Origin of the sequence: Neisseria montereyensis (assembly GCF_024834045.1) — a bacterium.
GTDB classification, from domain to species: Bacteria; Pseudomonadota; Gammaproteobacteria; order Burkholderiales; family Neisseriaceae; genus Neisseria; species Neisseria montereyensis.
Window position 1 is genome coordinate 287,901 of the sequence record NZ_JANUXW010000002.1, and the last position, 57,671, is coordinate 345,571.

The following is a 57,671-nucleotide window of genomic DNA, read 5'->3' on the forward strand; positions in this document are numbered from 1 at the left end:
GTGACGGCGGCATTGTCTTTTTTATTTTGGCTGCCGCTTACCAAATTGGTAACGTGGCTGGCATCGGTAACCGGTATGGGCAGTTTGTTGCAGTTGGCGCTGTTTCATACGTTATTCAACGGTTTGGGCTTGTTGGTGTTCTGGCGGCTGCAAGAGCGCCTTGCGGCTTCGTTGTTGAAATGGTTGCCGGAAAAAGCCGAAGCCGGGCAGTTGCTGCCTGAAGGTCATCAGCCGGTAAAATCGCTTTATTTGAGCAATAATATGTTGCGTGCCGGTGATACGGCGTTAAGAGCGGTGTTTAAAGAAGTCGGCCATTTGAATGCAGTGAGTTTGGAAGTGATTTGCCATACGCTGTTTATTCCCGTTGAGGCGTTATACCAAACTCAGGAAGACGATAAAGAGCTACCGCCGCCGGCGCTGCCTTTGCAATTGGATGCGCAAGCTTATTATGAAAGCCAGTTAAAGCCGTTGTATAGCGATATTTTAGATTTCACCAGTAAAATCGATATTGACGGCGAAGTGCAGCAGCAAAAATTGGCTACCGCTCATATGGCGGCCTTTCAAATGATTGAAATTGTGAAAGAAAGCAAGCACCTGCAAAAAAATATGCAGCTTTATTTGGGGCAGCCGGATTCCCCCGTGTTTCAAGACTATATGCGGTTGCGCCGCCATCTTTTTAAAACCTTACTGCTGTTCCGTAAAATGACCGTATCGGGTTTGACGGATGAGGAAAAGTACCAACAAAGCGAAGCGTTTGCCAAGCATGTTGATTCATTAGAAACTTTTCGCGGGCGTGCTTTGGTGAAGCTGCGTAGTAAACAAATCAGCGGCTGGGAAGCTTCTTCGCTAATGAACGATATTAATTACGCCCGCCGGATTGGTTGGGGCTTACAGGAAATTGTTCATACGGAAGGTTTGGAATTTTCAGCAGAACAACAGCCGGAAGCTGCTTAAACAGATAGGTCGGATAAAGAGGCCGTCTGAAAAGTATTTCAGACGGCCTTTCTCATGAGTATGTTTTAACGATATGAAAAATAAAATGAATAAAGGCACGTCATCGGAATACCTGCCGGACGATATCCGTCGGAATTGGCCGGATTGGGTTGCGGGTGCTCGGATTGAAGTAGGGTTGAGCGGCGGCTTGGATTCGGTGGTTTTGCTGCATCTGCTGGCTGCATTGCGAGGGCAGTTTGATTTTACTTTGCAAGCGGTGCATGTACATCACGGGTTAAATGAAAAAGCAGATGAATGGGTGGCTTTTTGTGAGGAATTATGCAGCCGATTGTCGGTACCGTTGCGGGTGGAATATGCGCATATCAACCGGCAGAGCAAGTTGGGTATTGAAGCGGCTGCCCGCAAAGAACGCTATCGGGTCTTTTCAGACGGCCGTTGTGATATTGTGGCTTTGGCACATCATCAGGATGATCAGGTGGAAACATTTATGTTGGCCGCGTTGCGTGGTGGCGGTTTGAGGGCATTGGCAGCTATGCCCGAAACACGGCCGTTAACACCTAAAATTACCATTTGGCGGCCTTTGCTGCATTATTCGCGTGAACAGTTAGAGCATTATGCCGATAAGCACGGGTTGGATTATGTGGAAGATTCAAGCAATCAAGATTCCATGTTTCTACGCAATTGGGTGCGCCATAAAGGATTACCGATATGGCGGGAGCGTTTGCCATATCTGGATAAACATATTGCCGGTAGTGTGCGTGCGTTGCAGGATGAGTTGGCTTTATTAGACGAAGTTGTGCAGCAAGATTTTGATATGATTTGCGAAGATGGTTTTTTCGACCTGACACGCTGGAAACGTTTGAGCGTATCGCGGCGGCGGCAGCAACTTTTACATTATAGTAAACTAAACGATTTGGGCGTGCCGACGCCGGCAGGATTGGCCGATTTTGCCAGAGTGTTGGAAACCAAGCGGTCGGTATCGGCGGAATGGCCGTTGCCGAAGGGTAAAATTTATGCATATCGAGACCGCTTGTTTGCATTGGAAAACGGTTGGGATGGGGCTTGTTTATGGTCGGATAAAAGCCGAAATCACAGCGGCCGTCTGAAAAATCTTTTAGAAAAAAACAATTTTACCCTTGAGCGGAATTCGTTAGGTCTGGGTGAAGAAGTGTTAAATAACGAATGCATTATTCGGGCTGCAAATGCCGAAGATGTTATTAGAACGGCCGTTGGTCATAAAAGTGTTTGGAAAGTTTTACAAGAATATAAGGTTCCGCCCTTTATGAGAAAACATTGGCCGGTGGTTGTCGACACCCAAAATCGGTGTATGGCTATTGCCAATATTGTGGTAAGCGTTCATTATGCCAGTTTAAATGGATTTATTCCGTATTTTGATAAATTTAATCGGTTTATTTTGGAACCAAAGAAAAGGTAAAGTGTCACATTACTACCATGCACGCTTTGCCTTTTCTGTGTTTGTAATCTGGTTATGAGAAATAAAGGTTGATTATGAATGATCGTAAGATCGATCAGGCACTGGTAGAGCGGGCGCAAAAAGGTGAACATAGAGCATTCGAACTCTTGGTATCCAAATATCAGCGCCGTCTGACTAGGTTGCTGGCCCGGTTTATTAAAGATGAGCATGAAGTGAACGATGTCGCACAAGAAGCTTTGATAAAAGCCTATCGCGCATTGCCGAACTTTCGAGGAGAAAGTGCGTTTTATACTTGGCTTTATCGAATCGGTATTAATACCGCTAAGAATTTTTTAGCAACATCCGGCAAACGGCCTTTTGTGAGTGCGGATGTTGCCAATGATGAAGGGGATATTCTCGATTTGGCAGATCAGCTTGCGGATGATCACACGCCGGAAGCGGAACTGATGAATCGGGAAATACTAGAAACGGTGGAGGCTGCTATAGCCAAACTGCCGGAAGACTTACGGAAAGCCATCTCTCTTAGGGAAATGGAAGGCTTGTCTTACGAGGAAATTGCTCAGATTATGGACTGTCCTATCGGTACCGTACGCTCGCGAATTTTTAGAGCACGCGAGGTAATCGCTAAAGATTTACGGCCGTTGTTGGATACGTCTGAAAACCAAAGGTGGTAATAAAAAATGAACCAAAACAAAGACTTTGAATTTGTCTCTGCCGCCATGGACGATGATGATTTATCAGATGAAATGCTTGATAAATTATTGTCCGACAGTGAAGCACAGCAAAAATGGCATGAATATCATGTTATTGGCGATTATATGCGATATGCCAAATCAGTTTCCGGTGCCGGTGCAAACACAAACGACATGGCAACTGAAAAACATATAGCCGCTAATCATATGAATAACGGCAAATCACAACACATACACAAACCTGAAATGATTGAAAATAAAGCTGCTGCGAATCAGGCGTTTTACGGATTCGCGGTTGTCGCCAGTGTCTTGGCGGTGGCTGTCGGCGTATGGCAGTTCTGGCCGAGTAGCCGTATAGACAGCGGCGCGGCGGTCGTGCAAAAAAACGCACCTGCAGATAATCTCGGAGAGGGGATTGTGCCGGTGGGTAGCCAAAGTGACTCGGCTAAAACCGATCCGGTTGCCAATGCAGAAGCACAGGGCGCGGTTGTTCCGAATGCGGCACGCGAAAATCAAACCAATACGGTAGAGAAGCAGTCTGCCGTTAGGGTGGAAAAAATACCCGGACAGAGTGCTTCTGATAGTATGAATTAGTTATATGTCGTTCTAAATAGTTGATATAACCTGATAATCAAATGATAGGCCGTCTGAAAATTTTCAGACGGCCTATTGTTTTTATCGTATCAGACCCGGCCTGATGCGTGTAATTGTTTGGCGGCTTCAATGGCATAATAAGTCAGAATACCATCGGCACCGGCGCGTTTGAATGCGAGCAGGCTTTCTAAAATCACTTTATTGCCGTCTAACCAGCCGTTTTGAATGGCTGCTTGGAGCATGGCATATTCACCCGATACCTGATAAGCATAAGTCGGTACGCCGAATTCATCTTTTACACGTCGGATAACATCCAGATAGGGCAGGCCCGGTTTTACCATCACCATATCCGCACCTTCCTGAATATCCATCGCCACTTCTTGAAGTGCTTCGTTGGTATTGGCCGGATCCATTTGATAGTTATATTTGTCGGCTTTGCCCAAGTTGGCGGCACTGCCGACGGCATCGCGAAACGGGCCGTAAAACGCGGAAGCGTATTTGGCGGAATAGGCCATAATTCTGGTGTGGATAAGGCCGTTATGCTCTAAGGCTTGGCGGATGGCGCCGATACGGCCGTCCATCATATCGGAAGGGGCGACTACTTGCGCCCCTGCTTCGGCATGGCATAGCGCCTGTTTGACTAGTACTTCTACGGTTTCATCATTTAATACATAGCCGCCGGCATCGGTTAGCCCGTCTTGGCCGTGAATGGTGTAAGGGTCGAGTGCCACATCGGTCATAATACCTAATTCGGGAAAAGTTTCCCGCAGTTTTCTAACCACATTCGGTATCAGCCCATCCGGGTTATAGGCTTCTTCTGCTTTTTCCGTTTTGTTTTGTGTGATAACGGGGAAAAGTGCCAACATGGGAATGCCGAGTTTTAAGGCTTCTTCGGCTGTGTTTAAAAGTTTGTCTAGGCTTTGCCGTTTTACGCCGGGCATAGAGGGTACGGCTTCTTCGGCATTGCTGCCTTCCAAAACAAAAACCGGATAAATCAGATCGTTGGTGGTGAGGGTGTGTTCACGCATCAGCCGGCGTGAAAAATCGTCTTTACGCATACGGCGCATACGGGAAAGGGGGAGGGAACGATGGGGGAAATTCATGATAAACACCTGTTTGGTTTTAAACTTTTATCATTATACGTTTTTTATCTTCAGGATATAAGGGGCAGGAAATGTTGCAGGTAAGGTGGCATGATATGGGGGCCGTCTGAATGGTGGAATAGTAGCTGTTGGGTTTTCAGACGGCCTAAAAGAGTATCTTCAAATTATTTTATTCGTAAAGACAGCTTATTGTGATGTCGTAATCAGAATCGGTTCGACTTGGTAGCCACGTAGGCGCAATTGTTGAATCAGGCCTTGTTCGCCGAATAAATGGCCGGAACCGACGGCAACCAAAGAGGGAGCGGCGGGTAATAAATCATCCAGTTTTTTCAACCATTTCTGATTCCGTTCGTTTAATAATTGTTCATGGAAAAAGTATTTCCAAATAACATAATCCTGATGAGGAAGAAATTTTAACAGTTCTTGGTCGTCATTGATTTTTGTCCATATTTTTGTGGCCTGTTGTTGCTCATAGAGGCGAACCAGCATTTCTTGCTCTTTATTGGCATGGTTTTGATGGGTAATCATCATATCCAAACTGCGGATGAGAACATCATCGGGGATGTTGCTCAAATAATAAATGGGTTCCATACGTTCGAGTGAAAGAATGGTTTTGTTGCGCTCTTTCGCTTGCTGAATCAGTAGGTTGTCTATGCCGTAATAAAAAGAATAGCCTTTGGGGGAATAGAGGGTTTGCAGGGTAATCCAAAGCATCCAAGGGCGGATGCGGCTGTCGCCGTTGATGTGAAACGGCGGCTCGTTTTGCCGTGTCATCTCGGCGATGGCGTCCATTCGTTTTTTGCCTAATGTTTCATTGAGGGTTTGTTGGCTGTATGCCAATAATCGAAGTTGTTCGGCTTCATTGCTATGCTGGGGTTGTAATAAATCGTCGGGGTTGGATTCGATAATGAGCTGTCGGCTTTTTTTCAAGGCTTCGAGATAGGGTGGCGGCAGTGTGCTGTTGATTTTGCCGATATGTAGTGTGCCGAGCAGATAGGTATCCGGCTGTCCTTTTTTGGTGGCTTTCCAAAGAAAGGTTTCGGCATCTGGTTTGTTTTGTGCCCATCCGACAGCACTGAAAACAATGAAAAGAATAAAGGTAAAGAGTGTTCTAAGTATCATTATGTATCCGTATTGGATTTAAAAAGCCCTGAGTGTATCAGGGCTGTTTGATTGAGGCCGTCTGAAAGTTATCTGCGTGCCAAGACGGCATTGTTGAGATAGCTTTTCACGCCGTTGGCAATGGCTTGCGCACTTTTTCGACGGAAAGACGAACTGGCCAATAAGCGTGCTTCGGTCGGATTGGAAAGGAAAGCGGTTTCAACCAAAATCGAGGGGATATCGGGTGCACGCAATACGGCAAAGTTGGCTTGGTCGACATGGCCTTTGTGGAGTTTGTTTAATTTGCCTAATTCCGACAATACGTTTTTACCCAATGTCATGCTGTCTTTAATGGTAACGGTTTGAGTCATGTCTAAAATCGCATTGTCAATGCTGCGGTTACCTACTTTTTTCACACCGCCGACTAAGTCGGCATTGTTTTGCGTTTGTGCCAGAAATTTTGCTGCAGAACTGGTGGCGCCGCGGGTGCTGAGGGCATAAACACCGGTTCCGCGTGCGCTCGGATTGGTAAAGGAGTCGGCATGAATGGAAACGAATACGTCTGCTTTCAACTGACGTGCTTTGGCAACGCGTACACCCAACGGGATAAACACATCTTCGTTACGGGTCATATAGGTTTTATAACCGAGCGCTTCCAAGCGTTTTTTGGCTTCGCGGGCAATGGAAAGCACCACGTCTTTTTCACGAAGGCCGCCTTTGCTGATGGCACCGGGGTCTTCGCCGCCATGACCGGGATCCAATACGATAATCGGGCGGCGGTTACGGCGGTTGGGTGTACTGGGCGGTGGTGTATTGACAATGGCAGGGCTGCGGGTTGACGGAGTAGAACTTTTCCCTTGTGAATAATCATTCAGTAATGCCATGAGCGGATCATTGGCTTCAGCCGCTAATGCTGTGGCGGCCGAGGGATATAAATCAATCACCAAACGGTTGCGGAAATTGGCAACGGGGTTAAGGGTGAATACCTGCGGATTGGTGGCCTGTTTTAGGTCGATGACGACACGCACGGTGGTGGCGGTATTCTGTCCGACGCGGATATTTCGGATATAAGGATCATTGCTGCGCACCTTGGAAGACATACTTTGAAGAACATTATTAAGTGATGCGCCTTCGATATCAATCACCAAGCGTGAAGGGTTGTCTAAGGTGAAATGATTGTATTTCAGTGCCTTGGAAGATTCCAAAGTGATGCGCGTATAGGCGTTGGCGGGCCAAATGCGTACGGCAACAAACTGCGGCGGTGCCGCTTTGGCGAATGCCGCTATCGGGGTTAAAGTAAACAATAAGCCTGCGGTGGCTTGGCGGACAATTTGGCGACGTGTTAATTTAACCATATCTCTAAACTTTTCTGGCCTTGTTCGGTATGAGCAAAGATTGTGCATTGGCGGCCTGTGCCGGTATGGGATAATGTAATGGTAAGGTCGGCATGCGGAACAAAAGTTCCGCCTTGTTGCGGCCATTCAATCAACGAAATACTGCTAGCGGTAAACATATCGTCCAAGCCGGCGTCTTCCCATTCTTCAGGCGAAGTAAAACGATAAAGGTCGAAATGATTAAGGGAAACGGCGTTGGGCAAAGGATAGGTTTCTACTATGTTATAAGTAGGACTTTTCACCGCACCGTTATAACCCATACCGCGCAATAGGCCGCGGGCAAATGTGGTTTTGCCGGCACCCAAATCGCCTTGCAAATAAACCACCAACGGCGGTTTGATGCTTGAGCCCCAGCCTGCGCCTAATTCTAACGTAGCATCTTCATCGGGCAGAAAGCGGGTAATCTGTTCGGGTTGCATGGTTTGTTCGTGCGTGGTGTCAATATGTTAAGTCTGTATTATGCTGGAATTTAAGAGGCTTGGAAACCTTATTGCTTGAGAAATCAGGTTAAAATAATCGGATTTCGGCTTTTACGCTATATAGTGATACATTTATTTGTGTTGAAACAGTGTACAATTATCAATTGTATTGAAAATAATATTAGGCCGTCTGAAAGGTTTTCAGACGGCCTGAACGGTTAAAAAGTAAATGATGAAAGACAATAAACAACGCCCTATCGGGGTTTTCGATTCGGGTATCGGCGGCCTGACTAATGTACGCGCATTGATGGAACGTCTGCCGATGGAGAATATCGTCTATTTTGGTGATACGGCCCGGGTGCCTTATGGGGTGAAATCCCGTGCCACCATTGAAACGTTTACAGCACAAATTGTTGAGTTTCTGCTTCAACATGAAGTGAAAGCCTTGGTGGTGGCGTGTAATACGATTGCGGCCGTGGCCGTGAATAAGGTTCGGGCGATGGCGGGTAATATGCCGGTATTGGATGTGATTACCGCCGGTGCCGAAGCGGCTTGGCAAACTACCCGTAACGGCCGTATCGGTATTATGGCCACCAGCACGACGGTAAACAGTAATGCTTATGCGCGTGCGATACACAGCCGCAATCCCGCAGCAAGGGTGCAGTCTCAGGCTTGTCCGTTGTTGGTGCCTTTGGTTGAAGAGGGTTGGCTGGATCACGAGGTAACCCGCTTAACGGCACGCGAGTATTTGCGCCCGTTGTTGGCTGAGGATATTGATACGCTGGTATTGGGGTGTACCCATTATCCGTTGCTAAAGCCTTTGCTTAAGGAGGAAGCTCCGGGTGTTTCGTTGGTGGATTCTGCTATTACCACTGCGGAAGCAACCGCCCAATCCCTTATGGCGGCCGGTTTGCTGAATACCGATAATCCGTCGGCGGATTACCGCTTTTATGTGAGCGATATTCCTTTGCGTTTCCGAACCATTGGCGAGCGGTTTTTAGGACGCAGTATGGATCAGATTGAGATGGTTTCATTGGGCTGAATAAGGTAGATAATTATTGTTATATTGAATAGGCCGTCTGAAGGGTTTTCAGACGGCCTTTATTCGTTGGATTGTCCATACTTTTTATAGGGGTATTAATGTTGTTGTTTCGATGTGAACGGAATCGGTTTTTTTAATGTTTTTTATGCTTTCAAAGGGGTATTTGATTTTTCTCAATGCTATTTGAATTTAAGTCGGTTTGCCGATACTCTCAAAGGCGTAACTGTGCTAATCTTTCACATGATTGCTCATGTTACGTCATAATCATTTATATAGGTATTTTCGGTATGGTTTCAGTGTGTAAAGCGCATGTACTTGTCGATTTTTTAATATCTGATTCTCTTTATTCCGAAAAGCCAACCGTCTCTCACTCGCTTATTCTTAACGGAGTAACTTGATCAATCTTTTTCTCTATTTTTTTCAATAATCTTTCGAGGTCTCTATGAAACAGTTAAAAACGTTTCTGATATGGGGCATTGTGGTATTGGTCGGATTAGCATCATTTACCACGCTTGCCATGAGCCGCGGTGAACAAATCAGTGCAGTATGGATGGTGGTGGCCGCCGTTGCTGTTTACTGTATCGCTTACCGCTTTTATAGTCTGTATATTGCCAAGCAGGTTATGGAGTTGGATCCCAACCGTCTGACACCGGCCGAGCGCCATAATGATGGTCTGGACTATGTGCCGACCAGTAAAGGTGTCTTGTTCGGCCACCATTTTGCTGCGATTGCCGGTGCGGGCCCTTTGGTCGGCCCGGTATTGGCCGCACAAATGGGTTATTTGCCCGGCACATTATGGATTATTTTCGGTGTGGTATTTGCCGGTGCCGTTCAAGATATGATGGTCTTGTTTGTTTCCATGCGCCGTGACGGTAAATCACTCGGCGATATTGTGAAGCAAGAGCTTGGTACAACCGCCGGTTTGATTGCCTCTATCGGTATTTTGATGATTATGGTCATCATTATGGCTGTGTTGGCATTAATCGTGGTGAAAGCTTTGGTACATAGCCCGTGGGGTACGTTCACCATTGCGGCGACAATGCCAATTGCCTTGTTTATGGGTATCTATACGCGTTATATCCGTCCGGGGAAAATCGGTGAAATTTCTATTGTCGGCTTTATCTTGTTGATGCTGGCGGTTGTCTATGGTGAAGATGTTGCCCATAGCTCTTTCGGTCATTTCTTTGATTTAGACGGTGTTCAATTAACTTGGGCCATTATGATCTACGGCTTTGTGGCATCTGTTTTGCCGGTATGGTTATTGCTCACTCCGCGTGATTATCTGTCTACTTTCTTAAAAATCGGTACTATTATGGCGTTGGCAATCGGTATTTTGATTGTGAGCCCGTCTTTGCAAATGCCTGCCGTAACCAAATTTATTGATGGTACCGGCCCGGTATTCTCTGGCGCACTGTTCCCGTTCTTATTTATTACCATTGCCTGTGGTGCGGTTTCAGGCTTCCATGCGCTGATTTCTTCCGGTACGACACCGAAAATGTTGGAAAACGAAACCCATGTTCGTGTGATCGGTTATGGCGGTATGTTGATGGAAAGCTTTGTGGCAATTATGGCTTTGGCAGCCGCTACTTCGCTCGAGCCGGGTGTTTATTTCGCTATGAACAGCCCCGCTGCATTAATCGGTACCGATGCGGCACAAGCTGCTCAGGTAATTACCAACCAACTCGGTTTCCCGGTAACCGCCGATACCTTATTGCATACGGCTAGAGAAGTGGGTGAAAATACCATTCTTTCCCGTGCCGGCGGTGCACCGACTTTGGCCGTAGGTATGGCCCATATTATGAGCCGGTTGATTCCGGGTGAAGCCATGATGGCATTCTGGTATCACTTTGCGCTTTTATTCGAAGCATTGTTTATTCTGACTGCGGTAGATGCAGGTACCCGTGTTTCCCGTTTTATGATTCAAGACTTGGGTAGTATTTTCTATAAACCTTTCGGCAATACGGACTCTATTCCTGCCAACTTAATCGCTACTTTCTTGGCAGTTGCATTATGGGGTTATTTCCTTTATACCGGTGTGACAGACCCTCTGGGTGGTATTAACTCGCTATGGCCGTTATTCGGTATTGCCAACCAAATGTTGGCAGGGGTTGCATTGGTTATGTGTTCGGTTGTTTTGGTAAAAATGAAACGCGAACGTTATATATGGGTTCCCCTGATTCCTTCTGTCTTAGTGCTGTTTGTTACCTGTTATGCAGGGTTGCAAAAACTCTTCCACGGCGATCCGAGAATCAGCTTTTTAGCACATGCGGCCAGATTTAATGATGCTGCCGGTCGAGGCGAAATTTTGTCACCGGCTAAAGACTTGGAAGAGATGGGGCGGATTGCATTTAATGATTATGTAAACTCCGGTTTAACTGTACTGTTCCTCTTGGTGGTTGTTATTGTGGCCGTATACGGCTTGAAAATGGCTTTAAGTGCGCGTAAAGTAGGTTGGCCTACAGCCAAAGAAGTACCGCCTGTTTACCGCAACGAGGTTCAACAAAATGAGTCGTAATAGATTAAGCCGTATGAAGGATATTTGGAAAACCGTACGATTGACGACGGGTTTGATGGTTGGTGTGCCCGACTATGAAAACTATGTGGCACGTCAACGTAAAAATAATCCTAATGCGCCTGTAATGACTAAATTACAGTTTCAGGATTATTGTAGCAAACGACGTTGCGGTTCTTCCGGCGGACGGTGTTGTTAATACTCTGATCAAAAGCTGCCTGTTTCAAATAGGCAGCTTTTTTATAAGTTTGAAAGCTTATTAAATAAAGAACAAAATAAATATAATTTAAATTCAGCCTTCTATAAATTATCTAAAAAATCTTGCTATAAAACCGTTGACACAAATTATTCTGCGGCTATAATAGCGACTTCTTCCCCGATAGCTCAGTCGGTAGAGCGACGGACTGTTAATCCGCAGGTCCCTGGTTCGAGCCCAGGTCGGGGAGCCAAATTCCAAAGCCTAAACAAATGTTTAGGCTTTTTTCTTTATCGAAAATAATTCAATAATATATCCGATTGTACGGGTTTAAATGATGGAGGTATTGGTTAGATAGTTCTCTGTGTTTATATATAAGTTATATAATATTTTTTGCTTGAGAATTAAGATAATCAACATCTCTTGATTTGCACAAAATTTTACCGATACGCATAAATAAATCCCCTGAATATTTAGTGTTCGGGGGATTTATTTATCAGACATTGCTTCGGGTGCATACATAAATAGAAATATTTAAACTGGTTGGTTTGTCATTACATATCGGCCCATTGTCTGAGGAGGTTATGATACACGCCGGTCAGCAATATAGATTCGTCTGTTTCACCGTATTGGGCGCGTATGGAGGTAATGGCGCGATCCATATCGAATAACATGGTGCGTTTTTCATCGCTGGGAATCATAGATTGCGTCCAAAAGAAGCTGGCAACGCGTTGCCCTTGTGTAACCGGAGTAACATGGTGCAGGCTGGTGGCGGGGTAAACAATCATATCACCGGCAGCGAGTTTGACACTGTGGCTGCCGTAATTGTCTTCAATAACCAATTCGCCGCCTTCGTATTCGTCGGGCTCGTTAAGAAACAGGGTGCTGGAAACATCGGTACGAACCCACTGTTGGGTATAAGGGTCTTGGCGGATGGCGTTATCGATATGGTTGCCGAAGTTTTGACCGGCCCGGTAACAGTTCACCAACGGGGGAAACACCGTATGGGGAAGGGTGGCGGAAAAGAATTCGGCATTACGCAATACGGCACTTTTGACCAGTTCGGCCATAGCCATTCCGGTTTCACTGGTTTGGGGCAGTTGCAGGTTGTTTTTAACCTGTCCGGATTGTTTGCCTGCGGTGATTTTGCCATCGCTCCACGGAGCATCTGCCAACAGGTTTTGTGCATACGCCAATTCTTCGGCGGTCAATACGTTTTCAATATGCAGTAGCATGATGATGTTCCTTACTGGTTTGAACTTCTTCCGATTGTTTAATCAGATTCCGGTTAAAACATTAGATTAGATAGGCCGTCTGAAAAGGTTGCCGCTATCCGGTTATTTTCAGACGGCCTATTGCTATGAAGTAAACCGGTTCGACAGTTTGGTTAGGGATAAATTGGTATGGATTTTATCACTGTCCAACGTATGCCGAACCGGTTTTTCATAAGGTTACATCTGATTTAGAATTTATAACCGAATGTAGCCAATATGGTGCGGCGGTCACCTGTGAATACATGAGGACGCAAACCGGACGAGAAGTATTTTTTGTCAAACAGGTTGTTGACATTCAACTGGGCACGGTAGTTGCGGTTTTCATAGCTGGCCATTGCATCAACCACGGTATAAGACGGCAGTTTTTGCAATAAGTCCGGCCCATAGGTGTGGCGTTTGCCCACATAGCGTACACCCAAACCGGTATTGATTTCGTCGGTGACGCGGTAGTTTGCCCATGCATTGGCGGTAACCTTGGCGGCCGCTTCCGGGAAATGACCATTCAGTTGGAAGGTTGTCGGGTCGTCGGCCTTCATTTTACCGTTGCTGAGCACCACATTACCGATTAAGTTGAGGCGGTCGGTAATACGGCCGGCCACTTCTGCATCCAAACCATAGACTTTCACTTCGTCAATAAAGCCGTCGTTGCGGACATATTGTTGGGTTTTACGGGTATGGAACAGGGCGGCATTCACTGTTAATGTGTCGTCAAAGAAAGAATTTTTGGTACCGACTTCAAACGTACGGGTTCTTTCCGGAGCGGCAACCAATTGAGTTGCGTCCAAAGTCGCTGCCGCACCTGTTACACGGAAGGTAACCGGAGTAGCGGATGTCGCATAAGTGGCATAAACATTATGACCGGGTTGGTAATCCCAAATCAGGCTGCCGGTGTAAGTCCATAGGCCGTCTGAACGGGAAACTTCTGCAGCATTCGGGGCTTGACTCTTCGTTTTGATATGGTTGTAGCGTACACCGGCAATGGCTTTAACGGTTGGTGTCAGCTCGATAATGTCGTTTACGCCAACGCCAACGGTATTGGTTTTAACGGTAGTCGCAGATAAGGGATCACGCACATAAGTCACATTGCCGGGAACAAAGGTGCCGGTAGCAATATTGTAGGGCAGACCGTCATTGCGTGATGCAGGGGTGCCATTAATAGAGAATGTAGTGCTGGGTCTGTAGCTATCACGTTTCTCTTGGATCAATTCCAAGCTGGTTAACAGGTCATGCTTAATACCGCCCGTATCGAATTTATAGTTGAAATTCGTCAGGTTGCTCCATGTATCTGCATCATATCTAACATTTTTGTAGTCACCGAAATTACGGCGCACTTCGGTTCCGTCGGCATTCAGGCGAGGAGCCAATGCTAAATAATCATATTTTGTTTTGTTGTAGCGTAACGTATTGTCAATGGTGGCATTTTCATTGAATTTATGCGTCAGTTTGGCTGTTGCCACATGGTTACGGCTTTTCTCGAAATCAATGCCGGCATAACCGATATTTTTATCGAAATAACGATCGTCGGCTACGGCGGTTGTCGGGCCGGTGCTGCGATAGGTTACACCTAAATCGGGGAAGTTATCGTCTTTGGTATATTTATAGCTTAAGTCAAGTCGGGTATCTCCGCTTAAACCGATAGAGACGGTAGGCGCGATACCGAATTTTTTCGCATCGGCGGGTTTACGGAAGGAATCTTTGTCTTCACCCATAATATTCAAACGAACGGCTACATTGTCGTTGAATGCATGGTTGAAGTCGCCGGTAATGCGTTTATAGCTGCGGTTACCGAATCCGATGGCAACATCACCGCCCGTGCCGAGATAAGGCATTTTACTGGCTTGGTTGATAACACCGCCTGCGGCACCGCGGCCGAATAAGATACCGGCACTGCCTTTGAGCACTTCGATATGGTCGGTGTTGAAGGTATCGCTATTGAATTCGGTAGAAGAACCACGGATACCGTCTTCGTACACATCACCGCCGGCATGGAAACCACGGATAATCGGTACTTCTTTTTGACCGCCTTCACCGGCTTGGAAGGTAATACCGGCATTTTTCAATGCATCTTTCAGATCGGAAGTGGCTTGGTCTTTCATCACCTGACGGTTAATAACCGTTGCACTTTGCGGGATTTCCTGTATGTCCTGCAAGCGTTTGCCGATAGTGGTATCCGGTGCTTTATAACCGCTGCGGATAGGTCTGTTATCGCGGACATCAACGGTTCCAAGTTCTGCTGTGGAATCTGCCGCTAAGGCCGGGTTCATAGCGGCTGCCAGCAGGCCGACACCTAAAGCCATAGAGCTCTTTCGAGTACTGGTTAAGATTACATTGGTTTTTTTCTTCATAGAAATAAACTCCTGATGCGTTTAATGGAATAAACATACGGACGACAACATCATATAAAACAAAATAAAAAATCAATATAAAGTAGATTTTTTACATTATTCCCATTGTTATTGTTTGGCTTATTATTTTCATAATAAACTTTTAAATACAAATGAAAATCCTTATCATTTTATTTACAGTCAAAAAAACAGTCAATGGTGTTATTAAAGATATTTTTTAACTAAATGATTAATTTGATTATTTATTGTCTGAGCGATAGATTGTGTATTTTTCGGTATGATTATAGTGGTTTGAATTGGTATTGATGTGTAAACCAATACTTGCATATGTTTAACTTAATATTAATTTTTTAACAAAAAATAAAATTTAAAAATTATTTTTAGCAGTGTTAATTAATTTAGTAGTAAATTATTTATATAGTTTTTTTTTAAATTGATATGTTAATGTTAAGTTGTATTTGATGGCGTCTAAAAAAATCACCTGTCCGTTAATGGTCAGGGATTCTTTCAAATGGTTTGTTTAAATAAGCGTTGCTTTGAGTGATATCTAATAGATATGGGGTAGTTGGTTGTTTGCCTACATATCGGTCTGCTGTTGGATAAGGAAGGGCGGTATTATCGATATGGTTGCCGAAGTTTTGACCGGCCCGATAATAGTTCGTCAACGGGGGAACACCGTATGGGGCAGGGTGGCGGAAAAATTCGGCATTATGCAATAAGGCATTTTGACCAGTTTGGCCATAGCTATTCCGGTTTCGCTGGTTTGGGGCAGTTGCAGGTTGTTTTTTTACTACCTGCCCGGAGCATCTGCCAACAGGTTTTGTGTATATGCCAATTCTTGTTTAATCTGATTCCGGTTAAAACATCAGATTAGATAGGCCGTCTGAAAAGGTTGCCGCTATCCAGTTGTTTTCAGACGGCCTATTGCTATGAAGTAAACCGGTTCGGCATACGTTGGATAGGGATAAATCGGTATGGATTTTATCACTATCCAACGTATGCCGAACCGGTTTTTCATAAGGCTACATCTGATGTTTAGAATTTATAACCGAATGTAGCCAATATGGTGCGGCGCTCACCCGGGAAAGCATGCGGGCGGATACCGGATTCGAAATATTTTTTATCAAACAAGTTGTTCACGTTCAGCTGTGCACGATAGTTACGGTTTTCATAGCTGACCATGGCGTCTACTAAGGTATACGACGGCAGTTTTTGTAATATGTTAGGATCATAGGTATAACGTTTACCAACGTAACGTATGCCCAAACCGGTATTGATGTCGTTGGTTACCCGATAGTTGGCCCACATATTAGCCGTAACTTTGGCGGCTGCTTCGGGGAATTTGTCGTTCAGTTGGAATGTTGCCGGATCATCTGCTCTCACTTTACCGTTGCTGATTACAACATTACTGATTAAGTTGAGGCGGTCGGTAATGCGTCCGGTCACACCGGCATCCAGACCGTAAACTTTTACTTCGTCAGCAAAGCCGGCGTTGCGGACATATTGGTTGGTTTTACGCGTATGGAACAGGGCGGCGTTGACGGTCAGCGCATCGTCAAAGAAAGAATTCTTGGTACCGATTTCAAATGTACGGGTTCTTTCCGGAGCGGAAACCAGTTGGGAGGGGTCCAAGCTGGCCCAGGCACCTATGACGCGGAAAGTGACCGGCATGGCAGATGTTGAATAGGTGGCATAAACATTACGACCGGGTAGGTAGTCCCAAATCAGGCTGCCGGTATAAGTCCATAAATTGTCCGAACGGGAAACCTCTTGGCCGTCGGTTGCCGCTCTATTTTTTGTTTTAATATGGTTATAACGCACGCCGGCAACGGCTTTGACAGTCGGCGTCAGCTCGATAATATCGCTTACGCCGAGCCCGACGGTATTGGTTTTGGTTACGGTAGGTTCTACCGGAAGGCGCATGTGGGTAACATTGCCGGGCGCAAAAGTACCAGTGGCAATATTATAAGGCAGACCGTCACTCAGTGCGGCCGGATTGCCGTCGATAGTGAAAACATGGGCAGGTCTGTAGGTATCACGTTTTTCACGTATCAATTCCAATGTGGTTAACAGATCATGTTTGATGCCGCCCGTATCGAATTTATAGTTGAAATTCGTTAGGTTGCTCCATGTGTCGGCATTATAAATAATGGTTTTGTAATCACTGAAAATACGGCGTACTTGGGTTCCGTCGGGATTCAGGCGCGGAGCCATGGTAAAAGAGTCGAATTTTGTTTTGCTGTAGCGCAACGTATTGTCAATACTGGCATTGTCATTAAATTTATGTGTCAGTTTGGCTGTTGCTACCTGATTGTAGCTCTTCTCAGACTCAAGACCGGGATAACCTATATTGGTATTGAAATAACGATCATCGGCTACGGCCGTTGCCGGTCCGGTTCTTCGATAAGTCACACCTAAATCTGGCGTGTTGTCTTCTTTTATATATTTGTAACCTAAATCGAGTCGGGTATCTCCGCTTAAACCGAAGGAGACAGTAGGTGCGATACCGAATTTTTTAGTATCGACAGGTTTACGGAAAGAGTCTCTGCCTTCGCCCATAATATTCAAACGAACGGCTACGTTGTCGTTGAATGCATGATTGTAGTCGCCGGTAAAACGTTTATAACTGCGGCTACCGAAACCGACGGCAACATCACCGCCGGTTCCTAAATAAGGCATTTTGCTGACTTGGTTGATGACACCGCCTCCTACCCCGCGGCCGAATAAGATACCGGCACTGCCTTTGAGTACTTCGACATGATCGGTATTGAAGGTATCAGTGTTAAACTGAGCAGAAGAGCCGCGCATACCGTCTTCAAACACGTCGCCCCCGGCATGGAAGCCACGGATAATCGGAACCTCTGCCTGACCGCCTTCACCTGCTTGGAAAGTAATACCGGCATTTTTTAATGCACTTTTAAGATCGGAGGTTGCTTGGTCTTTCATTAATTGTTGGTTGATGACGGTTGCACTTTGTGGAATTTCCTGTACATCCTGTAAGCGTTTGCCGATGGTGGTATCCGGCGCTTCATAACCACTGCGGATAGGTCTGTTATCGCGGACATTAATAGTTCCAAGTTCTGTTGTGGAATCTGCCGCCAAGGCCGGGTTCATAGTGGCTGCCAGTAAGCCGACACCTAAAGCCATGGAGTTTTTACGGGTGCTGGTTATTATTACATGTGTTTTTTTCTTCATGGGGCTAGTCTCCTGGTGTGTAATGAAATAAACATATTGATAACAACACACAAAATCGAATTAAAATTTAATTGATTCACTTTCTATTTCCATCTTTATTTTTACGATTTATTATCATCATAATAAACTTCATGTGAAAATAAAAATCTTTATCATATTAATCTGAGTAAAAATGTTAGTCAATTATTTTAGAATTAATTTTTCTTTAATAGTATGATTTAATTATATATTTATTTTTATTTATATAATAATTATATTTATTATCAATAACAGTATTAAATATATGTTAATTTTTTATAAGTTTTTTAAGTTAATTTATTTCATTTTCTTTTTAATTATATTAATAAGTTAATGATATGTTATATACTCCAATATGATTTTTCATAAAAATAAAAAATGAACGGTACATTTTTTAAGACTTACAGTGGATTTCATAGTATTTCCACAAAGTACAATTCGGCTAATACCAAAAATATTTTTGCGTATAGCCTTGTGCTATGTTGTTTTTGAAGTATCGGATACGATTTCGGGGCACATTTTGTTTTTAAATTTTTTAAATGCTGAAAACGATAATTTATCGCATATATTAGATTTTCCAGAGTTTTAACTCGAAAATTTTTCTAGATCTTGATGTTAATTTTATATATTTAAATCATTGACTTATCGTTAATTTTAATGATTTCGGCGGATAAACCACTTGTTTAATAAGATTCCGGATATATGTTAGACGCAATACTAGAGAGCCGTTTAATAGGCTGATAATTAATCAGTAACGAATACATACCATTTTAGGAGATAATTATGACAAATATTGTGAAAAATGATGTGGTTGTGAAACAATCCCGTCAAATTGAATTCTTATATGCAGGTGTGGAAACGCAAGATGGTGCAGGTGTAAAACTTACCCGTGTATTAACCCATCAATTACAAAAACGTTTAGACCCGTATTTGATGTTGGACAACTTCAAAAGTGATAACCCTGACGATTATATTGCCGGTTTCCCCAGCCACCCGCACCGTGGATTTGAAACCATCACTTATATGATAACCGGACGTATGCGTCATAAAGACAGTGCCGGTCATGAAGGTTTATTGGAAAATGGCGGTGTTCAATGGATGACGGCGGCAAGAGGTGTTATCCATTCAGAACTGCCGGAACAAGAAGATGGTGAAATGGACGGCTTCCAACTTTGGTTGAACCTGCCTGCTAAAGATAAAATGAAAGATCCTTGGTACAGAGATTTCCAAAGTGCAGACCTGCCTAAATTTGAAACTGAAAATGGTACTAAAGTAACCGTGATTGCCGGTGAATCAAATGGTGTTCAAGGCGCGGTAACGCGTGAAGTAACGGAACCTAACTATTTGGATATCCATTTGCCGGCAGGTGCAACGTTCAAACATAACATTCCGGCAGACCACAATGGCTTCCTCTTTATATATGAAGGCAGTGCGACTGTTGCAGGTCAAAAATTACCGATTAAACATATGGCCGTCTTAAAAAATGATGACAATGCCGACGGTATTGTTATTGAAGCTGATAAAGATCAGGCAACTAAACTGATTCTTGTTACCGGCCGCCCATTAAACGAACCTATTGTTCAATACGGCCCGTTTGTGATGAACAAAGAACAAGAAATCGTTCAAGCAATGAGAGACTATCAAAGTGGTCAGTTTGGTGAAACTGCCGCTTAATCGGATAACACGCTAATATAAATTTATCCCTTTGAATTCGATTGGATTCAAGGGGATAAATTTAAAAAAAGAGAGTAAAACGCATCGGTGTGTTTTACTCTCTTTTATTGTTGAATACACGATGAATTCTTATCAATAAAACTTTACGCAAGCAGTCAGCCTGCTTTGAAAACAGATAGGTTAGGAACGTTATGCTTCCGCTTCATCCGCCGCATCGTAAGCTTCGACAATTTTTTGTACCAACGGATGTCGCACAACGTCTTCACTGGTGAAAGTGTGGAAATATAAGCCTTCGATTCCGGCCAGTTTTTCTTTGGCATCTTTTAAACCGGATTTGATATTGCGCGGTAAGTCGATTTGACTGATATCGCCGGTAATTACGGCTTTGGCACCGAATCCGATACGGGTTAGGAACATTTTCATTTGTTCGGGCGTGGTGTTTTGTGCTTCATCAAGAATCACATAGGCGCCGTTGAGTGTACGGCCGCGCATATAGGCAAGCGGGGCGATTTCGATTAGGCCTTTTTCGAGCAGTTTACCGACGCGGTCGAACCCCATTAAATCATAAAGTGCATCGTAAAGCGGGCGCAGGTAGGGATCGACTTTTTGTGCTAAATCTCCCGGCAGAAAGCCGAGTTTTTCACCGGCTTCAACGGCGGGGCGGACGAGGATAATACGTTCGATTTGGTGTTTTTCCATCGCATCGACGGCGGCGGCAACAGCTAGATAGGTTTTGCCCGTACCGGCAGGCCCTAAACCGAACACAATATCATGGTTGAGTAGGGCGCGGATATAGCCGTTTTGACGGGGTGTCCGCCCGCCGATACTGCCGCGTTTGGTACGCAGATAATATTGTTGATCGTGGTGCTTTTCTTGGTGCTGTTCATCGGCGGTTTTGGCTTCGACGGCGGCAAGCCGGATATCGTTGTCTTCCAAGTCGCGTTTTTCGGCAAGTCCGGCCAGTGCAATGAGGGCGCGGCGGCCGGCATGTGCCAATTCGCCTAAAAAAGTAAAGTTGGAAAAACGTCGGCTGATTTCAATATCCAGCGCTTGGGCGAGGGTGTTGAGGTTGTGGTCGAGTGCGCCGCATAAGCGTTGCAATACGGTATTGTCGATATCATCGAATTGAAGGTGAACGGTGTGGGTCATGCGGTTTTTATATTTCTCATAAAATTAAAAATAGATATATGCGTTATAAGGTTTAAGTGTGGAAAAATCAAGGCCGTCTGAAAAATTTCCTGTCGATTGAATAGATTATTAATCTTTGATGGGTAATGCATTCGTGCCTATGACGAATAATTTAGGAAAATTTTGTTTAATCATGCCATGCCGAGTTGGATTTTGTGCTATAAATACCCTGTTATTAAATACAAATCATTATCAAGAGCTATTGTTCTATTTTTAGGGTTTTGCAATAGTGATGATAATGGTTTAATGATTTCTTTGTCGTATCCGGTTTGATAGCGGATGGCAGTATTTTGCCCGTGCAGATTGTGATATTGGCAAGGATAAAGATAATGTGTTTCAGACGGCCCATTATTATGTCATTTTTATGTTAAATGCTATATGGTGCTTGTGCAGCATAAGAGGCCGTCTGAAATAATAGATGTAAAAGAAAAGGAAAAACTAATGGCGAATCTCTGGCAACAATACCAAGAGAATAAGGCAAATAAACAAGGTATGTATTTTCCGCGTGAGGCTGCGGCTGATTTAGGTGTGAGCGAAGGTGAATTAATGGCCGATGCGCCTAAAACGGTTTATTTGGGCGGTAAGTCTAATGTGCGCGGTATTGTGTTGAAATTGCATACGTTGGGGCAGATACAGAGTATTGTCCGCAACAGTCTTTGCGTACATGAAAAACAGGGTCTATATGAAAATGTGAGCATATCCGAAAGTTCGGGTATTGCAGTGAACCCGGGCGGTATCGATCTGCGTATTTTCGCCAGCCGTTGGCATCATGTGTTGGCGGTGGAAAGTGTGGGCGAACATGGCAAAGTAAGCCGTTCGATTCAATTCTATGATGAGTTTGGTACGGCACTTCAAAAGGTTTTTTTAATTGAAGAAAACAAGGATGCCGAATGGCATGCTTTTATCGAAGCGTTTAAAACGGCTGACAAACCGGTATTTCAGAAGGGTGAATTGCCTGAAGTATCCATGCCCCGATTGGCTGAAGGGCATGAAAAAGCCTTTCAGGAGCGTTGGAATGAGCTGAAGGATGTGCATCATTTTAATGGTATTCTGGAAACATTCGGTATCGACCGTCAGGAATCATACCGTCATGCCCCGCCCGGCGGAGCCAAGCAGGTCGGCGTGGAAGTTTGGCAGGCGGCACTGGAAGCAGTGCGGGATAAAGGCATGGAAATTATGATTTTTTCGGGCAACCGCGGTATCGTGCAGATTCAAACCGGCAAAGTTCATAATGTTGTTCGTGCCCGTGGTTATTTGAATGTACTCGATGGTAAAGAAGAAGGCTTCAGCATGCATTTGAAAGATGATGAAATCGTTGAAAGCTGGATTGTGCGCCGTCCGACACGCGATGGCTTTATTACCTGTATCGAGGGTTTCGACAGCCGCCGTAAAACGGTGATTCAGTTGTTTGGTAAACGTAAAGAAGGTGAAACGGAACAAGCGGTATGGCGTGAAATAACCGATGCGTTATGGCAGGGGCCGTCTGAAACCGATTCAAATTAAAAATTAAAGGATATAAAGAGATGAAAAAAACCATATTTGCTGTTGCCGTTTTATGCGCGGTGCTTCCAACTGCCTATGCGCAACGTATTGTGGTGATGTCGCCCGATGTGACCGATATTGTGGTGGCTTTGGGCGGTACCAATGAGATTGTCGGCCGAGATCAAACGACTCAAAATCCGGCGGTAAAAAATAAGCCGGTTATCGGTATTTACCGCCAATTGAATGTCGAACCGATTATTGCGGCTAAACCGGATTTGGCCATTGGTTCGTGGATGGTTCAGCCTGTCAGTATTTTCGACCGTTTGAAAGGCGTTGGTGTTAATGCAGTGAATGTGGCGCCTAAAGACGATTTGGCTTCTTATCCGCAAGCCATTCGTACCGTAGGCCGGTTAATGAATAAAACGGCGCAAGCCAATGCACTAGCCGGTAAATGGCAGGCACAAATGAAGCAACAGCCGAAAAACGGCAAACGTTATTTATTTAGTTATGACGGCCGCCTTGTTGCCGGTAAAAATACCGCAGCCGATGAAATTATCAGAAGTGCCGGTGGTATTAATGCGGCATCTAACCTTGACGGTATGAAACCGTTGACGCGCGAAGCGTGGATTGCAGCTAAGCCGGATGTGATTATTATCGCCGACCATAATATGAAGCTGGTGGGCAGTGCCAAACAGTTTGCCGCCCGCCCTGAGATAGCCGGAAGCAATGCGGCCAAAAACGGCAAAATCTATTTCTGGAAAGCCAATGATATGTTCCGTTATGGTTTGGATACCCCGCAAGTGGTGCGTAAATTGAACGGGCTGGCAAAATAATACGGCCAGCCGATTCGGAAGGCCGTCTGAAATCATTTCAGACGGCCTTATTGAATTTGGTGGGGATAAATAATGAAAGCTCGAACACTTATTCTCTTATTGATGGTTTCCATTGCGGTTGTTTGGTTTTGCGCCGGTATTGGTTTCGGCGATTGGCAGATGCCGCATGAAATGGATGAAACCATCCGTGCTATCCGTCTGCCGCGGGTAATATCGGCTTTATTGGTCGGGTCGGCTTTGGCGGCGGCCGGTGCGGCTTTGCAGGCATTGTTTGAAAACCCTTTGGCAGACCCTAGTCTGATTGGTACTTCGGGTGGCGCTGCTTTAGGCGTGATTGTGGTACTGGTATTGGGCGGCGGTGCCATCGGCGTACCGTTGGCGGCTTTTTTAGGCGCTTTGGCGGTTTGCTTATTGATTTTGGGCGTGCACCGTTTTATCGGCGGGGGCACATTGGGCTTGTTGGTGTTAGGTTTTGTGTTGAGTGCCTTTTCCGCCGCCATTGTGAGCTTGATTTTGTTTTTGTCGGATGACATGGTGTTGCGTAGTGCGACGGTATGGCTTTCCGGCAGTTTGTCTGAGGCGGGGTTTACTTCGCAATGGTATGCTTTTGCCGTGATGTTGGCTGGTTTGCTGTTATTGGTATTGGTGGGCAAAAAGCTGGATATTCTGATGCTGGGTGAAGAAACTGCGGTGAGTATGGGCATTTCGGTAAACAACGTACGCGTGCAAACGGTGGTGGGTGCGGCTTTGTTAACCGGTGCGGCGGTCTCGCTATCGGGCATTATCGGCTTCCTCGGCATGATGATTCCGAATGTGGTGGCTCAAGCTGTCGGCGGGCGTCGCAGTAAGCTGATTTTGCTTTCGGGCTGGCTCGGTGCGGTTTTCTTGCTGGTGGTGGATAGCGCGGCCAGATGGTTTGCCTATCCGGTGGATCTGCCGGTAGGGATTGTGATTGCTTTATTGGGCGGGCCGTTCTTTATGTGGTTATTTTTAAGGCCGTTGCGTAACCGTTTATAAGGTCTGTTGAATAAAAATCAGGCAATGCCTGTTTTGATGATGAGGAAATGACTATGCAGACTGCTTTCAGTATCCGTAACCTGCTTGTCGAAACCAAAAATAAAACCCTGTTGACTATTGATAAGCTGGATATTCCTGCCGGTTGCCATACTGCTGTTATCGGGCCAAACGGTGCGGGTAAATCCACTTTGTTGAAGGCGCTAATCGGCTTGGCGGGCAAGGGGGAAATTACTTTATTCGATCATGCCGTACCGCCTCAATTGAAGCAGGGTAAAGTGGCGTGGGTAGGGCAGCACGGCCAATATCAAATGCCGCTGACTTTAGAAGAATATGTGCGGCTGGGTGTTCAAAATGGCTCTGCATGGCCGTTTCAGACGGCCTCGAAATCTTCTGAAGACATTACCGAATTATTAACTTATTTTGATTTGCAGGATTTGGCCGGAAAACGGATTCAAACGCTTTCCGGTGGTGAGCGGCAGCGCGCCAATATTGTCCGTGCATTATTGCAAAAAGCGCCTGTCGTGTTACTGGATGAGCCGTGTAACCATCTCGATATCCGTCATCAGCACGGTTTAATGCATTATTTGAACACTCGGCGAAATGAGTTTAGTGCGGTTATGGTTTTACATGATTTAAACCTGGCTGCACGCTATGCCCAATATATTGTGCTGTTGGATAAAGGCAGTATTGTTGCAGCCGGTACGCCGGAGGAAGTGATGCAGCCGGATCGATTGGAAGCGGTATACCATTGGCAGATACGCCGTATTGATGATGGTGATACGGTGTATTTTGGTACTTGAGTATTTGTATTTATAGGCCGTCTGAAAAGTTGTATGTAGTTATATTATTAAAAACAGCAGGTTGTGATGAGGGGCAGATGATATTCTACCCCGTTTTTTTCATTGGAAATAAAAAACATTGTTTCATCGTATTTGATATAAAGTAATATATGTGGTGCTATAATGAATCCAAATAGTGTATATTAATTTTTTATTTAGAAAAAGTTTGTTTTTTACTATGTTTAATTATTTTTAGGATAAAAAATAATTAAACGGAATGTATTATTAATACTAAATATTGATTGGGTAAAAAAATGTGAAACGTTTGCTATAAGTCTTAAGAGTAATGGCGGGTGTAACTGTTTTGTCTATATAATAATAAAATCATTCTTTTCAGACGGCTTTTTTATTGATGTCTGAATAAAAAGTTAATGAATATAATCGAAGAAAGAATAATGCGGATATGACGATATTATCTGATTTTATACGCGACGATATTCAAGCGTTAACGGCGTATCAGGTTGCAGAGTTGCCGGAAGGCTTTATTAAATTGGATGCTATGGAAAGCCCGTATCATCCGTTTTCAAGTGATGAAACACTTAAAAGACGATGGCTTGAGTTGTTGTCTCAAGCACCTATTCACCTTTATCCCAATCCGGCTACCAGCGGATTACAAGAAGCGCTGCGGCAGGCATTTAATATTCCGGATGCCGCTCAAATTGCGTTGGGGAACGGTTCCGACGAATTAATCCAGTTGCTTACTATGCTGGTTGCTAAACCTGAAGCAACGGTTTTGGCGGTGGAACCAAGCTTTGTGATGTATAAGCACAATGCCGTTCTGTATGGTATGAATTATGTCGGTGTTCCGTTGAATGATGATTTTACCTTGAATTTAACGGCGGTTTTGGCAGCCATTGAAAAGCATAATCCGGCTTTAATTTTTATTGCATATCCGAACAATCCGACCGGGGTATGTTTCGAGCGGGAAGAAGTGGAACAAATCATCCGTGCCGCCAAGGGTATTGTAGTAGTGGATGAGGCATATGGTGCGTTTAGCCGCGATAGTTTTCTTCCTCAGGCAGGCAGCATTGAAAATTTAATTGTGATGCGTACTATCAGCAAAATTGGTTTTGCCGGCTTGCGTATCGGTTATGCTTCTGGCGCTGCTACGGTGATTAATGAGTTGGCAAAAATCACGCCGCCTTACAATATGAATCAATTAAGTTTGGCAACGGCTAAATTTGCTTTGCAACATTCGGAAAAGATTGCTGAAACGATTGGACAATTAAAAAAAGAGCGGGAAAGGCTATTGGCAGCATTGTCGGCAATAGGCCGTCTGAACGTTTTCCCCAGTGAAGCTAATTTCCTGACGGTCAGGGTGCCTGATGCCGGGTTACTCTATGAAACATTAAAACAAAATAAAATCTTGATTAAAAAATTACATGGTGTGCATCCTCTTTTAGACGAATGTGTGCGTATTACTGTAGGATCACCTGAAGAGAATAATGCTGTAATCAATGTTTTTAATAAGCTATATGACGAAAGATAAAAGTTATTTTGAATGTTAATTTAAAGAATAACGTTACTGATTTTTATCAATTTAATGACAACATTTTTGGAAACAGTTATGAACAAAACACAACTCCATTTGCAAAACTTATTACTGCTGATTAAAGAAGCCGGTTCGATGGCTGAATTGGCCCGCCGTTGCGGTTATGATAATTCGGCATCGTTGTCGCAAATCAAACGCCGTTTGGAAATACAAAGTAATGATGAAAACGGACGGGGGATTAGAGCCTCATTATTGGCTAAGCTTGAAAGTGGCATGGGTAAACGTAAAGGTTGGATGAATCGCGAACATGATTCTGAAGCGGAACAGCGTAAAAAAGAAGCGGCCGTATCTGCCATATCCCATAGCGATCTACCGGTATTGGATTTTCAGTCTGCCGAAGGGCGTGTAGCAATTGTTAACCGCAATACAAGCGAAACACAAATTTCGGTTGCCATTAATTTAGATGGGACAGGGCAGAGTCATTTTGATACCGGTGTGCCATTTTTAGAACATATGATGGATCAGATTGCACGTCATAGTTTGATTGATATTGATATTACCTGTAAAGGTGATTTGCATATTGATGATCACCATACAGTAGAAGATATCGGTATTACTTTGGGGCAGGCACTGAAACAGGCTTTGGGTGACAAAGCTGGCATCCGCCGTTATGGTCATGCTTATGTGCCGCTGGATGAGGCTTTAAGCCGTGTTGTGATTGATTTGTCCGGCCGTCCGGGTTTGTCTTATAACGTAGAGTATACCCGTGCGATAATAGGTAGATTTGATGTGGATTTATTTGGTGAGTTTTTTGCCGGTTTGGTGAATCACAGTATGATGACATTGCATATTGATAATCTACGCGGCAAGAATGCCCACCATCAGGCTGAAACCATATTTAAAGCATTTGGCCGGGCATTGCGTATGGCTGTTGAGTTTGATGATCGTATGGCCGGTCGTATGCCTTCAACGAAAGGTACGTTATCTGCTTAATTGTTATTATAAAATAAACACAAAGCCGTCTGAATTATTCAGACGGCTTTGTGTTTATTTGGTTGTAATAATGGATTTAATCGGAATTAAATTTTATTGATAATCAATTTTACTTTAAATATAATTTAAACACATGATATCGAAATGAATTATTCTTAAATCTTTGTTTCCTTTCAATAATATACAATTGTTACAATGACTTATAAGCAGTAGAATTTAAATAGCATAATATTGCTACTCGAAAATCCGGTATGGTATGTGTATAGGAGGAATAATGGCTGAACACGGTTGGTTATTTTGGGCGTTAACATCCGCCGTTTTTGCGGCACTTACCGCCATTTTTGCTAAAGTCGGTTTACAAGGAATTGATTCTGATTTTGCTACTTTTATCCGTACATTGGTGATTGTCGCGGCTTTAGCGCTTTTTTTAAGTTATAGCGGCAAATGGCAAAATCCGGCGACGCTTAGTGTGAAAAACTGGGGTTTTCTCGTATTATCCGGGTTGGCGACCGGCGCATCATGGCTCGCTTATTTCAAAGCTTTACAGCTTGGTGATGCGTCGAAAGTGGCACCGGTCGATAAATTCAGTTTGGTATTGGTTGCGCTGATGGCGGTTATTTTTCTCAAAGAGCGACCTAGTGCGCAAGAATGGCTGGGGATTGTGTTTGTGGCGAGCGGCGTGTTACTGCTTGCCTTAAGGCGTTAATGTTATAGCGCTTGCGCACAGTACCAAGCTAACGGCTATGTCTATTATCGGGCTGAAACCATTTGGTCTCGTATTGCGTATGGTGGGACATATGCTTTTGAAAAAAGGCATATTATCGGTACAGATACAGATTATTACGTTTAAGAATAAAGGCCGTCTGAAAGTTTTCAGACGGCCTTTATTCTTAATTGATTACTTTTTGTGCATGTATTGAATATTTCATATGTTTATTGGGCATATCATGCTGATAAGAAACATTTTGGCAATCTGTATATTTTGAATGTTCGCAATAATCTGAATTAAAAACAGGTTCCGTCTCATTATTGATGGCTATTTTAAAAGGCGGGATAAAAATGCATAAATATTATTTTAATGGTGTGATTACTGTAATCCATGTTCATGATTATTCTGTATTACGGAAATGGTATACAAAGCTTTTAGGTGAGCATGCTATGGCGCTGGAGCAGGGTATAGGTGAATGGAATATTGGAGCTGGTTGGTTACAAGTGACTGAAAGCCCTATATATGTAGGGTATTCTGTTGTTATTTTGAGGGTTGATAATATCATTGCTCAAAAAGAAATATGTGAGTCTAAAGGATGTAGTATTTCTGAAATACAGGATTTTGGCTTTATTCCGTTATGATATTTAATACTAAGTATTGAGCTGATGTTGATTAGGCGTGTAAGGCATTTGTGGACATTGTATTGATTAGACAACAGTCAGTTTTTGAATTGTATTGGATGCTAACAAGAAAGGTTCAATATTATTTTTTAGACGTGTAGGTATAAATTATTTTTCATCTATCTAGGAAATTTCCCATATTTTGAGCTGTCGCCAATTTTTTATGGTCATACTTTGAATAGCCGCTATTTTTACCAAGTATTTATATTTAATTAACATAAAAATCACATATATTTCAAACCCGATAGCATATATTTTTTCAATTTTTCAGTCTATTTCTTTGTAATAGTTAATTAAATTAGTATTTAAAAGTTATTGATAATCAATTCTATTTAAAATATAATTTAACAGACAAAATTCATTAAATATGGTGCTGAAAATGAATTATTCCCAATTTTCTATGAAGCCTTTGTGTTTGACCTTGTTGATGTTGGGCGGTGTGACATCCGTATATGCGGATGATGAGCCGACAGTTGAGTTGGAAAGTGTCACTATTACGGCTCAACGACCGTCGGCGTGGCAATCCCCTCCGGGTGTAGTGGCTATCCGTAGTGCGACGGCAACGAAGACGGATACTCGGATTGACCACACTCCGGCATCAATATCGGTAATCACCCGTGATCAAATGCGGGATCAGGGTGATGAAACAGTTGCTCAGGCTTTACGTTATACACCGGGTGTTTATTCCGAATCCAGAACCAGTACCCGCTACGATAGTATTTTTATGCGTGGTTTTGGTGGTTTTGGTAGGGAGGCCAATTTTGTTCAATACTTGGATGGTCAACGTTTGGCACGGGGATTGAGTTATCTGAATCCCAATGTGGATCCGTTTTTGTTGGAACGTATTGATGTTGTACGCGGGGCAAACTCGGTGCAATACGGGCAAATCAGCCCGGGTGGTATGGTAAACCAAATTAGTAGACGTGCTCACTTTACACCCGGAGGTGAGGTAGAAGCTAGATTGGGCAATAATCAGCAACGGGTTCTTGGTTTCGACGTTAATCAGCCGTTAGGGCCGAGCGGGGAAGAAAAAGTGGCGGTACGGTTGGGCGGTGTATACCGCTATAACGAATCTGAAACCGATTTGAAAACAAAACGCTACGCGTTGGCACCTTCGGTTACATGGAAAATCGGCCCGAAAACAGAGTTGACTGCCCATGCATTTTGGCAACGAGATCCGGAGGGTGGCGAGTATAATTCATTGCCCGCATTAGGTACGTTAATTGATAACCCTGCCGGCAATGTGCCGCGCCACGAGTTTTTAGGCGATCGTGATTTTGAACGTTATAACCGTCATTATTATACTTTGGGCTATCGTTTTTCTCATAGTTTTAATGACAATATATCGTTTCAGCATAATCTTTTGTATTCAAAAGGTCGGTCTTCTTTCCGTAATACATCGTTGTTGGCTTATTTGTCGGGTAGTAACTGGTCGCGTACATCTACGGCTGCGGATGAGCATGCGCGTGGCTTGAGTGCCGATATGCAATGGCGGTTCCGTTTCCATACCGGATCGGTACAACACAGTTTGAATACCGGTTTGGATTATTTCGATACACGTTCCGATCGTTTATTGGGTAATTTGCGTGGTGCAATGGTACCGCCGGTTGATACCAGCAATCCGCAACCAAGCAACATTCCTACACCACCGTGGAATAGTGACAGTAACCATAAACAACGCCAATGGGGGATTTATCTGCAAGATCAAATTGAAGCCGGGCCGTGGTTGGCGCAGTTAGGTTTGCGTCATGATAAAGTGCGTACGCGCGATACCGTTGATGTTTTGCCCGCACGCAGACGTACTACCGATACCAATTTGACCGATAGTAAAACCACTTATCAAGCCGGTGTCATGTATCGGTTTGCTTCGGGTGTATCCCCTTATTTGAGTTATTCCACTTCATTTGAACCCACCGTTGATGCCAATCCGTTTGGTGATCCGTTTTTGCCAACCACGGCTAAGCAGTGGGAGGCGGGCTTGAAATACCGTCCGCAAGGTATGCGAGCATTATTTAGCGGCTCGGCTTTTGATTTGACCCGAGATAATGTATTGACTAAGGATGTACGTCCGGGTGCCAATCCCAATGCCCGTATTCAAACCGGTCAGGTTCAGGTGCGTGGTTTGGAACTTGAAGCACGGATGGATTTAAATGATCGTTTGAGTACGATTGCAACAGGCACTTGGCTGCGCCCGAAGGTAAGCCGTACCAATATTGCTGAAGAGGCCGGTAAACAGCCGGTAGGGGTGCCTAAAACAATGGCATCGTTATGGGCACAATATGCGTTTTTAAATCAAAATCTGGAATTGGCTGCCGGTGTGCGTTATGTGTCATCTAGCTATGCCGATGTTGCCAATACGTTTAAAGTACCGTCTAAAACATTAATTGATCTTGGCGCACGTTATAATTTAGGCCATATTAGTCCGAATTTGAAGGGTGCGGTAGCTTCGCTGAATGTGCATAACTTAACCGATAAGGAACATTATGGAGGCTGTTTCAGCCGTGGTTTGGAAGGCAATTCAACGACCACGCAATGTTTCCCGGGTAGTCGCCGCAGCGTGGTATTAGGCTTAAATTATGCTTGGTAATATTTTAAAAAAAATAACGTTTATCGTTGTTATTTTAGGGCTGGGGATGCCATTGGTTTTTGCGCAAACCCAGCCTGATAAAATGAGTTTTATGAGTGATGCAAAATTAGTAGGTGCAAAAGAATATACATTGACAAGCCGTCACACCGGTAAAACATATCGTGTCCAAGTTATTGCAACAGGTGCGGAGCCGGAAGGTGGTTATCCCGTATTGTATGTTTTAGATGGTGATGCACTATTTCCCGTAGCGGCAATGGCTGCCGAAGGTATGGTTATGCGGGCAATGGAGAATAATACGGTTCCCATGTTGATTGTCGGTATCGGCTATCCGAACGGGAAATTATTGAATGTAGCAGCGAGGGCGGAGGATTACACCCCGCCGTCTGAAAATTATCAAAATACCGGTGACCGCCGTAATAAAAAGTTTGGTGGTGCCGAGCGGTTTTATCAGTTCCTACAAGATGAATTGAAAACAGATATCGCTAAACGCTTTCATGTGAATCAAGATTGGCAAAGTTTATTTGGTCATTCTTATGGCGGCTTATTCGGCCTGTATACATTGTTTAACCATCCCAATAGTTTTCAAAATTATTTGGTTGCCAGTCCTTCGATATGGTGGAATCAGCAACGTATTTGGCAAGACTGGCCAAAGTTCTTAAAAAATATTAATCAGGTAAAACAAACTGTCGGTGTACGTTTGACCGTAGGTGAGTATGAGGAAAAAATAGCTCCTCATTTGGCACAAAATCAGGAACGTCAAAATATATTAACGCGTCGAGGCATGATTCGGGAAACGTTATTATTGGAGCGTCGTCTTTCAGAGTTACCTGAAAAAAAAGTAGATACGGAGGTGCGTATTTATGATGCGGAAACGCATGCGACCAGTGTGTTACCGGCACTGCTTGATGGTTTGAAATGGTTGTATGTGCGTTGTCACATGCAACAGCAATGCTCGGAATCTATGGAAAAATAGAATTTATTTTAAAAATAAAACAGTATCTTTTCATTTCAAAATATGTAGTTATTAAGAGGGTGTTGTAGTGTCTTATAATTTATTTGACATAATTTTGGTAGATATGGATTTTTTTAAATAGTCGGCATAAATAATGTTGGTAATGATGATATACCTGGATGAAATATAGTAGTAATATTGTTATAAGCGTATTGTTATAACATTACATTTTTTGGAGGGTATAATGCAACAAGCCATTTCTATTCGTGATTATTTTACACGTCCTATGGTCGCACGCTTGTCATTGGAAGAAAATACGATAAGGGAAAACGTGATGCAGGCTATGATCGCCAGCCGTAATGCTTATCCGCTGGCCGATGCGCCTAATCGGGAAATACTGCAAAATTTAGCCGAGCGTAATATATTGGCATTGGCCGGTGATGCAGTGGTTGCTGCTTATCCGGTTTCAGGATTGGCGACGAATAAACGGGTTATTTTTGCTGATGGTCGTGAAGCTTATGCTATGTGTGCGATTGATGCTTTAGGGTTTCATTATGCTTTTGGTGAAGATATCCGTATTGAAAGCGAATGTGAGTCATGCGGTGAGAAAATTGTGCTTGCTATGCATGCGGGGCGTATTGATGTGTTAGAGGGCGGTAATGATATTCATGTATTGCATACGGATTTGGAAAATAACCATAATTGGTCATGCAGTTGCTGTAATCTGATGCATTTCTTTTCTTGCTCTGAACAGTTGAATACTTGGCAAAGTGCACATGGTCACGAACAAAAAACATTTGCTTTAGATTTGGAAACTGCCAATAAAGTGGCGTGGTTACTGTTTGCACGTTAGATTTCTCTTGAAACTAGGGTGGTGTGCTCCTATTTCAGTTGCATAGGATGGTGTACACTATTTTATTAAGGGGTGTTTGATATCCTAACTGTTTATTTAATATATTAAATTCTAATTTAAGAAGTATTTCTATCTGGTTTACATGCTAAAAATTTCTTCTTTCTATTGGATTTAGTGTTAAAGTGTTATTATTTTCTTAGTTAGATTTTTGTTTGGATTGATTTACATTCTGATTTATAAAAAATCGTAACTACCTTATTTAGCTTAAGGTAGTTACTTGTTTTAATTTATACTTTATAATTGATTAAATTTTACGGCTATTCTTTCTTTTGTGTTGATACTGCTTTTCGTGTTTGTGCTTTGACGGGTTATGAAACTTACTTATAATGCTATCTATGGTTAATCGCTTGGATTACTTTTAAAGCTTCATCTAAATAGCTTATAAAAAATACAAAATATAATAGATAGGAAATATCATGCAAGCAGTCTACCATCCGGCAGGTTCTCGAGGGTTTGCTAATCACGGTTGGCTTAAAAGTGCACACACTTTCAGTTTTGCTGATTATTACAATCCTGAACGCATGAGTTTTGGTGTGCTTCGCGTGATAAATGATGATTTCATTGAAGGCGGTCAAGGATTTGGTGCACATCCGCATCGTGATATGGAAATTGTTTCCATTCCTCTTGCTGGTGATTTGATGCATAAAGACAGTATGGGGAATGGTAGTATTATTAAAAATGGTGATGTACAGGTTATGTCAGCAGGAACCGGTGTTGTTCATAGTGAGATGAATGCTAATCCGGATAGTGCTGTAAAATTGTTGCAGATATGGTTGTTGCCTCGCAAAAATAGCGTTAAGCCTCGGTATCAACAAATCACTGTTGCTGATAAAGCAAAACCAAATGAGTTTCAACAGATTTTATCGCCGAATGAAGATGATGAAGGCGTATGGATACATCAAAATGCTTGGTTTTCATTAGCCAAATTTTCAGACGGCACCCAAAGGCGCTATGATGTGAAACGCAAAGGCAATGGTGTTTATATTTTTATAATAAAAGGAAAAGCCAAAGTTGGTGGAATGCCTTTAAGTGAACGTGATGGCTTAGGCCTATGGGATATAGATGGTTTCGATGTAAAAGCAGTGGGTGATGCAGAAATTTTGCTAATGGATGTACCGATGGATATTAAAGCTAATATTAACCAATTGAACTAACCAATAGGAATATGAAATAAAATGTTAAAATTTTTAAGCCGAATTTTTAAGCCGTCTGAAAAAAATCTCGGACAAAATTCTACTCAACCTGTAACAACTGAAACAAAGGAAACAAAAATGTCTTTAGTACAAACTTTACAACAAGCTGCAGAAACTCGTCGCTCTGTTTATGCTTTGAACAAAAACTTGCCTGTAAGCAAACAAGAAGTTGCTCAAGTAATTGAGCATGCAGTAAAACACACACCTTCTGCTTTCAACTCACAATCAACCCGCGTTGTTGTATTGTTTGGCGCAGAACATGAAAAATTATGGGACATTGCTATTTCAGAATTGCGTAAAATCGTACCTGCTGAAAGCTTCAAACCTACTGAAGATAAATTGAATATGTTTAAAGCTGCTGCCGGTAGCGTATTGTTCTTCGAAGATAAAAACGTTGTTGAAAGCTTGCAAGAACAATTTGCTGCTTATGCTGCTAACTTCCCGATTTGGGCCGAGCATACCAATGCCATGCACCAATATGCCGTATGGTCTACATTGGCCGCTGCCAATATCGGCGGTAACTTACAACACTACAATCCGATCATTGATGAAGAAGTGGCTAAAGCTTGGAATGTTCCTGCAAACTGGACATTGCGTGCACAATTAGTATTCGGTGGTATTGATGCTCCTGCAGGTGAAAAAGCATTTGCCCCTGTAGAAGAACGCCTGAAAGTTTATGGCCTGTAATCTTTTATACTTGTAATTTTATATATTAGGGCTGACATAAGGCAGCCCGGCCAGAACAGCAATAATATATGTATAAGAGATTACTGATCTTTACATGATTATTGCTGTTTCTGCTTTTAATCCTTATGCTCACATCATTTAAGGAGTTTGTAATGTCAAACAAATATTTAGAGCTTTTAACACCAGAAAACAGCCAGTTAATTATCATTGATCATCAACCTCAAATGGCATTTGGTGTTCAATCTATCGATCGTCAAGTACTGAAAAACAATGTGGTTGCATTGGCTAAATCCGCTAAGATTTTCAATATTCCGACCACTATTACTACTGTAGAAACAGAAGGGTTCTCAGGTCATACTTACCCTGAATTATTGGCTGTATTCCCAGAAAACAAAATTCTTGAGCGTACTTCCATGAACTCTTGGGATGATCAAAACGTGCGTGATGCCTTGGCAAAAAACGGCCGTAAAAAAGTAGTTGTTGCCGGGTTGTGGACTGAAGTATGTAATCTTTCTTTTGCATTATGCGCAGCATTGGAAGGGGACTATGAAATTTACATGGTTGCCGATGCATCCGGTGGTACTTCTGTAGATGCACACAAATATGCTATGGATCGCATGGTTCAAGCAGGTATCGTTCCTGTTACTTGGCAACAAGTATTGCTCGAATGGCAACGTGACTGGGCGCGTAAAGATACTTACGATGCAGTAATGGATGTTGTAAGAGAGCATTCAGGTGCCTATGGTATGGGCGTGGATTATGCTTACACTATGGTACATAAAGCACCGGAACGTGTACAACATGGAGAACGGATTGGTCCGAATCCTGCCAATAAATAAGCTGTAAAAATTAGCGTATAACAATAAACCCAACTTGGCATGATTTAACTTACATATATAAAGTTGAATGAGCAGTTGGGTTTATTTTTCAATAAAGTTTATGTTTTTAATATTACTAACCTGTAATATTGTGGTTTGTAATTTAATTTGTATTAAAAAAATTTGAATATTACACATTTCAATGAGTAGGATAGATTATGAAACTCTATTTGGTTTCACTGGCTGTCGGTATATTGGCAGGCATACTTTACGGATTATTGAACGTACGTTCACCCGCTCCTCCAGTAGTGGCATTGATAGGTCTGTTAGGCATGTTGATTGGCGAACAAGCAGTTCCTTTTGCGAAACAATTGTTTTCCCGACAAGAGACTGCTGCTGTGGTAAGTGAAACTACGGTAGATCAAAATCAAGATCAAAATAAAGCACAGTCTGCTGAAAAACCCTGAATATAAGCAGGATTGGGCTTTTTGCTTATTATGTTATGAATAATAGGCCGCTAGGGGCTGTGGTGTCATATATATTGGTATAAGTTATTTAACCATGGCCGCTAACCATCATTGAAAGTCGTTCAGACTAGAAAGGAATATTTATGACAGCGCCTGATATTATTTTTCACAATGCCGATATTACAACATTAAACCGCGGTCAGCCTACTGCCACTGCAGTTGCTATTAAAGACGGTCGTTTTACTGCCGTTGGCAATGATCAGGATGTTTTGTCCTTGGCTGGAGATGCAACGCGTATTGTAAACCTGCAAGGACGCAGCGTTTTACCCGGTTTGTTTGATAACCATACACACGTTATCCGTGGCGGCCTTAACTACAATATGGAATTGCGTTGGGATGGTGTACGTTCTTTGGCGGATGCAATGGCTATGCTCAAAGCACAAGTGGATATTACACCTGCACCGCAATGGGTTCGTGTTGTAGGCGGTTTTACCGAGCATCAGTTTATTGAGAAACGGTTGCCTACATTGGAAGAAATTAATGCGATTGCTCCGGATACACCGGTTTTTATCCTCCATTTGTATGATCGTGCCTTATTAAATGCTGCGGCTTTGCGTGTGGTCGGCTACACTAAAGATACCCCAGAGCCTCCGGGGGGTGAAATAAAACGTGATAGTAACGGTAATCCCATCGGTTTATTGTTGGCCAAACCTAATGCAGGTATTTTATATGCAACTTTGGCTAAAGGCCCGAAACTGCCGTTTGACTATCAGGTGAATTCAACCCGTCATTTTATGCGGGAGTTAAACCGCTTGGGTGTAACCGGTATTATTGATGCAGGTGGTGGTTCTCAAAACTATCCGGATGATTATGAGGTTATCCAAAAACTAGCCGATGAAAATCAATTAACCGTGCGCATCGCTTATAACTTGTTTACACAAAAACCGAAAGAAGAAAAAGAAGATTTTCTGAATTGGACCTCTTCGGTTAAATATAAACAAGGCGATGATTATTTCAGACATAACGGTGCCGGTGAAATGTTGGTGTACTCTGCGGCCGACTTTGAAGATTTCCGTCAACCGCGTCCTGAAATGCCGCCTGAAATGGAAGGAGATCTTGAAGAAGTTGTCCGTATTCTTGCTCAAAACAAATGGCCGTGGCGTTTACATGCGACTTATGATGAAACCATCAGTCGAGCATTAGATGTATTTGAAAAAGTAAACCGTGATATTCCGCTTGATGGTATTCATTGGTTCTTTGACCATGCTGAAACGATTACACAAAAAAATATTGACCGTATTGCCGAATTAGGTGGTGGTATTGCTGTACAACACCGTATGGCTTATCAGGGTGAATATTTTGCCGAGCGCTATGGTGCCGCTGCTGCAGAACATACGCCGCCTATCAAACGCATGTTAGATAGTGGTGTGAAAGTTTCTGCAGGTACGGATGCGACGCGTGTAGCTTCCTACAATCCGTGGGTATCATTGGCATGGTTGATTAGCGGTAAAACCGTAGGTGGTATGAAGCTTTATCCGCAAGCCAATTTGCTTGACCGTGAAACTGCTTTGCGCATGTGGACCGAGAATGTTACTTGGTTCTCCAATGAAGAAGGTAGCCGCGGTCGCATTGAAGTGGGACATTTGGCAGATATGATTGTGCCGAATAAAGACTTCTTCACTGTTCCGGAAGATGAAATTCCTTTCATGACTTCGGATTTAACCGTTGTCGGCGGTCGTATTGTTTACGGCGCAGGCATCTTTGCCGATTTCGATACACCGTTGCCACCGGCTATGCCTGATTGGTCTCCGGTGAATAAATACCGTGGCTATGCCGCTTGGGGTGACCCTAAAGGCGCAGGTAAAAACTCATTGGCTCCGATGCGCCAACAAGCGATTGCTTCTTGTGGTTGCTCAAATGCCTGCGGTTTACATGGCCATGACCATGCCCGTGCTTGGGCATCTAATGCGCCGGTATCCGATTTGCAAGGATTTTTCGGTGCTTTAGGCTGCTCTTGCTGGGCCGTGTAAAAAAGCCGGATTAAAGATTGTACTTTCATCTATCCATTAGGATAATGTTCAGAGGCCGTCTGAATGTTTCAGACGGCCTTTAAATCTAATAACGGGTTAATGTTTTTAATTAACGATTAATAATAAATAATAAGGAATTCAAATCATGAATATTGAGAAATTTACTGCCCATGTGAAAGATGTCGGCGGCATTCCGGTTAATCGCTTATTGCCGCAGAGAAGCCGTCGCACCGTTGGGGCTTGGTGCTTTCTTGACCATATCGGCCCTGCCGAATTCGGCCCGGACGATGCCGGTATGCAAGTAGGCGCGCACCCGCATATCAATCTGCAAACTTTCACTTGGATGTTAGACGGTCACCAGTGGCATAGAGATAGTTTGGGTAACCGTCAGATGGTATCACCTAAGCAGGTTAGCCTGATGACTGCCGGTACGGGTGACAATCGGGGCATCAGCCATACCGAACAATCTGTAGAAGGTGAAAAATCTATGCATGCGGTGCAATTTTGGATTGCTTTGCCGCTAAATAAAGAAATTGAGCCGGGCTTCAATCATTATGAGGAATTACCACAATGGAGCAAAGACGGCGTTGATTATATTGTGACAACGGGTACCTTTGACGGCCATACCGCACCTACGAAACAGCATAGCCCGTTAGTCGGTGTAGATATGACTTTTAATGATGCCAAAACCATTGAAGTGCCTCTTGAAGCAGGTTGGGAATATGGCATTTTCGTGATTAAAGGGCAGGTTAACGGTAATGATGAGCAAGTTACTCCTGAAGAGTTATTGGTCTTCAGCGAAACCCAAGCTGGCGATGTGATTCGTATTGAGGCTGAAGCCGGTTCGCATATTATTTTAATCGGTGGCGAGCCTTTGCCTCATAAAACAATATTCTGGTGGAACTTTATCAGTGATAATCCGGAGTCTTTAAGAAAAGGTGTCGCCGATTGGAATAATAAACATCCGCGTTTTGGTGATATCGACTTAACAGGCACTCCATTAACACGTTTGGTTTCACCTGAAGCTCCTGAAACGCTAAGATCTTGAGAAAGTAATTCAATATATTAGATTGTTTGGATGAAGCCGCTAAAGAAATTTTTCTTTAGCGGCTTCATAAAAGGTAACCGGATTGCTTATATGAAAACTCAGTTATCTTTTACAGGAATACAGGATACAGGAATACAGGAAAATTTTGGCCAGACAATAAAAAATCCCAAGATATGATTTCTTGGGATTTTTTATTGTCTGGCGGAAGCGGTGAGATTCGAACTCACGGAGGGCTATCAACCCTCGACGGTTTTCAAGACCGTTGCATTAAACCGCTCTGCCACGCTTCCATAACATAAAATAACAGCAATCAAGATTGGCGGAAGCGGTGAGATTCGAACTCACGGAGGGCTATCAACCCTCGACGGTTTTCAAGACCGTTGCATTAAACCGCTCTGCCACGCTTCCGTTTCTTGAAAGCGGGGATAGTAACGGAAAAATGGCCGATTGCCAAGCTTTTTAGCAGATTGGCAGATTAATTTTTTGTTTTTATTTGGATTGTTCTTGGCGTAAAAATACCCATTCGTTTTTATTGGATGCCGCATCATTAAACGCATAACCTTCATAATCAAAATCTTTGAGCTGTTCGGCCTCGCTAATATTGTGTTCGGCAGCATAACGCACCATCAAACCGCGCGCTCTTTTGGCATAGAAGCTGATGATTTTATATTTGCCGTTTTTTTCATCTTTGAAGATAGGGGTAATCAAACGGGCATTGAGTTTATTGGGGCGGACGGCTTTAAAATATTCTTGGGAAGCAAGATTGATTAGGGTGTTGTCCCCTAAGTCGGCTAAGGTTTTATTCAGCAGGTCGGTAATGCGGTTATCCCAAAATTCATACAGGTTTTTACCGCGGGCATTGGCAAAGGCAGTACCCATTTCCAAGCGGTAGGGCTGCATCAGATCCAGCGGGCGGAGCAGACCGTACAGGCCGGAAAGCAGGCGTACATGGGTTTGTAGGTAGTTCACGGCCTGCTGGTTTAATGAGGGCGCATCCAAGCCTTCGTAAACGTCGCCGTTAAACATATAAACCGCCTGTTTAGCGTTTTCCGGTGTGAAAGGCGTATGCCAAACAGTATTGCGTTCAGCATTGAGCAGGGCGATTTTATCGGAAACGTGCATAAGCTCGGCAAGCTGTTGCGGCGATAATAAACGCACTTCTTCCATCAGTTTTTCCGCCTGATCGAGTAAATCGGGGAGGGTGTATTCGGAAACAGGTGCGGGGTCTTTTTCGTTGAGGTTTTTGGCGGGGGATAAGATAAATAACATATCGGTTGATTGGTGGAATGTTGGGAATATGATTACTTTAGTTTGCCGTGCGTGGTTTGGCAAGACCGAATAGATTGGGATATTTTATTGAAATCATTTTAAAGTGTTGAATGGTGAATATAATCTATGAGGCCGTCTGAAAATCTTTCAGACGGCCTATTGTGATTTAAGATGTTGACGATTCATCATCAAGCTGCTTCAGCCATGCCAGTTTTTCGCCGATTTTGATTTCCAAACCGCGTGGAACGGGCCGGTAAAAATCGGGTTCGGGCAGGCCGTCCGGCATATAGGTTTCGCCGGCGGCATAGGCGTTGGGCTCGTCATGGGCATAGCGATAGGCTTTGCCATAGCCCAATTCTTTCATGAGTTTGGTGGGTGCGTTGCGTAAATGTACGGGTACTTCGTCGCTGGCGTGTTCTTTAACGAATGCACGCATTTCGTTATAGGCACGGTATCCGGCATTGGATTTTGCGGCCGCAGCCAGATACAGCACGGCTTGGGCGAGTGCCAGCTCGCCTTCGGGTGAACCGAGGCGTTCGTATGTGGTGGCGGCATCATTGGCGATTTGCATGGCGCGGGGGTCGGCCAAGCCGATGTCTTCCCAAGCCATGCGCACGATACGGCGGGAAAGGTAATGCGGATCGGCACCGCCATCGAGCATGCGGCAGAGCCAGTATAAGGCGGCATTGGGGTGGGAGCCGCGAACGGATGTGTGCAGCGCGGAAATCTGGTTATAAAAACTTTCGCCGCCCTTATCGAAACGGCGGATTTGGGTGCCTAGGCTTTCGGCTAAAAATTCGGGGGTAAGTGTTTTTGTGTTTTGGGTGTCGGCCGCACGCAATAATTGTTCAAGCAGGTTTAGCAGGCGGCGGGCATCGCCGTCGGCGGTATTGATAAGTAGTGTTTGCGCGTCATCGGTCAGGCTGAAGCCGTTGTATTCTGGTAGGGCGAATACTTTGTTTATCAGCGTTTTTAGGTCTTCGTTGCTTAAGGGTTGTAAAACATAAACTTGGGCGCGGCTGAGTAGGGCGGGATTGACTTCAAACGAGGGGTTCTCGGTGGTGGCACCGATAAAGGTAAGCAGGCCGCTTTCCACATAGGGTAAGAACGCATCTTGTTGCGCTTTGTTGAAACGGTGGACTTCATCGACAAATAAAATCGTGGCGCGACCTTGTTGCAAGGCTATTTGCGCTTTATCGATGGCTTCGCGAATATCTTTGACACCGGAAAAAACGGCGGAAACGGGCAGGAATTGGGCATTGAAACTTTGGGCAAGAATTCTCGCCAAAGTGGTTTTACCCACACCCGGCGGCCCCCACAACAGCATAGAATGGGGTTTGCCACCGTCAACGGCGACACGCAGCGGTTTGCCGGCACCGATTAAATGCTGTTGTCCGACCACTTCGTCAAGCGTGTGGGGGCGCAGGCGTTCGGCCAGTGGGGCATCGGGTTCGCGGGTAAACAAATCAGGCATGGCGGCAGCTTTCGTTTCAGACGGCTTATATTATATAGTGAATGAATCATTGGTATATATTGTATTGTAGGATATGATGTTTTTGTTTTGAGCGTAAGACCAACGAAGTTTATTATCAATAATGTGTCAGTAGCGGCATGATGTTGTACAATAATATCCGTTTATTTTCAGACGGCCTGCGGATATGGGCAACAGCAGGGTAACAATATACTGAACACTGAACAGATACGTTTTTATTGCGTTTATTAAAGGATGAAATAGAATATGAAAAAAATAACAGTAGCCGCTTTAGCGTTATTATTAGCAGCATGTGCGGCCGATGGCGGCTTGAATACGGGCGCCGGCGGAATGGGGCAGTCGCTGATTAAAGCGGCGGTTGACAACCAATGCCGTACCGAGCTGAATAACCGCAACGAATGGCGTTTGGCTGCTTTGGCCATGTCGGCAGAACAGCAGCGGGACTGGGAAAATAAAATTTGCGGGTGTGCCAGTGAAGAAGTACCTAATCAGGTAACCGCCAACGAATTATTGCAGGCATTGAATCCGGCCACCCGTCCGCAGGCAGTCGCGTCGGTAACGTCAAAAACCGTGAATGCTTGCGTGAAGCGTTTATTTAATTGATTTTTTTTCAGACGGCCTGTGTTGACAACAGGCCGTCTGAAAATATGATTTGAACAACTTATAAGCATTAAGAAAAATAACCATGAAATATATCAGCACACGCGGCGCGACCGCACATAAAACATTTAGTGAAGTTTTATTGATGGGATTGGCACCCGACGGCGGTTTGATGTTGCCGGAAAGCTATCCGCAAATCAGCGGGGAAACCTTGGCGCAATGGCGCGGCCTGAGTTATCCGGAGTTGGCCTTTGAAATTATGAGCCTGTTTATCAGCGATATTCCGGCCGATGATTTACGCGATATTATCAACCGTACTTATACCGCCGAAGTATTCGGCAGTGCCGATGTTACGCCGGTGCGCACACTTTCAGACGGCCTTAAAATCCAAGCCCTGTCCAACGGTCCGACTTTGGCCTTTAAAGATATGGCGATGCAGTTTTTGGGTAATATGTTTGAATATGTGTTGGATAAAGAAGGTAAACAGTTGAATATTCTCGGTGCCACCAGCGGTGATACCGGTTCGGCGGCCGAATATGCTTTACGCGGCAAAAAAGGCATTCATGTGTTTATGCTGTCACCCGAAGGCAAAATGAGTGCGTTCCAGCGCGCGCAGATGTATAGCCTGCAAGATGACAATATTCACAATATCGCGGTAAAAGGCATGTTTGACGACTGTCAGGATATTGTTAAAGCCGTGCAGAGTGATATGTCTTTTAAAGAGCAATACCATATCGGCACCGTGAATTCCATCAACTGGGGGCGCATTGTGGCGCAAGTGGTGTATTACTTTGCCGGTTATTTCCGTGCGACGGAAAACAATGAACAGAAAATCAGTTTCTGCGTGCCCAGCGGTAATTTCGGTAATGTTTGTGCCGGCCATATCGCACGGATGATGGGTCTGCCTATTCACCGCCTGATTGTGGCAACCAATGAAAACGATGTATTAGACGAGTTTTTTAAAACGGGTATTTATCGCCCGCGTACAGCCGAGCACACGATGGTTACGTCTAGCCCGTCGATGGATATTTCCAAAGCTTCTAATTTCGAGCGTTTTATTTTTGATGTTACCGAAAGAGATGCCGACCAGATTCAGGTGTTATGGGCGGAAGTGGCTGCCGGTAACGGTTTTGATTTAAGTCTGTCGTTGGAAAAAATACAGGCGCAATATGGTTTTGTGTCCGGCAAAAGCCTGCATACCGACCGTTTGCAAATGATTGCCGAAGTGTATGGTACGGATCATGAATTAATCGACCCGCATACGGCGGATGGTGTCAAAGTTGCCCGTGAAGTACGTCAGCAGGATGAAGTCATTGTTTGTTTGGAAACGGCATTGGCGGCTAAGTTTGAAGATACCATCAAGGAAGCGGTCGGTGATGTGAATATCCCCCGTCCGGCTGCTTTGGAAAATCTCGAAACCTTGCCGCAGCGGGTTGAAGTGGTGCCGCATAATGCGGATATTGTTAAAATGATTATCCGTGAAACCTTAGACAAATAAAAGATATCGAAGGCCGTCTGAAATATTATTCAGACGGCCTTCGATGGTTTGTTATCTTCTGTAAACGTTGTGATGAGAAGTATTTTTGTTTACAATCGCAAGTTTGCGCCCATTGGCGGAGTGATATGCAAAACCCATCACGAGATAAAACGAATTGGACGCTCTATAAGCGTTTATTCGGCTATCTTAAAGATTATTTAAAAATTTTTATAGCTGCCGTTGTGTCTATGTTGATTGTAGCCGCAACGATGCCGGCATTCGGCTATCTGCTCAAACCTTTGATCAATGAAGGCTTTGTTGATAAAAACATGCAGAAGATGGTTTGGCTGCCTTTAGCGATTATCGGTTTGTTTTTGGTTCGCGGTATATTTAACTTTATAAACGAATACAGTACAACCTACCTTTCCGGTCATCTGGTACACCGTATCCGCAGTGAAATGTTTGAAAAAATGATGCATCTGCCTTCAAACTATTTCAGCCACCATAGCAGCGGGCGGATTTTGTCGCGTATTTTAAACGATGCAGGGTTGATTACCGAAGCCGGTTTTAATGTGATTACGGTGATTGCCAAAGACGGTGTCAGCGTTATAGGCTTGCTCGGCCTGTTGTTTTATTTGGATTGGAAGCTGACGCTGATTACATTTATTATCCTGCCCATATTGGCGGTGAGTATCCATTTTGTCAGCCGCCGTTTGCGCCATCTCTCACAAGCAAACCAGACTTATCTGGGGAAAATGATGCAGGTGCTTAATGAGAGTGTCAATGGTGTGCGGGTGGTGAAAGTTTACGGTGGTAAACAGTATGAAACCACACGTTTTCAAACCACTTCTACCAATGTTCGCCGAAACAGTGTTAAACAGGCCTCAGCCAGTGCCATCGGTACGGGTTTTACCCAACTCATGGTTTCGGTTGCATTGGCGCTGATTATATATGTGGCCGCAGGGCAGGCAAGATCTTCCGGATTCAGTGCCGGTGATTTTATGGCGTTTTTATCCAGCATGATGATGTTGTTTGACCCTCTGCGAAGGATGACCGGAGTAGTGCAGTCGCTTCAACGTGGTTTGGCCGCAGCGGAAAGTGTATTCGATTTTTTAGATGAGGCGGAAGAAACCAACAGTGGCCTGCAAGTGTTAACAGAAGCTCCGGCAAACATTGAGTTTCACAATATTATGTATCGGTATGAGGGTGCCGAGCGCAACAGTCTCAACGGCATCAATCTGACTGTACCGATGGGTAAAGTGGTGGCATTAGTGGGTGCGTCCGGTAGTGGCAAAACCACCTTGGCCAATATGTTACCCCGTTTTTTCGACCCGATCGAAGGGGAAATTCTTATCGGCGGCACCGATATACGTGAATTTACACTGGAAAGCCTGCGAGAGCAGATGGCTTTGGTGAGTCAGGATGTCGTGCTGTTTAACGGAACGGTTGCCAGTAATATTGCATATGGCCAAATGAATAAGGCCAGTGAAGCCGATATTATCCGGGCGGCCAAAGCGGCCAATGCCTGGTCTTTTATCCAAGATATGCCAGAGGGCCTGCAAACGGAAATCGGTGAAAACGGTTTGAAACTATCCGGTGGCCAACGTCAGCGTTTGGCGATTGCGCGGGCGATTTTAAAAGATGCACCGGTATTGATTTTGGATGAGGCAACCAGTGCTTTGGACAGCGAATCCGAACGTTTGGTACAGGCCGCATTGGAAAACTTGATGCAGAACCGCACCACTATTGTGATTGCACACCGTCTTTCCACCATAGAAAAAGCCGATAATATCGTGGTGATGCATGAAGGGCGTATTATCGAGCAGGGCACTCATGCTGAATTGATAGCAAAAGGCGGCCGCTATGCTGATTTACACAAGTTACAATTTGCTTTTGATCAGGAAGATCCCGACCGTGCAGCAACGGCAGCGGCCACCTGATTTATGTTTTCAGACGGCTTTCTGCTTGTTCAGACGGCCTTTCTATTTCCAATTATGTTAGGAACCGATAATGGCAGCATTTAATACTCAGAAAGTTTTATCCGTACACCACTGGACAGACGCTTATTTCACTTTCACCTGTACCCGCGATGAGTCGCTACGCTTTGAAAACGGCCAATTTGTAATGGTTGGTTTGATGGTAGACGGCAAACCATTGATGCGTGCATATAGTGTTGCCAGTGCCAACTGGGAAGAGCATTTGGAGTTCTTTAGTATTAAAGTACAAGACGGTCCTTTGACCAGCCGTTTGCAGCACTTGAAAGTAGGCGACGAAGTATTGATCAGTAAAAAGCCTACCGGTACTTTGATTTGCGGTGATTTGAATCCGGGTAAGAATCTGTATTTATTGTCTACCGGCACCGGTATCGCCCCTTTCTTGAGCATTACCAAAGATCCGGATGTGTATGAGCAGTTTGAAAAAGTGATTTTAGTGCACGGTGTGCGTTATAAAACCGATTTGGCTTATTACGACCGTTTTACCAAAGAGTTGCCTGAGCATGAATATTTGGGTGAAATTGTTAAAGAAAAATTGATTTATTATCCGGTGGTTTCGCGTGAAGAATTTATTCATCGCGGCCATATTACCGATTTGATGCGCAGTGGTAAATTGTTTGAAGATATCGGCATGCCGATGATGAATCCCGAACATGACCGTGCCATGTTGTGCGGTAGCCCGGCCATGTTGAAAGACACCAGTGAAGTATTGAATGAGTTTGGCTTAACCGTTTCTCCGAAAATGGGGCAACGTGGTGATTATTTGATTGAACGTGCATTCGTTGATCAATAAGCTACTGGTGTCGGAAAATTAATAATAAAGCCGTCTGAAAACTTTCAGACGGCTTTATTATTTTCATTTATGTAGGTGGTATGTGGCAGCGTGGCGCGTTATTATTTATTTTGTTTGGGTTGTTCCAAAGCGTATATTTGTGCAACGGCATCTACTAATTCACTGCTTTTTGCACCGGCTTTATTGAGTGTTCGTGTTGGCGAGTGTAATAGCTTATTGGTGAGTTGAACCGACAAACGTTCCAATACTTCTTCCGGCGGCGCACCTTTGGCCAATTGCTTCATGGCATTTTCCAGAACATAACGGCGGGCCCGTTCACCTTCATCGCGTAAAGCACGGATGAGCGGAACACTTTGCCGGCTGCGTTGCCATTCTTCAAACTCGGAAACTTTTTGCTCAACCATTGTTTCCGCTTCAATAGCCGCTTTTTTACGCGCTTGTTGGCCGCTTTGTACAATATTGGCAATATCATCTACGCTATAAAGATAGGCATCGTTCAAGTCTGCCACTTCCGCTTCAATATCGCGAGGAACAGCTAAATCAAGCATGAATACCGGCATATTTTGGCGTTGTTTGAGTGCACGTTCTACCATGCCTTTTCCAACAAGGGGCAATTGGCTGGCCGTGGAAGAAACAACCACATCATATTCGTAAAGGATATCGGGTAATTCCGATAAAAGATGCGGTTCCGCATTCACACTAAGTTTTTCACATAGCTCCTGTGCACGCGGTAAGGTACGGTTGGCAACACCGATAAGGCGGGGGTTTTTGGCGGCAAAATAGGTTGCAACCAATTCAATCATTTCGCCGGCACCGATAAATAAAACGTTTAAATCGGCAATAGAGGGGAAAATCTGTTCCGCCATCTTAACGGATGCGGCCGCCATAGAAACAGAGTTTTCACCAACCGCCGTTCCGGTACGCACTTCTTTCGCTACTGCAAAAGTTTTTTGAAACAAAGCATTTAGCCAAGTATCTACCGTATGCTGTTCTTGTGCAATGCGTACGGCATCTTTAATTTGGCCGAGAATCTGCGGTTCGCCCAAAACCATAGAATCCAAACCGCAGGCAACACGGAAAGCATGGCGTACGGCGTCATGGCTGTCGAGTGTATAGAGATACGGGCGGATTTCTTCCACATTCAGTTTATGGTAATCGGCAAGCCATTGGATAATATTTTCAGCATCACCGACGCCGTAAACTTCTGTACGGTTACAGGTGGAAAGAATGACTGCTTCTTGAACATTCCGGCCGTCAACCAATGCGCTCACGGCATTCGGAAGGCCGTCGGCGGGAAACGCCAGCTTTTCGCGTATGCTGAGGGGAGCGGTTTGATGGTTGAGACCGACTGCGGTAAGTTGCATTTGATGTATAGGAAAACAGATATATAGTTCGTTATTATAGCTTAAATTTCAATTAATAAAAATGTTGGGGTGATAGCGATTATTGATAGACCGCGTTTCTATGTGGTATGAAATTTTAATATTAAATATTTGAAATATATAAAAAATATTTTTATCAAAGTAAAGAATCAGGCTTTACGGTAAAATTATCTTATCTATTGCAAAGTATTTTTCTATTTACATTGAAAAAATAAGCCGCAAGGCCGTCTGAAAGCTGAATATGACCGACATTACTTCTTTTGCCAACCGGTTGGGCAAAAATATCAAACACTATCTGAAATGGGCGCGCCGCCAGAATATAGAAGCATGGCGTATGTATGATCGTGATATTCCGCAATTCCCTTTTGCTATCGATGTATATGGCAGTCATATCCATTTGCAGGAATATGATACCGGTTGGCAGATGCAGCCTGAAGAATATGAAGCATGGTTGGCAGAAGTATTGGAAGCTATTTCTTTTGTGACCGGTTTCCCGCCTGATCATATCCATTTCAAACGCCGCGAGCGCCAAAAAGGCACAAAGCAATATTTGAAAACGGGCAAAGCGGGAGCGGATTTTACGGTTACTGAAAATGGCCGGAAGTTTTGGATTAATTTAGATAAATATTTGGATACAGGCCTTTTTCTCGATCATAGAAATACACGTCGAAAGGTTGGTGAAATAGCAGATGGTAAGTGTTTTTTAAACCTGTTTGCTTATACCGGCAGCTTTACCGTATATGCGGCAACAGGCGGTGCGGTGAGTAGTGAAACGGTGGATTTGTCGAATACCTATTTAGATTGGGCGCGGCGTAATTTTGCATTGAATCATATTGATGAAACTAAACACGAAATTATTCGTGCCGACGTGTTCCAATATCTTCAGACGGCCTATTCGGAAGGCAAACAGTTTGATTTGATTGTGATGGATCCGCCGAGTTTTTCCAATAGTAAGAAAATGCTGGATATTTTAGATATTCAGCGGGATCACGGTAAATTGATAGATGGTGCGATGCGGTTGCTGGCTTCAGACGGCTTAATGTTTTTTTCTAATAATTTGCGCAGTTTTGAATTAGATGCCGAATTGATGGATAAGTTTGCGGTAAAAGATATTTCCAAGCAATCGGTACCCGAAGATTTCCGTAATAAAAAAATTCATCAATGTTGGGAAATAAGGCACTAAGTCTGTAAAGAAAATGCTATTATAAATATTTATATAGAATTTTTATAATAAATAACTATATGAATATATAAAATTTATTTTATTGCCGTTTGCTTGTTTTTTATACCGCTTGAGAGAAATAATAATGAAAAGTATATTTTTTATGGTAAATCTACTGCTATTGGGCGGTTGTTTTTATGCAGAGACACCGGACGGACGAATAGCTGTTGTCGATTTGCCGGTTCAGTCGCAAACAACCACTCATAAAAACATTACCATTAACGCTCCTCCGGGAACAACGGTTATTTATCAGGAAGCACAGCCGGTAGTACCTGTTTACCAACATAGATACAATCGAAACCGACGTCGTCGTTAATTAAAACACCCTAATAGTGTCGGGTAGTATGTGGATTCTAAAACTGGTTTATTGATACAAAACCAAATGATTATTTAAAAGAAAAGGAGTGATTATGAAAACGTCAGCTGTTTTCTTGCTTTTTCCGGCATTTGTTCTTGTTGGTTGTGCTTCAGGCGTCAATCAATCAAAGCCATCGGCTAAAACTGTTCAAGCTGCATCCTCTGCTGGTTATCATATTCAAACGGCGACAGGTAAATGTCTTCAATTAGACGGCAAACGTAAACAAATCATTACGGCAAATTGTGATGATAAAAGCAGCCAACGGTTTGCCATATCGGGCAATGATATTCGTATTGAAGGTATGTGCCTTACAACCAGCGGAACCGGTAAGAATAAAGGGCGTAGATTATCGGTGCAGCAATGTGTTCCCAGTGCGGCGCAACAATGGTATCGTGAAGGTCAAACTATACGCAGTAAATTAAATGGCAGATGTTTGGAGACAACGGGGCAAACCGGTATGCCGGTGCGGTTGGCCGCATCTTGTAGTAATAAACGCAGCAGGCATTTTTCATTTACCCGTTAATTATGGGTATGCATTAATTTAATACTATGAGGCCGACCGAATGTTTCAGACGGCCTCATTTTTTCATTTTTTAATGGCTTAAAATTCAATTTTTATTCAAAATCATTATTGTTTATTTAATCACAATATTCATTATTCAATATAAGACTATATTCATTCGGCGTAAAAGCAGGCATAATACCAGCTGGATTAAAAAAAGACCGTTTATCTATTTGAACGGGCAGAATATCACCAAACACATTACTCATTTATGTTATTGATACGCTTTTTATTGCTTGGCTTAGCCCTGCTTTTTTCTATTGCCGTGCAAGCTGCACGGCCTGAATACCTTGAAGGCCGATTGGATAATGGCTTGGTCTATCATATCTTTAACGTACCTTCTGCCGGCCGGCAGTTGGTATTACGTTTACAGGTGAATGTCGGTGCGGCAGATGAAGAAGACGGTGAAGAGGGCATAGCGCATATTACCGAGCATATGGTTTTTCAAAGCTCTGAAGCCTTTCCAAAAGGATTGAGCAGCCATTTGAGTACGGACGGTTGGCAAATGGGGCGCCATTTTAATGCCCAAACAGGCTACCGCTACACGCGTTATCTGTTGATTCCGCCCAAAGGGCGCAAACAGCTGGATGAAGCTTTGGCTGTTTATAAACAAATACTTTCACCACAAACTTTTTCAGAGCGTGATTGGGCGAAAGAGCAGCAGGTTATTTTTGCCGAGTGGCGTCAGCAACAGACATTGCAAGACCGCCTCAATAGGCAATATGATGCATTGCTGCATCAAGGTGCGCGCAGTGCCCGTTATGCTCCGATTGGTAGGCTGGCAGCTATTAAACAGGCTAAGACAGATACGGCCAACCGTTTTCATCATAAATGGTATGGTAGCAATAACGCCGTTTTAGTTGTTATCGGCGATCTTAATCTTAAAAAAACAGCCGCTGCTATTGAAGAGGCTTTAGGCCGTCTGAATCCGGTGGTTTTGCCGCAACGGAATCCGGCGGAGTATGAGCCCAAGCTGTCTACTGGTGAGCATAAGAGCTATGTAAAAGATAAAGACAATGCCGAGAGTAAACTTGCATTGGTTTACCGTTTCGACAATGCTTTGTCTCAAAGCAATGATTTGCAAGGGTATTATCACCGCTTGTTGGATAATTTCGCTGCTTACATGCTTCATCAACGTATTCAAGCCAGTGGTGAACCTGTGTCGATGAAAGCAGGGAATATCGGCAGCCATACCGGATCATTGAGTTTGCATACGGAGCCGGTGCCGGGTGATTATGAGGCAGGGTTGGCGTTGTTGAAAAACTTGGTCGAAACCATCAAACAACAGCCGGTAACGGCTGAGGAAACGGCAGCCTACCGTAAAACGCTTTATAACCATTTGCTTGCTGCTAGTGATTTGCCGGACGATTTAATTGCAACGGTGAAATTGGCGGAAGAGTCGGTTTTGGCAGGCTATCCGGCGCCTACTAAAGAGGTGCGTGCAGCCGAACGCAGCCAGCTTTACCGTATTGACGCAGCTGCGGTAAATAAACGTATTTCAGAGTGGCTGACTGCTGCTGATAGCCTAGTGATTATTCAAGCACCCGAAGGTGTGCCTGAGAAGTTGCCTAATCCTCATCTTGCCGAGCAACCTGCCGTGCCTAAAGGGCAGAGTTCGGATAAGAAAGCCATGCCCGTATTAGTGGAAAATAGTGTTGCTACACCTAAAACCATACAACCTTCTACGCAGGCATTTGCTTTTCCTATTCACAATGGAACAGGACGGGTTGTTTCGGAAAGTTATGATAATGACAATAAGGTAACTTATTTGAATTTAAATAACGGCGACCAAGTTGTGTTATTGCAAAAAGATGTAGCCGGTGGGCAGGTTTATTTTAAAGCCGTGTCAGATATCGGTTATTTACAGGCCGGAGATACTGCATGGCAGGCGCAGTTGGCAGGGGATGTGGTTTCCGTTTCGGCACCCGAAGGCGCAAGCGATGCGGTTTTCAAACGATGGCAACGCCAGCACGGTATCGAATACCGATATCAATTAACGCACGATAGCCAAATAACCGATGCCCGTGTCGCACAAGCTGAATTGGTTTCATTGTTACAGCTATATCGACAAAAACAAACGGCACCAACCGCCAAACACTGGCATGATGAAGTGGAAAGTGCAGCGGTACGGTTACCAATTTATTTACGTTCGGTACCGGGTAGGCAAGAATTGGAGTTGGAGCTTTTGCGTTATGGCAAACCGGAGAATAGAGCGCAGAGTAGTAGTGACATCCGTTCGCTAACGGCTCAAGATTTAATCAAACAATGGCGGCAGTTGGTGTCTAAGCCGGTACGCTATTATATTGTCAGCAATATGCCGTCTGAAAAAATCAAACCGTTGCTGGTGCAATATCTTGCTGATATACCACGTCAAGATATTGTTAACAGCCATAGAAATTTATTGAAAGGCACAACATTACGCCGTGCGGCGATCAACGATACCCATAGCACCGATATTAACGCATGGTCGTGGCAGCCTTTTTATGATTGGACACCGGATACGTCGGAGCAAATCCCGCTTTTGGTAAATCTGGCCAATGCCCGTTTAAAAGAAGCTTTGCGCCGCCGTAGTCAGAGTACTTATAGCGTAAAATTTGCAGCGATGCCTAAGCAGTCTTATAACAGGGTGGAAAGCAATTTATTTTTCAGCACAATCCCTGAAAAAGCATCGGAAGCTTGGGAACAGGCACAGCAAATATTACAAAGCTTGCCTGAAAATATTACCAAGGCGGAAGCCGATAATCTGCAAAGACTGTTTATCGAGCAGGAAGCTAAACGCCAGAAAGATCCTAAAGTTTGGTTAGAACGCTTAGCGGCCAGCCATAAACATTATGGCGATGCACGTTATTTAAGTCGTTTGCCGCAGCTGCACCGCACCATTATCCAAACACGCTTGCGTCAAACTGCAAAATTATTGTGGTCGTCCCAGAATGCCAGGGTATTGTTGGTGGATCCGGCTAATCCATAAAAGATTGATGGATTGTTTGGTAAAGTAAATGAATAAGGCCGTCTGAAATGGTTTTCAGACGGCCTTTACTAAATTTGTATATGAGAAAAATGGTTTTTTTACGAAACAGTCATATTCAAACGTGTCTGAGGGGGAAGTAACAGCTGATAAGCCGGAACACCTAATGCAGAAGCCATTTTTTCAATATTAGATAAGGCAATATTCCAACGTTTGCGCTCTACTGCAGAAACATAAGTCCGATCAAGGCCGCATTGTCGAGCCAGCTCTTCTTGCGACCATCCTTTGTTGACACGGAATAAGCGCATGTTGTAAGCCAGTACGGCGCGTAAATCGGTTTCGTCGGGCAATTCGGTCGGCGCGGTTAGTTTGTTGCTCATGCTTTATCCTTTGGGCTCGGTATCGGGCAATTTTACAGTAAATAGCGGGAAAAATAATAGGTGATGAAGTGAATTGATTAGCTTGATAAGGCTGAATACAAAAAACAGCACCCCTAAAATAGCGGTGCTGTTTTGTAGTATCAGGCAATGATTACCTGATTATGTCATTAAGCTGCAAAACGTTTGGCAACTTCATCCCAGTTAACGATTTCCCAGAAACCTTTCAGGTAGTTGGGGCGGCTGTTACGGTAGTCGATGTAATAAGCATGCTCCCATACATCGCAAGTTAACAAAGGTGTGTTCTCGGTGGTCAAAGGTGTTCCCGCGTTAGAAGTAGATACCAGATCCAATTCGCCGGCAGGGGTTTTTACCAACCAAGCCCAACCTGAACCGAAAGTACCGGCCGCGCAAGCGTTAAAGGCTTCTTGGAACTTCTCGAAGCTGCCCCATTTTGCATCAATGGCGGCTGCCAATTCGCCGGAAGGTTTGCCTTGGCCTTTAGGTGTGAAACCCATCCAATAGAAAGTATGGTTCCAAGTTTGAGCCGCATTGTTAAAGAGGCCGCCTGAAGATTTTTTCACGATATCTTCCAATGGGGCATCTTCAAATTCGGTATCTTTGATTTGGTTGTTTAAGTTGTTGATGTAGGTTTGGTGGTGTTTGCCATAGTGATATTCTAAAGTTTCTTGAGAAATATGTGGCTCCAAACCGTTTAATTCATAAGGTAGTTGGGGGAGTTTGTGTTCCATTTAAAGCACTCCTGTTGTGTTTTTTTGGTTAATGGTAATGGTTTACCGTGTGCTGATTGTTTACTTTTTTTCTGCTACACGGGTTGGACGCATCTTAAAAATAAAGACTAAAATTTAAGATGCGTTATGCAATTTTACCCGTTCCTCTTTTAAAAGACCAATAAAACTTATGTTCGGCTATAATGCCCGCTCTGTAAGAACAAAGCCTGCTGAGAAGGATATACCATGAATGACTATACCGATATGATGCCGTCTGAAGACCATGAAGTCAGTGCATTGTCACTGCCGCCACACTCTATGGAGGCGGAGCAATCGGTATTGGGTGGGCTTTTGTTGGAAAATGCCGCATGGGACAGAATCGCAGATGTGGTCGGCACGGAAGACTTTTATCGTCATGAACACCGTGTGATTTTCCGTAGTATTTCGGCGCTGATTAATGAAAGTCGGCCTGCTGATGTGATTACCGTGCAAGAAGCTTTGGAGCGGAATGAAGAGCTTGAAGCAGCCGGTGGGTTTAACTATCTGATTACTTTAGCACAAAATACGCCTTCGGCAGCCAATATACGGCGGTATGCGGAAATTGTGCGTGAGCGCTCAATTATGCGGCAATTGGCGGAAGTGGGTACGGAAATTGCCCGTAGTGCCTATAATCCGCAAGGCCGTGATGCAGGGCAATTATTGGATGAAGCGGAAAATAAGGTATTCCAAATTGCCGAGAGTACGGCAAAATCGAAGCAGGGTTTTTTGGAAATGCCGGTTTTATTAAAGGAAGTGGTAGAGCGTATCGATATGCTCTATTCGCGTGATAATCCTGATGAAGTGACTGGCGTCGCTACCGGTTTTATCGATTTGGATAAGAAAACCTCAGGTTTGCAACCGGGCGATCTGATTATCGTAGCAGGTCGGCCTTCAATGGGTAAAACCGCTTTTTCGATTAATATTGCCGAGCATGTGGCGATTGAATCCAAATTGCCGGTTGCCGTATTTTCTATGGAGATGGGCGGCGCACAGCTGGTCATGCGTATGCTTGGGTCGGTTGGTCGGTTGGACCAGCATATTTTAAAAACGGGCCGCTTGGAGGACGAACATTGGGGCCGTCTGAATGAAGCAGTGGTTAAATTATCCGATGCGCCGATGTTTATCGATGAAACGCCGGGATTGACCGCACTGGAATTACGCGCCCGTGCCCGCCGTCTTGCCCGTCAGTTTGGCGGTAAGTTGGGCTTGATTGTGATTGACTATTTACAACTGATGTCCGGCTCGGGACGTAGCGACAACCGTGCTTCTGAATTGGGTGAAATTTCACGTTCGCTTAAAGCATTGGCTAAAGAATTACAGGTTCCGGTGATTGCTTTATCGCAATTGAGCCGTACAGTTGAACAACGTACCGACAAACGTCCGATGATGTCCGATTTGCGTGAATCAGGGGCGATTGAGCAAGATGCTGATTTGATTATGTTTATGTATCGGGATGAATACTATAACGCCGAAACCCAGTTTAAAGGGTTGGCCGAGTGTATTATCGGTAAGCACCGTAACGGCCCGACCGGAAAAGTCTTTTTAACCTTCATCGGCCAATTTACCAAATTTGAAAATGCAGCCTATATTCCCGATGCCGCAATGATGGAAGATTGATACAGATTATGGTTGATTCATAGGCTTTCTTCATATTTTATTAGGTATGCCATCGCGTTATCGTTTACAATATAAAACCAAATTAAACAAAATTGCCAAATATCAGGCAGTACAAATACCGTCTTTCGGGCGGACGTCCTTGAAAACTCCAATAAGGGCAGGCCGTCTGAAACGATTGAAAACACATTACCCGAATAACGTTATCAGGCAAACTTATGCGTTTAAAAAATCAAGGTTTTACATTAACCGAATTACTGATTGTCATCGCTATTGTAGCGATTATGGCAACTATTGCCCTTCCCAATATGAGCGATTGGATAGCCTCACGCCGTACGGCGAGTAGGGCTGAACATATCGTCAATCTTTTACGCTTTGCCCGTAGCGAAGCCGTCCGTTTAAATGTTCCCGTTTACGTTTGTCCTGTTGCCATTAGAAAAGACGGCAATCCGGATAGATATTGTGATGCCGACCAAGCAGGCGAAGGCCTTGCAGCATTTGCCGACAATAATAAAGATGGCAGCTATTCGCGTGAAGATGATACGAATTTGCGCACAGTGATTTTGAATATGAAGGATCAAGAGCGGGTAAGTTATCAATTTGAAACCTATGATTTTAACTATGATAAAACAGGAAATAATAAAGTATGGGGTTTCCTGCCCAATGGTATGTTTGGTCACGCCGAAAGTGCAGGCGATAAGCTGAGCATGGCCAGTGGTTTCGTTAAGATTTCTTTAACAGATAGTGCGGCTCAAAACGAGCGTACTAAAAAATCTCGTTCCCGCATCGTATGGTTAGACAGTAGCGGTAGGGTAAACGAATGTTCGGGGAATTCAACAGCGAACGATACCGATAATAATAACAATGTAGCTGCCATGTTGTGTGAATATAAAACAGCTGAATAGCATATCAAGGCAGTG

The 57,671-nt window shown here is 44.0% G+C and carries 49 protein-coding genes and 3 tRNA genes (1 of these 52 only partly in view); 36 read left to right on the plus strand and 16 right to left on the minus strand.

All coding sequences use genetic code 11. From position 1 onward, the window contains the following. The 4 genes from NXS09_RS03670 to NXS09_RS03685 form a co-directional block, all read left to right on the plus strand. On the plus strand, positions 1 to 954 hold the 3' portion of the coding sequence (locus NXS09_RS03670; RefSeq protein WP_259291197.1) for a Na/Pi cotransporter family protein. It extends 813 nt beyond the left edge of the window; the window shows 954 of its 1,767 coding nt (coding positions 814-1,767); the start codon falls outside the window, past its left edge; the stop codon is at positions 952 to 954. A gap of 73 nt (positions 955 to 1,027) precedes the next feature. After that, on the plus strand, positions 1,028 to 2,389 hold the full coding sequence (tilS, locus tag NXS09_RS03675) for a tRNA lysidine(34) synthetase TilS (RefSeq protein ID WP_259291198.1): 1,362 nt from the start codon (positions 1,028 to 1,030) through the stop codon (positions 2,387 to 2,389). Positions 2,390 to 2,463: 74 nt separating this feature from the next. Continuing rightward, the gene (gene rpoE, locus NXS09_RS03680; protein WP_259291199.1) at positions 2,464 to 3,063 is read left to right on the plus strand and encodes an RNA polymerase sigma factor RpoE; all 600 of its coding nucleotides are present in this window, start codon (positions 2,464 to 2,466) and stop codon (positions 3,061 to 3,063) included. A 6-nt stretch (positions 3,064 to 3,069) separates the two neighbouring features. Further along, positions 3,070 to 3,675, plus strand: coding sequence for a sigma-E factor negative regulatory protein (locus tag NXS09_RS03685; protein ID WP_259291200.1), 606 nt, complete (start codon positions 3,070 to 3,072; stop codon positions 3,673 to 3,675). A gap of 89 nt (positions 3,676 to 3,764) precedes the next feature. On the opposite strand, the gene hemB is transcribed toward NXS09_RS03685, so the two are convergent. The 4 genes from hemB to tsaE form a co-directional block, all read right to left on the minus strand. Continuing rightward, entirely contained in the window at positions 3,765 to 4,778 is a 1,014-nt protein-coding gene (hemB, locus tag NXS09_RS03690) for a porphobilinogen synthase (protein WP_259291201.1), read from the minus strand. A gap of 186 nt (positions 4,779 to 4,964) precedes the next feature. Next, positions 4,965 to 5,900, minus strand: a complete 936-nt coding sequence (locus NXS09_RS03695) for a TraB/GumN family protein (protein WP_259291202.1) — start codon at positions 5,898 to 5,900, stop codon at positions 4,965 to 4,967. A 68-nt stretch (positions 5,901 to 5,968) separates the two neighbouring features. Beyond that, positions 5,969 to 7,234: an N-acetylmuramoyl-L-alanine amidase gene (locus tag NXS09_RS03700; RefSeq protein WP_259291203.1), complete on the minus strand. Its 1,266-nt coding sequence runs from the start codon at positions 7,232 to 7,234 to the stop codon at positions 5,969 to 5,971. Then, positions 7,222 to 7,692, minus strand: a complete 471-nt coding sequence (tsaE, locus tag NXS09_RS03705; protein WP_259291204.1) for a tRNA (adenosine(37)-N6)-threonylcarbamoyltransferase complex ATPase subunit type 1 TsaE — start codon at positions 7,690 to 7,692, stop codon at positions 7,222 to 7,224. Before tsaE ends, NXS09_RS03700 begins: the two co-directional genes overlap by 13 nt. 232 nt (positions 7,693 to 7,924) lie before the next feature. Between tsaE and murI the strand changes: the two genes are divergently transcribed. From murI to NXS09_RS03725, 4 genes are all read left to right on the plus strand, one after another. Continuing rightward, positions 7,925 to 8,734: a glutamate racemase gene (gene murI / locus NXS09_RS03710; RefSeq protein WP_259291319.1), complete on the plus strand. Its 810-nt coding sequence runs from the start codon at positions 7,925 to 7,927 to the stop codon at positions 8,732 to 8,734. Between the two features lie 442 nt (positions 8,735 to 9,176). Further along, a complete protein-coding gene (locus tag NXS09_RS03715) occupies positions 9,177 to 11,249 on the plus strand; it encodes a carbon starvation CstA family protein (protein WP_259291205.1) in 2,073 nt (690 codons plus the stop codon). Between the two features lie 13 nt (positions 11,250 to 11,262). Further along, a complete protein-coding gene (locus tag NXS09_RS03720; RefSeq protein WP_259291320.1) occupies positions 11,263 to 11,445 on the plus strand; it encodes a YbdD/YjiX family protein in 183 nt (60 codons plus the stop codon). 174 nt (positions 11,446 to 11,619) lie between these two features. Continuing rightward, positions 11,620 to 11,695 (plus strand) — tRNA-Asn (locus NXS09_RS03725). Positions 11,696 to 11,996: 301 nt separating this feature from the next. On the opposite strand, the gene NXS09_RS03730 is transcribed toward NXS09_RS03725, so the two are convergent. From NXS09_RS03730 to NXS09_RS03745, 4 genes are all read right to left on the minus strand, one after another. Then, positions 11,997 to 12,677 carry a Fe2+-dependent dioxygenase gene (locus NXS09_RS03730; protein WP_259291206.1) on the minus strand — a complete coding sequence of 227 codons (681 nt, stop codon included), beginning with the start codon at positions 12,675 to 12,677 and terminating at the stop codon, positions 11,997 to 11,999. 227 nt (positions 12,678 to 12,904) lie between these two features. Continuing rightward, positions 12,905 to 15,061, minus strand: a complete 2,157-nt coding sequence (locus NXS09_RS03735) for a TonB-dependent receptor (protein WP_259291207.1) — start codon at positions 15,059 to 15,061, stop codon at positions 12,905 to 12,907. An 857-nt stretch (positions 15,062 to 15,918) separates the two neighbouring features. Further along, positions 15,919 to 16,056 carry a hypothetical protein gene (locus tag NXS09_RS03740; RefSeq protein ID WP_259291208.1) on the minus strand — a complete coding sequence of 46 codons (138 nt, stop codon included), beginning with the start codon at positions 16,054 to 16,056 and terminating at the stop codon, positions 15,919 to 15,921. Positions 16,057 to 16,096: 40 nt separating this feature from the next. Then, positions 16,097 to 18,256, minus strand: coding sequence for a TonB-dependent receptor (locus NXS09_RS03745; protein WP_259291209.1), 2,160 nt, complete (start codon positions 18,254 to 18,256; stop codon positions 16,097 to 16,099). Positions 18,257 to 19,057: 801 nt separating this feature from the next. On the opposite strand from NXS09_RS03745, the gene NXS09_RS03750 reads away from it, so the two are divergent. Then, positions 19,058 to 19,948, plus strand: a complete 891-nt coding sequence (locus tag NXS09_RS03750) for a pirin family protein (protein WP_259291210.1) — start codon at positions 19,058 to 19,060, stop codon at positions 19,946 to 19,948. Positions 19,949 to 20,137: 189 nt separating this feature from the next. Here NXS09_RS03750 and NXS09_RS03755 read toward each other — a convergent pair whose 3' ends face one another. Beyond that, positions 20,138 to 21,097 (minus strand): PhoH family protein, encoded by a 960-nt coding sequence (locus tag NXS09_RS03755; protein WP_259291211.1) that lies wholly within the window; start codon positions 21,095 to 21,097, stop codon positions 20,138 to 20,140. A 480-nt stretch (positions 21,098 to 21,577) separates the two neighbouring features. On the opposite strand from NXS09_RS03755, the gene NXS09_RS03760 reads away from it, so the two are divergent. The 17 genes from NXS09_RS03760 (at position 21,578) to NXS09_RS03840 (ending at position 39,876) form a co-directional block, all read left to right on the plus strand. After that, a complete protein-coding gene (locus NXS09_RS03760) occupies positions 21,578 to 22,639 on the plus strand; it encodes a ChuX/HutX family heme-like substrate-binding protein (protein ID WP_259291212.1) in 1,062 nt (353 codons plus the stop codon). A gap of 20 nt (positions 22,640 to 22,659) precedes the next feature. Next, positions 22,660 to 23,451 (plus strand): heme/hemin ABC transporter substrate-binding protein, encoded by a 792-nt coding sequence (locus NXS09_RS03765; RefSeq protein WP_259291213.1) that lies wholly within the window; start codon positions 22,660 to 22,662, stop codon positions 23,449 to 23,451. 72 nt (positions 23,452 to 23,523) lie between these two features. Continuing rightward, positions 23,524 to 24,468 carry a FecCD family ABC transporter permease gene (locus NXS09_RS03770; RefSeq protein ID WP_259291214.1) on the plus strand — a complete coding sequence of 315 codons (945 nt, stop codon included), beginning with the start codon at positions 23,524 to 23,526 and terminating at the stop codon, positions 24,466 to 24,468. A 53-nt stretch (positions 24,469 to 24,521) separates the two neighbouring features. Next, on the plus strand, positions 24,522 to 25,268 hold the full coding sequence (locus NXS09_RS03775) for an ABC transporter ATP-binding protein (RefSeq protein ID WP_259291215.1): 747 nt from the start codon (positions 24,522 to 24,524) through the stop codon (positions 25,266 to 25,268). Positions 25,269 to 25,710: 442 nt separating this feature from the next. Then, on the plus strand, positions 25,711 to 26,796 hold the full coding sequence (gene hisC, locus NXS09_RS03780) for a histidinol-phosphate transaminase (protein ID WP_259291216.1): 1,086 nt from the start codon (positions 25,711 to 25,713) through the stop codon (positions 26,794 to 26,796). A 78-nt stretch (positions 26,797 to 26,874) separates the two neighbouring features. Next, positions 26,875 to 27,792, plus strand: a complete 918-nt coding sequence (gene hisB / locus NXS09_RS03785) for an imidazoleglycerol-phosphate dehydratase HisB (RefSeq protein WP_259291217.1) — start codon at positions 26,875 to 26,877, stop codon at positions 27,790 to 27,792. A gap of 274 nt (positions 27,793 to 28,066) precedes the next feature. Continuing rightward, positions 28,067 to 28,498 carry an EamA family transporter gene (locus NXS09_RS03790; protein WP_259291218.1) on the plus strand — a complete coding sequence of 144 codons (432 nt, stop codon included), beginning with the start codon at positions 28,067 to 28,069 and terminating at the stop codon, positions 28,496 to 28,498. Positions 28,499 to 28,851: 353 nt separating this feature from the next. Further along, complete coding sequence (locus NXS09_RS03795) at positions 28,852 to 29,142, plus strand: hypothetical protein (RefSeq protein WP_259291219.1); 291 nt, start codon at positions 28,852 to 28,854, stop codon at positions 29,140 to 29,142. A gap of 418 nt (positions 29,143 to 29,560) precedes the next feature. Beyond that, complete coding sequence (locus NXS09_RS03800; protein WP_259291220.1) at positions 29,561 to 31,768, plus strand: TonB-dependent siderophore receptor; 2,208 nt, start codon at positions 29,561 to 29,563, stop codon at positions 31,766 to 31,768. A 46-nt stretch (positions 31,769 to 31,814) separates the two neighbouring features. Next, complete coding sequence (locus NXS09_RS03805; protein WP_259291221.1) at positions 31,815 to 32,741, plus strand: alpha/beta hydrolase; 927 nt, start codon at positions 31,815 to 31,817, stop codon at positions 32,739 to 32,741. Positions 32,742 to 32,964: 223 nt separating this feature from the next. Further along, a complete protein-coding gene (locus tag NXS09_RS03810) occupies positions 32,965 to 33,573 on the plus strand; it encodes an alkylmercury lyase family protein (RefSeq protein WP_259291222.1) in 609 nt (202 codons plus the stop codon). A gap of 476 nt (positions 33,574 to 34,049) precedes the next feature. Then, complete coding sequence (locus NXS09_RS03815; protein ID WP_259291223.1) at positions 34,050 to 34,787, plus strand: pirin family protein; 738 nt, start codon at positions 34,050 to 34,052, stop codon at positions 34,785 to 34,787. 117 nt (positions 34,788 to 34,904) lie between these two features. Continuing rightward, complete coding sequence (locus NXS09_RS03820) at positions 34,905 to 35,513, plus strand: nitroreductase family protein (RefSeq protein ID WP_259291224.1); 609 nt, start codon at positions 34,905 to 34,907, stop codon at positions 35,511 to 35,513. A gap of 152 nt (positions 35,514 to 35,665) precedes the next feature. After that, positions 35,666 to 36,352, plus strand: coding sequence for a hydrolase (locus NXS09_RS03825; protein WP_259291225.1), 687 nt, complete (start codon positions 35,666 to 35,668; stop codon positions 36,350 to 36,352). Positions 36,353 to 36,549: 197 nt separating this feature from the next. After that, complete coding sequence (locus NXS09_RS03830) at positions 36,550 to 36,798, plus strand: XapX domain-containing protein (protein ID WP_259291226.1); 249 nt, start codon at positions 36,550 to 36,552, stop codon at positions 36,796 to 36,798. Between the two features lie 143 nt (positions 36,799 to 36,941). Beyond that, positions 36,942 to 38,828 (plus strand): amidohydrolase, encoded by a 1,887-nt coding sequence (locus NXS09_RS03835; protein ID WP_259291227.1) that lies wholly within the window; start codon positions 36,942 to 36,944, stop codon positions 38,826 to 38,828. A 145-nt stretch (positions 38,829 to 38,973) separates the two neighbouring features. Continuing rightward, on the plus strand, positions 38,974 to 39,876 hold the full coding sequence (locus NXS09_RS03840) for a pirin family protein (protein WP_259291228.1): 903 nt from the start codon (positions 38,974 to 38,976) through the stop codon (positions 39,874 to 39,876). Positions 39,877 to 40,075: 199 nt separating this feature from the next. On the opposite strand, the gene NXS09_RS03845 is transcribed toward NXS09_RS03840, so the two are convergent. The 4 genes from NXS09_RS03845 to NXS09_RS03860 form a co-directional block, all read right to left on the minus strand. Then, positions 40,076 to 40,166: transfer RNA gene (locus NXS09_RS03845), tRNA-Ser, on the minus strand. 27 nt (positions 40,167 to 40,193) lie between these two features. Continuing rightward, positions 40,194 to 40,284: transfer RNA gene (locus NXS09_RS03850), tRNA-Ser, on the minus strand. Positions 40,285 to 40,365: 81 nt separating this feature from the next. After that, positions 40,366 to 41,145 carry a peroxide stress protein YaaA gene (gene yaaA / locus NXS09_RS03855; RefSeq protein ID WP_259291229.1) on the minus strand — a complete coding sequence of 260 codons (780 nt, stop codon included), beginning with the start codon at positions 41,143 to 41,145 and terminating at the stop codon, positions 40,366 to 40,368. Between the two features lie 166 nt (positions 41,146 to 41,311). Next, positions 41,312 to 42,619: a replication-associated recombination protein A gene (locus NXS09_RS03860; RefSeq protein ID WP_259291230.1), complete on the minus strand. Its 1,308-nt coding sequence runs from the start codon at positions 42,617 to 42,619 to the stop codon at positions 41,312 to 41,314. A 264-nt stretch (positions 42,620 to 42,883) separates the two neighbouring features. On the opposite strand from NXS09_RS03860, the gene NXS09_RS03865 reads away from it, so the two are divergent. From NXS09_RS03865 to NXS09_RS03880, 4 genes are all read left to right on the plus strand, one after another. Then, complete coding sequence (locus NXS09_RS03865; RefSeq protein WP_259291231.1) at positions 42,884 to 43,240, plus strand: hypothetical protein; 357 nt, start codon at positions 42,884 to 42,886, stop codon at positions 43,238 to 43,240. A gap of 82 nt (positions 43,241 to 43,322) precedes the next feature. Then, a complete protein-coding gene (thrC, locus tag NXS09_RS03870; protein WP_259291232.1) occupies positions 43,323 to 44,735 on the plus strand; it encodes a threonine synthase in 1,413 nt (470 codons plus the stop codon). 125 nt (positions 44,736 to 44,860) lie between these two features. After that, positions 44,861 to 46,654 carry a lipid A export permease/ATP-binding protein MsbA gene (msbA, locus tag NXS09_RS03875; RefSeq protein WP_259291233.1) on the plus strand — a complete coding sequence of 598 codons (1,794 nt, stop codon included), beginning with the start codon at positions 44,861 to 44,863 and terminating at the stop codon, positions 46,652 to 46,654. Between the two features lie 70 nt (positions 46,655 to 46,724). Further along, complete coding sequence (locus NXS09_RS03880) at positions 46,725 to 47,501, plus strand: ferredoxin--NADP reductase (RefSeq protein ID WP_259291234.1); 777 nt, start codon at positions 46,725 to 46,727, stop codon at positions 47,499 to 47,501. A 101-nt stretch (positions 47,502 to 47,602) separates the two neighbouring features. Here the strand turns inward: NXS09_RS03880 and hemA are convergent, their stop codons facing one another. Beyond that, positions 47,603 to 48,865: a glutamyl-tRNA reductase gene (gene hemA, locus NXS09_RS03885; RefSeq protein WP_259291235.1), complete on the minus strand. Its 1,263-nt coding sequence runs from the start codon at positions 48,863 to 48,865 to the stop codon at positions 47,603 to 47,605. Between the two features lie 259 nt (positions 48,866 to 49,124). Here hemA and NXS09_RS03890 point away from each other — a divergent pair, with 259 nt between their 5' ends. The 4 genes from NXS09_RS03890 to NXS09_RS03905 all read left to right on the plus strand — a co-directional run bounded on the left by NXS09_RS03890 (position 49,125) and on the right by NXS09_RS03905 (position 53,993). After that, the gene (locus tag NXS09_RS03890) at positions 49,125 to 50,066 is read left to right on the plus strand and encodes a class I SAM-dependent methyltransferase (RefSeq protein WP_259291236.1); all 942 of its coding nucleotides are present in this window, start codon (positions 49,125 to 49,127) and stop codon (positions 50,064 to 50,066) included. A 124-nt stretch (positions 50,067 to 50,190) separates the two neighbouring features. Continuing rightward, positions 50,191 to 50,421, plus strand: a complete 231-nt coding sequence (locus NXS09_RS03895) for a hypothetical protein (protein WP_259291237.1) — start codon at positions 50,191 to 50,193, stop codon at positions 50,419 to 50,421. A 94-nt stretch (positions 50,422 to 50,515) separates the two neighbouring features. Further along, the gene (locus NXS09_RS03900) at positions 50,516 to 50,986 is read left to right on the plus strand and encodes an RICIN domain-containing protein (protein ID WP_259291238.1); all 471 of its coding nucleotides are present in this window, start codon (positions 50,516 to 50,518) and stop codon (positions 50,984 to 50,986) included. Positions 50,987 to 51,236: 250 nt separating this feature from the next. Beyond that, on the plus strand, positions 51,237 to 53,993 hold the full coding sequence (locus NXS09_RS03905) for a M16 family metallopeptidase (RefSeq protein ID WP_259291239.1): 2,757 nt from the start codon (positions 51,237 to 51,239) through the stop codon (positions 53,991 to 53,993). Between the two features lie 98 nt (positions 53,994 to 54,091). Here the strand turns inward: NXS09_RS03905 and NXS09_RS03910 are convergent, their stop codons facing one another. Together NXS09_RS03910 and NXS09_RS03915 are read right to left on the minus strand one after the other, a co-directional pair. Beyond that, positions 54,092 to 54,370, minus strand: coding sequence for a helix-turn-helix domain-containing protein (locus NXS09_RS03910; protein ID WP_259291240.1), 279 nt, complete (start codon positions 54,368 to 54,370; stop codon positions 54,092 to 54,094). Between the two features lie 167 nt (positions 54,371 to 54,537). Further along, complete coding sequence (locus NXS09_RS03915; RefSeq protein WP_259291241.1) at positions 54,538 to 55,119, minus strand: superoxide dismutase; 582 nt, start codon at positions 55,117 to 55,119, stop codon at positions 54,538 to 54,540. Between the two features lie 225 nt (positions 55,120 to 55,344). On the opposite strand from NXS09_RS03915, the gene dnaB reads away from it, so the two are divergent. Continuing rightward, the gene (dnaB, locus tag NXS09_RS03920) at positions 55,345 to 56,754 is read left to right on the plus strand and encodes a replicative DNA helicase (protein ID WP_259291242.1); all 1,410 of its coding nucleotides are present in this window, start codon (positions 55,345 to 55,347) and stop codon (positions 56,752 to 56,754) included. A gap of 215 nt (positions 56,755 to 56,969) precedes the next feature. Continuing rightward, entirely contained in the window at positions 56,970 to 57,656 is a 687-nt protein-coding gene (locus tag NXS09_RS03925) for a pilus assembly FimT family protein (protein ID WP_259291243.1), read from the plus strand. Positions 57,657 to 57,671 lie beyond the last annotated feature (15 nt).

Excerpts from the sequence above, each read along its gene's own strand:
- NXS09_RS03815 (WP_259291223.1), top strand. The coding sequence starts at position 34,050 with ATGCAAGCAGTCTACCATCCGGCAGGTTCTCGAGGGTTTGCTAATCAC.
- NXS09_RS03735 (WP_259291207.1), bottom strand. The coding sequence starts at position 15,061 with ATGAAGAAAAAAACCAATGTAATCTTAACCAGTACTCGAAAGAGCTCT.
- NXS09_RS03835 (WP_259291227.1), top strand. The coding sequence starts at position 36,942 with ATGACAGCGCCTGATATTATTTTTCACAATGCCGATATTACAACATTA.
- NXS09_RS03890 (WP_259291236.1), top strand. The coding sequence starts at position 49,125 with ATGACCGACATTACTTCTTTTGCCAACCGGTTGGGCAAAAATATCAAA.
- NXS09_RS03910 (WP_259291240.1), bottom strand. The coding sequence starts at position 54,370 with ATGAGCAACAAACTAACCGCGCCGACCGAATTGCCCGACGAAACCGAT.
- NXS09_RS03905 (WP_259291239.1), top strand. The coding sequence starts at position 51,237 with ATGTTATTGATACGCTTTTTATTGCTTGGCTTAGCCCTGCTTTTTTCT.
- murI (WP_259291319.1), top strand. The coding sequence starts at position 7,925 with ATGAAAGACAATAAACAACGCCCTATCGGGGTTTTCGATTCGGGTATC.
- msbA (WP_259291233.1), top strand. The coding sequence starts at position 44,861 with ATGCAAAACCCATCACGAGATAAAACGAATTGGACGCTCTATAAGCGT.
- NXS09_RS03765 (WP_259291213.1), top strand. The coding sequence starts at position 22,660 with ATGAAAAAAACCATATTTGCTGTTGCCGTTTTATGCGCGGTGCTTCCA.
- NXS09_RS03770 (WP_259291214.1), top strand. The coding sequence starts at position 23,524 with ATGAAAGCTCGAACACTTATTCTCTTATTGATGGTTTCCATTGCGGTT.
- NXS09_RS03720 (WP_259291320.1), top strand. The coding sequence starts at position 11,263 with ATGAAGGATATTTGGAAAACCGTACGATTGACGACGGGTTTGATGGTT.
- NXS09_RS03895 (WP_259291237.1), top strand. The coding sequence starts at position 50,191 with ATGAAAAGTATATTTTTTATGGTAAATCTACTGCTATTGGGCGGTTGT.
- NXS09_RS03805 (WP_259291221.1), top strand. The coding sequence starts at position 31,815 with ATGCCATTGGTTTTTGCGCAAACCCAGCCTGATAAAATGAGTTTTATG.
- NXS09_RS03915 (WP_259291241.1), bottom strand. The coding sequence starts at position 55,119 with ATGGAACACAAACTCCCCCAACTACCTTATGAATTAAACGGTTTGGAG.
- NXS09_RS03860 (WP_259291230.1), bottom strand. The coding sequence starts at position 42,619 with ATGCCTGATTTGTTTACCCGCGAACCCGATGCCCCACTGGCCGAACGC.
- yaaA (WP_259291229.1), bottom strand. The coding sequence starts at position 41,145 with ATGTTATTTATCTTATCCCCCGCCAAAAACCTCAACGAAAAAGACCCC.
- NXS09_RS03695 (WP_259291202.1), bottom strand. The coding sequence starts at position 5,900 with ATGATACTTAGAACACTCTTTACCTTTATTCTTTTCATTGTTTTCAGT.
- NXS09_RS03790 (WP_259291218.1), top strand. The coding sequence starts at position 28,067 with ATGGCTGAACACGGTTGGTTATTTTGGGCGTTAACATCCGCCGTTTTT.
- hemB (WP_259291201.1), bottom strand. The coding sequence starts at position 4,778 with ATGAATTTCCCCCATCGTTCCCTCCCCCTTTCCCGTATGCGCCGTATG.
- hisB (WP_259291217.1), top strand. The coding sequence starts at position 26,875 with ATGAACAAAACACAACTCCATTTGCAAAACTTATTACTGCTGATTAAA.
- NXS09_RS03730 (WP_259291206.1), bottom strand. The coding sequence starts at position 12,677 with ATGCTACTGCATATTGAAAACGTATTGACCGCCGAAGAATTGGCGTAT.
- NXS09_RS03900 (WP_259291238.1), top strand. The coding sequence starts at position 50,516 with ATGAAAACGTCAGCTGTTTTCTTGCTTTTTCCGGCATTTGTTCTTGTT.
- NXS09_RS03745 (WP_259291209.1), bottom strand. The coding sequence starts at position 18,256 with ATGAAGAAAAAAACACATGTAATAATAACCAGCACCCGTAAAAACTCC.
- NXS09_RS03880 (WP_259291234.1), top strand. The coding sequence starts at position 46,725 with ATGGCAGCATTTAATACTCAGAAAGTTTTATCCGTACACCACTGGACA.
- NXS09_RS03865 (WP_259291231.1), top strand. The coding sequence starts at position 42,884 with ATGAAAAAAATAACAGTAGCCGCTTTAGCGTTATTATTAGCAGCATGT.
- NXS09_RS03825 (WP_259291225.1), top strand. The coding sequence starts at position 35,666 with ATGTCAAACAAATATTTAGAGCTTTTAACACCAGAAAACAGCCAGTTA.
- NXS09_RS03810 (WP_259291222.1), top strand. The coding sequence starts at position 32,965 with ATGCAACAAGCCATTTCTATTCGTGATTATTTTACACGTCCTATGGTC.
- NXS09_RS03795 (WP_259291219.1), top strand. The coding sequence starts at position 28,852 with ATGCATAAATATTATTTTAATGGTGTGATTACTGTAATCCATGTTCAT.
- rpoE (WP_259291199.1), top strand. The coding sequence starts at position 2,464 with ATGAATGATCGTAAGATCGATCAGGCACTGGTAGAGCGGGCGCAAAAA.
- NXS09_RS03820 (WP_259291224.1), top strand. The coding sequence starts at position 34,905 with ATGTCTTTAGTACAAACTTTACAACAAGCTGCAGAAACTCGTCGCTCT.
- tsaE (WP_259291204.1), bottom strand. The coding sequence starts at position 7,692 with ATGCAACCCGAACAGATTACCCGCTTTCTGCCCGATGAAGATGCTACG.
- hemA (WP_259291235.1), bottom strand. The coding sequence starts at position 48,865 with ATGCAACTTACCGCAGTCGGTCTCAACCATCAAACCGCTCCCCTCAGC.
- NXS09_RS03830 (WP_259291226.1), top strand. The coding sequence starts at position 36,550 with ATGAAACTCTATTTGGTTTCACTGGCTGTCGGTATATTGGCAGGCATA.
- NXS09_RS03685 (WP_259291200.1), top strand. The coding sequence starts at position 3,070 with ATGAACCAAAACAAAGACTTTGAATTTGTCTCTGCCGCCATGGACGAT.
- tilS (WP_259291198.1), top strand. The coding sequence starts at position 1,028 with ATGAAAAATAAAATGAATAAAGGCACGTCATCGGAATACCTGCCGGAC.
- NXS09_RS03840 (WP_259291228.1), top strand. The coding sequence starts at position 38,974 with ATGAATATTGAGAAATTTACTGCCCATGTGAAAGATGTCGGCGGCATT.
- NXS09_RS03700 (WP_259291203.1), bottom strand. The coding sequence starts at position 7,234 with ATGGTTAAATTAACACGTCGCCAAATTGTCCGCCAAGCCACCGCAGGC.
- NXS09_RS03750 (WP_259291210.1), top strand. The coding sequence starts at position 19,058 with ATGACAAATATTGTGAAAAATGATGTGGTTGTGAAACAATCCCGTCAA.
- dnaB (WP_259291242.1), top strand. The coding sequence starts at position 55,345 with ATGAATGACTATACCGATATGATGCCGTCTGAAGACCATGAAGTCAGT.
- thrC (WP_259291232.1), top strand. The coding sequence starts at position 43,323 with ATGAAATATATCAGCACACGCGGCGCGACCGCACATAAAACATTTAGT.
- hisC (WP_259291216.1), top strand. The coding sequence starts at position 25,711 with ATGACGATATTATCTGATTTTATACGCGACGATATTCAAGCGTTAACG.
- NXS09_RS03760 (WP_259291212.1), top strand. The coding sequence starts at position 21,578 with ATGGCGAATCTCTGGCAACAATACCAAGAGAATAAGGCAAATAAACAA.
- NXS09_RS03755 (WP_259291211.1), bottom strand. The coding sequence starts at position 21,097 with ATGACCCACACCGTTCACCTTCAATTCGATGATATCGACAATACCGTA.
- NXS09_RS03715 (WP_259291205.1), top strand. The coding sequence starts at position 9,177 with ATGAAACAGTTAAAAACGTTTCTGATATGGGGCATTGTGGTATTGGTC.
- NXS09_RS03925 (WP_259291243.1), top strand. The coding sequence starts at position 56,970 with ATGCGTTTAAAAAATCAAGGTTTTACATTAACCGAATTACTGATTGTC.
- NXS09_RS03800 (WP_259291220.1), top strand. The coding sequence starts at position 29,561 with ATGAATTATTCCCAATTTTCTATGAAGCCTTTGTGTTTGACCTTGTTG.
- NXS09_RS03775 (WP_259291215.1), top strand. The coding sequence starts at position 24,522 with ATGCAGACTGCTTTCAGTATCCGTAACCTGCTTGTCGAAACCAAAAAT.